The sequence below is a fragment of the Streptomyces sp. NBC_01471 genome, from assembly GCF_041438865.1.
In the GTDB taxonomy this organism is placed as follows: domain Bacteria; phylum Actinomycetota; class Actinomycetes; order Streptomycetales; family Streptomycetaceae; genus Streptomyces.
In genome coordinates this window covers 1,488,355-1,546,025 of the sequence record NZ_CP109450.1, presented here as the reverse complement: position 1 = coordinate 1,546,025, position 57,671 = coordinate 1,488,355, and the positions used below count along the sequence as shown (strand labels likewise).

Sequence of the window (57,671 nt, the reverse complement as noted above, 5' to 3'; positions counted from 1 at the left end):
CCTGACCGAGCGGCCCGTCCGCGTCGAGCATGACGTGCTCGCCCTTGATGTTGCCCTTCATCGCCGCTTCCCAGTGTCGTCGGACAGTCCGGTCGGTGATCCGCGCGTAATGGGCGGTCATCCGGGACGATTCGTCGGCGTTCACCCACCGGTCGTAGTGCTTGCCGCGCAAGCCTCTGCCGAAGTTCCCGTAGCGGCATCCGGCGGCCTTGCGGACCGACAGGTCCTGGCGTCCGCGAACCGGTGGCCCGGGATCGGCGAGGAAGTCCTCCATCGCCGGGCGGCCGCGGTGGCGCCACCGGATCACGTGCCCGTCGCAGAGTCCGCGCATGCTCACGACGCGATCGCAGTCGGCGACGGCGCCGGCCGGGGCGACGAACACCGCGTCGTCCGGGAACGGGCTTGAGGTCGTACCGCGGGAGACGCATGAAATGATCTTCAACTGCTCACCAGCGGCCTGAAAGGCGAGGCTATAGCGCGTCGGCTGGTCCTGTCGTTGCGGACCGTCATGCGTCATATCGCGGACATCATGCAATAGCTGAATGCCCGAAGTCGCTTCCATACCGGTGCCGGCACCGCTGCCGCTGCGAGGGGACTCCTGGACATTGATCTCGAAGCTCTGCGACAGACGCCTGACAAAGCAAAGGATGATGAGGATCCTTGAATTCACCATACCTGTGCTGTGGTTCTCACCCGGAGGACGGCGGTGGTCGGCTCCCGCAAGAAGGCGGCGATCTGCTCGGCATAGGAGGCCAGTTCTTGCCGTTCGTGATCCGGCATGTGTGTGAGCACCATGGATTGCAGCCCGTCGGGGGAGCCCGGCTGAGCGCGCACGGCGGAGAGAAGAGACCGGTACAAGTCGGCCAAGGTCTCATCGATCGCGTTCCGCCGAGCACTGCCGTTGGCGGTTTCGCGTTGAGTGGTCAGCGAGCCGGGGCGCCGCAGTCGGTTGTAGAGCACTTCCGGGACGTACGTGATCTCCCCGAGAGCGTGGGACAGCGCGATGATCAACCCGTCGTAAGAGAACTTGAACCCCCCGTAGTAGCCACCCAGCCGTCGAAGGTAGTCGGTGCGGTAAAGGCCGTGGTGGTTGCAGGGCATGTAGTAGTCCTCGGTGGCCGGCTGTTCGAGTCGGGCCGAGGCATCCTCGACATGGCTGCCACGTGCTGAGCCGTCACTGTAATGCCGACCCTCTGCGTAGTGCACCATCTGTGCGGATACCGCCAGACCCTTCCCGGTTCGTCGTAGCGCAGCCAGCAGACTGCGAACGCGTTCGGGCTCGCTCCAGTCGTCCGCGTCCTGAATAAGCAGGTAGTCGGCGTCGTCGGCGAAGAGAACTGAGGACACCGCGAAGTAGGCGCCGCGGTTGTCGGGATATTCGACGCGCCACAGCCGCGGGTCGTCCAGGTCGGAAAGCAGTGACCAAGGCGCAGGAGAGTCGCAGTCGTTGACGACGACCACCCGGACGTTGGTATGAGTCTGGGCGAGCACACTGTCAACTGCCCTGCGGAGATAGTCAAGGCAGCCGAAATAGGGTATGGGTACAAGTACCCGCGGTTCGGGCTCATTTCGCATTGCTGCGCCCTCGCTCCTAGTTCCCAATGTCGTCTCCTTTAGTGCACGTTCTCACCGGCTCGTGAACCGGGATCTGATCTCGTTGATTTGGGGTTTGCCGCTCGTGGTGATCGGTAACTCGCCGTGAGAGATCAGCTCGACGTCGTGTACGAAGAGTTCGAGCTCGTCGGCCAGCCGCCTTCGGACCTCCTTGGCCAGCGCTGTCCGGGACGAGGAAAGTGAGCTGTAGACCTCGGCCACCATGCATATCCGTGCCGTATCCGGTGTCTGTAGCATGTGGTCGTCGGCCGTGAGGACGACGCAGCGGCCCGGCCGTATCCCCTCGATGCTGTCGCAGATCGCGCGAATGTCGACGGCGTAGAAGTTGCGGCCGTTCTGGATGATGGTGTCGTCATCGCGACCCACAACGAACAGATGCCTGCGGTACATGAAACCGATGTCGCCCGTGTCGTGCCACGTACCCGAGTCGGACCCCTCCACGGAGGCCGACCAGTAGCCGGAGAACATCTGCGGTCCGCGAATACTGATGCGGCCGACTGTCCTCCCCGGAGGCGTTGTTCGGTCGTCGTGCGGCCCTCCTACGGTCACCTCGGTGCCGGGAAGAGGCCGACCGGACGACAAGAGTACCGACGGCGTCTCGACCGCCTGTGCGGGGGAAGGCACGACCCGTCCCTTCCGCAGAGCGGCGCGGTCGACCTCCAGCCTCAGTGATGGTTCGTCGGGGGTGCCGGTGGCGACGGTGAGGGTGGCTTCGGCCATCCCGTAGGACGGGCAGAAGGCTTCCGGGCGAAAGCCGGCAGGTGAGAAGTGCGCGGTGAACCGGTCTGCCGTGTTGGCCCGGACCGTCTCACCGGCATTGCGGGCCACCCGCCAGGATCCGAGGTCGAGACGTCGCACGTCTTCGACAGGAACCCTGCGAACGCAGAGTCCGTAGCCGAAGTCGGGTGCGCTGGACAACGTTCCGCGCACGGTCGTCAATGCCTGCAGCCAGGATAGCGGCGCCCGGACGAAGTCGCGCGGTCGCAGCAGCACCGATGTGTAGCCGCTGAACAGTGGGCGCAGCACCCCGGTGACCAGGCCCATGTCGTGATGGAGCGGCACCCAGGTGACCGCCGTGTCATGAGGCCCCTCCTGGTACACCTGCGCGACCTGGCGGCAATTGGCGCGCACTGCCTGGTGGCTGAGGATTGCCCCTTTCGGCTTGCCGGTCGAGCCGGACGTGTACTGAAGCAGGGCAACGGCGCAGCGCCCGGCAGCCTCCTGGCGGCTCTCGCGCGGGCCGCCGGACTGTATCAGATCGTCCCAGGCGACGAACCTGCCGTCATAGTCGGAGAGGAGAGTCCGGCATCCGTCCGTCCGGGCGCGGACGATCACCAGCGTCGGTCGGCAGTCCTCGACGATGCCGCGCAGGCGGGCGAGCACTGCCGGCTTCGGTTCGGCCGTGACTTCCGGCGCCGGTACCGCGATCAGGCCAGAGGCCATACAGGCCAGCAGGGCCGCTGTGAAGGTGATGTCGTTGGGCAGGGCCAACACCACTCGGTCGCCGGGCCGTCTGCAGTGGCGGGCCACGGCGGCCGCGGCACGCTCCACGAGAGCGGACAGAGCGGTGAAGTCGAGCGACTCGCGCACTGCTCCGGCCCGCCAGGTGGCCACCGCGATCGCCGACGGCTGCGACCGCGCTCCCCGCGTCAACCAGTCGTAGGCCGTGTCATCTGGCGTAGATGGGCTGGTGGTCACTGCGGTTGCCCTTGCCGGTCTTCCATGACGCCTGAGGTCAGCGCCGTACGACGGATCTTTCCGCTGGGAGTTCGCGGCAGTGTGCCACGGGGGTGCGCGACGATCTGCGGGACTGGAAGGCCCTGAGCGGTGGCCGCGACGCCGATCGCCTGGACGAGTTCGGTGGCGCCTTCAGGTGTACGGGTCTCGACGTGACAGATGAGTTCGGGGTCCCCCGTCCCGGATGCGTCGATCACCACGACATCGGTGACCCCGGGTAGTTGCCGTACCAGGTGTTCGAGCAGTGCTTCGAGCCATCCGTCCTGCTCGTCGGCGCGACCCAGGATGTACAGGTAGGCGTCGTCGTCCAGATAGCCAAGATCGCCGGTTCGCAGCACGCGGTCGTCGACAGACGTGCTGTCGGCACGTCGCAGGCGGGCGCATATCTCGCCCGGTACACCAGGGGGCACGGGTGTTCCGTCCCTCTCAACGGTCAGTGTGATGCCGGGGAGGGCCCGCCCGACCGAGCCCGGGTGGTCCAGCCACTGGATCGTGTCGATCTCCGTGAGGATGCTTCGCGACGTTCCGTAGTACTCGTGCAGAACCGGGCCCAGAAGGTCGACAGCCGCGCGTTTGATCGCCGGGGGACACGCGGCTCCGCCGTGGAAGACCGCCTTCAGCGACCGGGCAGGAGCACTGCCTGCCGCCACGATGTCGACCAGCAGGTCGGGACTCAGCATGGTACTGGCCACATTGTGACAGTCGGCCAGCAGCACGAACTCCTGCGGTGACCAGTGCCGTTGTACGACCACGGCACTTCCCGCCTGTAGCGCGTACAGAGCTGGACCGAGTGTCCCGAGGTGGTACGTGGGGTTGGCCATGAGGTGCGGGCCCACGGACGGTCCCGCGGCGTACCGGCTTTCGACGGCGACCCCGAGGTAAGGGTGTCCGGGACGTACTCGCGGTACTCCCCGCGGTACGCCGGTGGTACCGGACGTCGCGAAGGCCAGGTAGCCGGCCGGGACTCTGGGCGCGGACGCTGAGCCCCGGCTCCCCGCGTCGGCAAGCGACTCGTCGCTGACCGTACGAACGGGGAGCGAGCCCGCTCTCGCGGGCCCAGCAGTCACATGTAGGGCGACGCCCATCTCGGAGAGCAGCCGAGGGCCTGCGGCCGACCTGAGCAGACCGTCCTCGACCGGGAACAGCCCGTATCCGTAGGCCAGCGCTGTCAGCGCGAGAGCGAAGAATCCCGGACCGGTGCGGATATCGGTGGACAGAATGCAGCCGTCCGGAAGTCCCTGTTCACGCAGGCCGCGGCCCAGGGCATCGGCTCGTTCGGTCAGTTCGCCGAAAGTGCACGATTCGGGTCCCGCTATGACGGCCACACGCGAGGCATCTGCCGCGGCGGTCCTCCAAGGGCTCCAGAGGTAGGAACGCACCGGGTCAGCCTTCCCTGCCAATGGCGCGGACAGCCGCCGCCGGCATGCCCGTCAACCGGTCGGCCAGTACGGCGAAGCTCTCCGACTCGGTAACCACTCGGACGTCGACATCGATGCCGAGCCGCTCTTCCAGCCGGTCGGCGAACCACACCGCCGTGACGGAGTCTCCGCCCAGGCCGAAGAAATCCTGGTTCGGTTCCACCTGATCGCCGAATATTTCACCGGCGGTCGCGATCACGAGGGGCAGGAGGGGTTCAGCGCGGTCATGGTTCATGGCAGAAACCTTTCCGACGACAAGCGGCGACTGGTGACGGCGGTGGTGTCCGAAACGATCTGATCGACGATGGACTGGGCAAGGGGCCTGCCAGCACGTTGTCCGTCGAACAGCAAGTCGATCAGAACTCCGTCGCGGTATTCGTTGCACCGCAGATGCAGAGCGGACGAGTCTTTGAGAGTGATACGGCGGAGGGGGTACGCGTCGGCTGTGATCCGCAGGCTCGAACTGTTCCTGGCCGAGCGCAACGGACCGGGAAAGCTACGCAGATTCACGTATATGTCGCCGACCAGGGGCAGCGGACCACCGGACGTGCCGGCAGCTGGTGGAGCGGTCAGCAGAGCCGTCAGGTCGCAGGCGGGAAGCTGTTGGTGCCGCAGTGCATCGACCATCGCGCCCGCGACCTCGGCAACCACTTCGTGCAGTGGCGCTCCGGGCGCGTTGATGGCCAGCGGGGCCGATCCCGCGAACATCCCGACTGTGTCCCGCTCGGTGGGGCCTCGAGAGTCGAGCGAGGTCCACAGGCTCACCCGGCGCTGTTCGGTATGGGTTGCGACGGCCCGCACGAACGAGCCGACGAGCCAGTGCATGACGGTACAGCGCGCACTCTTGCAGTGCTCACGCAGTTCCTCGACCGCGGAAGCGGAGAGCCGTACATGGACACTTCCGCTCGGAGTCGGAGAAGCGGCCGGTTCCTGCCAGCGATTGCGGGCGGCGAACTCGATCCGTTCGTGCCAGGAGGTGCGAGCCCGTTCCAACCGGCGCACGCTACGGCTCTCGTGTCGCGCGAGCGCTGCCCGCGCGAACGAGGGGGCGGCCGTCGGCGGTACACCGCCGGGATCCCGCAGGGTGGTGTAGTCCCGCCATATCTCACGGCTGAAAAGGTCGTGGGCGCGACCGTCGAAGAAGACGTTGTTGAAGGTTGCCAGGAAGGCATGGTGTTCGGTGTCGTGGCGAAGCAGACGGAGCGTGAAAGGACGCTTCTCACCGCCCAGCGGAGTGAGGACGTCCCGGGAGAAGACGGCTGCGGCGTAGCGGGAGAACTGATCCGCGGATCCAGCGGTGACAGATTGTGTGGTGATCGACCGGTCGTGCGGCCGAACCGGGGAAACCTGCTGCGCATCGGGCGTTTCCACGGAGTCGTTGAGCACCAGGGCCATGCGCAGGGCATCGTGGCGGGCGATGAAGAGGCGCACAGCCTCCTCGAAGCGGTCCGTGTCGAGGGGGCCGAGTATGCGGAAGGACAGCCGGACGTTGCGCCGGGTGCGGATCCCTCGTCCTCTGGCGAGGTACCACTCCTGCTCATAGGTCAGGGGGACGGGCGCCGCAGGACCGGGCGAGAAACTCGTCATATCAGGCACATGAACTCGCCCCCCTCCGTCTTGAGTGCGTCGGGCGTGCCTGCCTGGGTGATCCGGCCGTCCTGGACCACCAGTACTTGGTCGGCGGTCTGCAGCACGGTGAGCCGGTGCCCCACGGAGACGACAGTCTTCCCGGCGGCGAGCAGCCCCTGAAAGACGCGCTTTTCGAGCTCGGGGTCAAGGGCACTGGTCGCCTCGTCCAGAATGAGCAGCCGAGGTCGGCGGACCAACGCGCGGGCAAGGACGATACGTTGGCGCTGCCCGCCGGACAGTCCGTGACCTCCGGGGCCAACTAGCGTTTCGTAGCCCATCGGCAGGGCGGTGATCTCCTCGTGGATGTGAGCGAGCTTCACTGCCTCGAAGACGTCAGAGTCTGCGACCTCGTCAGCGCCGAAGCGGATGTTTTCTCGGATCGTGCCACTGAACAGGTGGGCGTCCTGGTTGATGTAGGCGATCTGGCGCCGGTAGGACGGACCGTGCAGTTCGGCCAGGTCGTGACCGCCGACCTCGATGGTGCCGGAGGTCGGTGTGTGCAGACCCGCCAGCAGCAGTCCGAGCGTCGATTTGCCCGAACCGGAGCGGCCCACCACTACCACGAACTGACCTGGCGTGATTCGCAGATCGATATCGGTCAGGGTCGGCTGTACCGCGCCCTTGTGCCGAAAGGACAGGCCGCGGACCGTCACGTTCAGCGGCTCGGCCTTGCCGTCGTCGGGAAGAGGTGACCCGGCGGGTTCAGGGTCGGTGGAGAAAAGGTCGTCGAGACGCGCCAGTGCGGGTCGCACGGTGGCCAGTTGGGAGGCCGTGTTGAAGACGTTTCCGAGCGGTGCGAACAACGAGATGGTCAGGGCCATGAACGCGAGCGTCCCGCCTGCCGAACTGTGTCCGGCGAGCACCTGCCAGATTCCGATGACGAGGACCACCATCGGCGCGAGAAACTGGATGGAGCGGCTGAGCGATGTGGTGGCCGCGAGGCTCCGCCGCGCATGGAGGCGCTTGTTGACCTCGGCGACCAACGAGTGCGACCAGCGTTCGGCGGCCACACTCTCTGTACCGGCCGACTTCAGGCTGGTGATGCTCTCCAGCAGATCGACAAGTTCGGCCTGCGCCTGGGTCTGTCGTTCCAGCACCTCGTGGCTCAGACGGCTCTGCTGTCGCCAGGTGATGGCCATGACCGCTGTCTGCAGCACGATGAGGGAGAGGACCACGGTGGCCAGCAGCGGGTTGACGACGAAGACGGCTGTCAGATAGATGACGATCAACAGGCTGTCGAAGAATGTCGACACCGCGCTCATGCTCAGGATCTGGTTCAGCGTGCTGCTGGTTCTGACGCGTAGGGCAAGGTCCCCAGGGTTGTGGACGGTGAAGAAGTCGTAGGGCAGGGACACCAGATGTTCCATCACGCCCCACGTCAGTTCGCGCTCGACCGTCGCCTGTCGTTTTGCCAGCAGCACGGCCCGCAGTGTCTGCAGGCCGAGGAAGAGCGCGGCCAGCGCGGCGAGTCCCACCGTCATCAGCCACAGGGTCCCGGTCAGGTGGTCGGGAACCACTTGTCCCAGAATTACGCTGACCGCGGCCGGCAGGACGAACTCCAGCGCCGTGAGAGCTCCCGAGGCACCGAGGATTTTGCTCAGTTCACGGCCACGCGGTACGACGTGCCGCAGCAGTCGCCAGGGCCCCGGCGCGGTCGCCGCACCGGACGTACGGACATTGACGGGCTCCAAGGGGGGCGCGAACTCCAGAGCCACGCCGGTGAACGACTCCGTGACCGTCTGCGCGCTCAGTCGACGGCGACCCGAAGCGGGGTCGACGATGTCGATGTAGTTCTCCGTCGCCTGCTCAAGCACCACAAAGTGGTTGAAGTTCCAGAAAAGGATGCTGCCAACGGGCAGATGCCGCAGACCTGCCAGATCCGTGCGAACTCCGCGTGCCCGCAGCCCGCTCCGGCGGGCGACATCCAAAAGGGTCCGGGCCGAAGCGCCATTGCGGCCCGAATCGATGGCAGCCCGCATCCTGGCGAGATCGGCGTCGATCCCGTGATGGCGCAGCGTCATGACGAGGGCCGCGGGACCACAGTCGCTGAGCTGGGTCTGCAGGCAGACCGGCACCCGGCGCCGGCCACGAAGAGCGCCGAATGCGCGAGCGATGTTTCCGCGAAAGCTCTCTGACGGACGGCTCTCGCTCGTCCGGCCGAACACCGGCCCCAACCCGTCCCTTGAATAGCGGTGTGCCAGGGCTTCGGCCCGAAAGCGTGGTCTGCTCGTCATCCTCTGCGTCCTCCTCGGCGAACCGGGCGGGCCGGAAGACTTTCCGGCCCGCCCGGCGTTAAAGACCTCACGGCCAACTGTCAGCGCCTTGGGTCGACAGCTGATGCCGTTCCCCTAGTCCGGCCTGACAGGCGTCAGGCCGCGCTGCAGTTCGGGGTGATGACGGTGAAGCCGCCGACGATGTCGTCCAGCTCCTCGTCGGTCAGGTTGGTGATGTCGATCGCGTTGTTCTCCATGATTTTCTCCTTTGAATTGATATGCATTTCCTGCTGGAACGCTGAAGTTCGCATTTCTCCCCCAGCGTCCGTTGAATGCATCTCCGCAGTGTGCGGTTGATTGCGTGAATGACAATAACCATGCGTCCGAGGAGAAGCAAGTATTCAATAATTCGAATTGCGCCGATCGATCTCACGCTTCTCGCCTGAGGGATATCGGGACATGCGAATTCGGCGAATCGCGCGGTGATTCCGCTCAGGTCCGGCTCTTCGCCTGCGACGTCTGCAGCAGAACCGAGGACGTCGCCCACGTCGCACGCCGCACAGGCCAGCCGGCGGTCAGCAGTGCGGCCGCCACCGCTTCGTTGTCGTCCACCACGAGCGCGACCCGGCGCTCCCGCGCCAGCTGCGTGAGCCAAGCCGCTTTGAGGACGCTCACCGGCCGATCGTCCTCGTCGGGGCGCATGTACAGATGTCCGACGGGCATCCCCTGGGCGGTGAGCCAGTCGATGGTGATTCCGCGGATGTGCTCAGGTCGGCCCGTGAACCAGACCACCTCGTGCGTCCCGCCCACATCGGCGGCGAGCATCAGCCCTTCTGGCAGCGGTACGTCGCCACTCGCGTGCTGAAAGAACGCGTTCCAGTCCTGCGGAGAACCGGCCAGGTGGGGCAGCCGGTGCGTGACATCCGCCACGACTCCGTCGATGTCGAAGACGGCCCAAGGCAGTTGGGTCCGGGGCACGCTGCGCCTCCTGTAGATCATGAATGAAGGTAGGGGGCGTCCGGCTGTGCCCATGTTGCGGCAGGCCGGTGAACGGGCAACACCTTCGCACGCGACGTCCGGTGCGACCACTCACGGAAAGCAGGTACCCGAAAGCCGTGACTGGAGAGACGGCATCCGTTGGCCGATCATGAGATGCGACAGCGCGACGCGGCAGTGACTTCCGGCGCGGATCGCATCTCGCCACGAGCCCGGCCCGACACAGGGCGGTTCGGGTTCCTGGATGAGTGGCCGGCACTCGTCGCAGTCGCAGTCGCTTTTCATCTGGAGGCAGTTATGGAAGGTCCCCGGGCAATTGGTGCACAGGGACCGGCAGCGGGGACGCCCGTACTCACGGAGGACACCTTGCTGTTCGCACCCCCGCGTCTGCGTAAGGGTGACGTGGTGGCCGTGGCCACCCCATCCGCACCGGTGATGACACCGAGGAGGCTGGCTCGCGGAGCCGAGGCGCTGCGCGAGCTGGGCTATGAAGTCCGTATGGGACCCCTTGCTGCCGGCGGAGTCCAGAACGCGACACCGGATCAACGGGTCGACGAGCTCAACAGATTCTTCGCGGACCCCGAAGTGCGCTGTGTCGTCGCCTCTTTGGGAGGCTTGAACAGCAACGCTGTGCTTGAGGCACTCGATTACGACGCCCTTCGGGCCGACCCCAAAATCATTCTCGGCTACAGCGACATCACCACCATTTTGTTGGCGGTACATCGCCGAGCGGGCCTGGTGACCTTTCACGGGCCCACGCTCCTGCCGGAGTTGGCAGAGTATCCACAGATTCTTCCTTACACCCGCGACAAGCTTCTGCGGGCCGTTGCCCGTCCGCAGCCGCTGGGGCGTCTCACGCCGGCCGAGGAGCACACCGATGAAATGCTCTTGTGGGACGAGAGTGACGATCGCGCGCGCAGGCTGCGCCCGGGGGACGGCTGGCAGTGGCTACACGCCGGGACAGGTACCGGGCCCCTGCTGGGTGGCAACCTGGAAACCATCGGTCTCCTCGCTGGGACGGACTACCTTCCCGACCTCACTGGGGCCGTCGTCTTCCTGGAGACCTGTGCCACCGACATCCGCGTCGTCGAACAGTCACTGACTCAGCTCCGCATGCTGAGGGTTTTCGACAAGATGGCGGCGCTGCTGCTCGGCCGGTCGTTCCGTGCCCCCGATGGTTTCGAGACCGCTCTTCGGCAGCTGGTCCGGTCGACTACGGCGAGATATCGCGTCCCCGTGGTCGCCGGTCTCGACATCGGACACAGCGACCCGATGCTGACTCTTCCGCTCGGAGTACGTGCCCGAGTCGACGCGCGGACCCGGTCCGTGGAGGTGCTCGATGCGGCGGTCCGCTGAGCTCGGCCTGCGCCATGTCGCAGGTGTGATGCGGCAGCACCGCATCGAGGAGGTCCTCGATGTGCCGGCAGCACCGCTCGGCAGCGGACTGCGCTATCCACGCGTGGTCCGGCTCGATCCCGGTGACCAGGCCTGGTATCTGCGTAGTTTCGGTACTGACTTCGAGATCGTGCCCTCTGACTGGCTTCGTCGCGGACTCGATCGTTGCTATTCCGTCGGTGCCGACCTGGAAGAGGCGGGGGAACGCGACGGTCTGCTGCTCGTGCAGGCGTTCACTGCTGACCTGCCCGGTGCGGAGAGCCTGGCAGGAACGCTGGTGGAGGAGCTTTCCCCCATCGCCGAGCGAGTGGCCGCCAAGTGGGACACGGCCTGGAACCGTCCATGCTGCTGGGTGGCCGCCGTCCTGCCCGCCGAGCCGGAAAGGGCGGACCATGCCTGACACCCTTTACCACCGCGCTCTGGTGAACGCGGGCATCGTGGCAAATGGTGGCTGGGGAAGCGGCATCACACCGTGGCGTGCCCTCGGTCTGGACGTGGTCCGCAGAATGGTGGACATCTTCGTGGAGAAGGCCGGCGCCGTGGCTCCGGTCGCCCGCGTCGAGCATCCCTTCCTGCACCGGCGTGATGACTACGAGCGGGTCTTCCCGGACTACAGGAACACCTACCGGCTGCCCGGTACCGAAGAGTCCCGCGCGGGCTGGGTGCTGCGCGCGGACAACCTTCATCTCAACGTCGCGTGGCTGCAACGGCACCGGCACCCAGGATCGGTGGTCTCGACCGGGGGCCTGCTGCGGCACCTGCGAGGCTCCGGTGCGCCGTTGTTCCGTGAGCGCTACATCTGGCCGGGCATACAGCTGAACCAACTGCTGCCTGCTGGCGAGGGGCCTGGGGCCCTGGCGTCCTACCAGCGTGTCGTCCGTCGCACCTTCGAAGCCTTCGGACTGCCGGTGCTGACCGTGGCGACCGATGCCCTCTCTTCCTATGGAGAGACGTGCCACCTCACCGTTTCGTGTCTTCGCGACGGACGGCCGACCGTGCTGGCGACGACCTACCTGATGGCTTCCCCGTATCGGAAAGCCCTGGGCGTCACCGGCGACCTGCTTGACATCGGCTTCACCGGCAAGGTGCTCGCCCTGGTGAGCATGCACCATCTCGACCGCGGCGGCCTCGGACTTCCCTCCGTACTGACTCCGGTCCAGGCAGGGGTGGTGGCACCGTCGGGCATCAGCGACATAAAACCGTGGTTGAGCAGCCTGGACGGCATCCGCGTGCAGACGGTCACGCTCGCCGCTGATGAGGACGTTCCCTTCCGTCGCAACCGGGTCGAACGTCGTCTGCTCCGCAGCGGTGCGCCGCTCGCCTACGGAGTCCGGCGTGACGGCACATGGCGTGTGGCCCGTCGCGGACCGATCGGCCACGCGTCGACCACGCCGTACCCCGACGCCACCGCGGTGCGGGCCGAACTCGCCGGCTACGACAGACGTCAACTGGAGCTCACCCGGGCGCGGTTGCAGCACGGCATCGAACGCTTCGGGCTGGTTTCGGGAGTGTGCGACGGATGTGCCGCGAGCCGTCGGGTTCCGGTGTTCGGCCGGATCGTGCCGCACCGTGCGTCCCGTTGTGTCCATTGCGCCGCTCCCGGCAGTGATCACCTGATCAGCGAAAGCGGACGTTTCTACTAAACGCGTTGCCCCGCCTCAACCGTAGGAGGTCGGTATGTTCACGAGGAGCGAATCCCACGTGCCAATGGTGATCGACATCACGACCACATCAGTGGGACGCGACACCGCATTGCATACTTTCACCAGCTTTTTCAAGTACGTCACCTTCAGCGGATACTTCCGTGTCGTCGTCACGGTCGACCCGGCCTACTCGGTCCCGTCCGAGGAGCGGTCCCGAACGCTCTCCTTCCTGCGTGACTTGAGGGAAGTGGACCCGAGGGTGACGGAGGTGGTGCTCGAAGAGTTCCCCCGTCAGGTCGGGCTGCCGGCCGCACTCGGAGTGCTGCTGTCCCACACGGTGTCGCCCGTCGGTGTCCACCTGGAGGACGACTGGGAGTTCAGCGGCGCTGTCGACCTCGATGGCCTGATCGACGACCTGTACGGCTGCGAGGCGACCCAGATCGTTTTCGGGAACTCGCACATGGCACGTGGCGGTACCTTCGAAAGGCCCGGCGAGGCCACCTTCGTCACAGACACCAAAGTCCCGCTTGTCAGGCTGGAGAGACCGAGCTGGGCCGCGCACTACATGCCTCTGGGCCCACACGTGCACCGAACTGCCTTGTGGGCCCCGGTTGTCGCCCGCGCCCTGGCGGTGAACGACCCATCACTCTGCGTCGACGAGCGTATCCGCGAACAAGTACTCGCGGAGGACGGATATGACCGGCACCGGGTCCATTTCACCCGTGACGTGGTGGTTCACGACATCGGACGAGCCTGGGTCGCTCGGCATCGGAAGTACCGGTCACTCACCCCTGAGCATCTCGATCGAATACCGGAGAACGGTCCGTTGCCCCGCGCCCGCACGGGGACTCTGGATCTGCGTCGGTCGGCCGAACTGCGCCGCCGGGCCGAGCGGGTCACGCCGGGATTGACACACACGTACCAAAAACGACCGGAGAATTTCGCCGACGGTCACTATCCCGTATATCTGGAACGCGGTGACGGTGCCCAGGTCCGGGACGTGGACGGACAGACCTACGTCGACTTCGTGGCGGGGCTGGGAGCGGCGACCCTTGGCCACAACCATCCGGTCGTCACGAACACCCTCAAGGAGAAGTCTCCCCGGGGACTGCTGCTTTCGCTGCCGACACCGTCCGAGGTCACGGCCGCCGAACTCCTCGCCGAGACGGTGCCGGGCGTGGAGATGGTCCGTTTTCTGAAGACGGGCGCCGAGGCGTGCGCTGCCGCGATACGGCTCGCCCGTTTGCTGACCGGACGGGACGAGGTGCTGCTGGCTGGATACCACGGCTGGCACGACCAGTTGATCGGTTCCAGCCCGGGCGTTCCCGCGTCTCTGCTCGCGCTCACGACCAGGATCGAACTGTCCTCCGCGCAGGACGACGAGCGGCTGCTGGAAGACCTTCGGGTACGCGACGACCGGATCGCATGCGTGATGGTGTCCACGCCGTACCACCGCGAGTTGACTACGGGGTTCCTGACGGCACTGCGTGACGCCTGCCGCCAGGCCGGCGCGCTGCTCGTCCTCGACGAGGTAGTCACCGGCTTCCGGCTCGCTGCCGGCGGACTCGGAGAGCACCTCGGAGTCGAAGCCGACCTGATCTGCTTCTCCAAAGGTCTGGCGGCGGGGGCGCCCCTGGCCGCGGTCGCGGGCCCCCGGCGGACGATGACCGCCTTCGAACAGCTGCGTGTGTCCAGCACCTTCGCCGGCGAGACCGTCTCCCTGGAAGTGATGAAAGCCGCCCTGCGGCACTACGCGCAGAGCGACTACTACACGCACATCGCCACCCTCGGCCGACGCCTGCGTGAGGGCCTCAACCGCGTCGCGGCCGAGGCCGCGCACGCCCCGGTGGCGGTCGGCTACGACCCCATGCCCTGCCTGCGCTTCGCCGAGGACCGCGCGCGCAACGCGTGTATCGCCGAGGCGTTCCTGGCCGGAATGGCGCAGCGTGGTGTGCTGCTTCGCAGAGACGTCAACTTCGTGACCGCCGCGCACCGCATGGAGCAGGTGGATTTCGCGCTCGCCGCGGCGGAAGAGGTCTTCGCCGAAAGACGATTCCGCGAAGCTGTCGCAGGCGGGCAGAGGGTCCCGACATGACCGGCCGGACCACCCCCCAGGTACCCAGGATCACGCGCGACGAATGGAACGAGCAGTTCGGATCGGGCCGCTGGGACTACCTCGCCGAAGGCCCGGAACAGGCACGCTACGCCGCGATCTGCGCGCGCATCCGGACCGCCCGAGCGGCAAGCGTGCTGGACGTGGGCTGCGGTGCGGGTGTGCTGCGCGACCATCTCGGCGACGACTTCAGCGGCCGGTACCTGGGAATCGACTGGTCGCACACCGTCCTGGCGAAGAGGATCCGTCGACGTGACGAGTGGCTGTTGTGTGCGGACGCCTCCCGTCTTCCCTTGCGTGGAAGCTTCGACACCGTGGTCCTCAGCGAGGTCCTGTACTACCTCGACGAACCGCTTTCGGCCATTGCCCGGATGCTCGACCTGGTGGCGCCCGGTGGGCAACTGCTCATCTCGCTCTACCAGCCGTCGGCCGACAGGCACCCTGACTGGCACTCCCTCATCGCGGATCTGGACCGGGATGTTCGCGCAATGGGCGACACGGCCCACCAACTCGTGACAGGGCACAGCCGGCGCAACTGGTTGCTGCACGTGATCACGCGAGAGGAGCAGAGGTGAGTCAGGTCGCAGAGCGTGTCCTGGTCGTCCAGGCGGACGACTTCGGTATGTGCCCCGCAGTGACGGACGGCATTCTGGAGGCCCACCGCGCCGGGGTGGTGACGCAGGCTTCGGTCATGGTCCCGGCGCCGGACGCGAACCGGGCGATGTGGCTGGCCCGCAAGCATGGCCTCCCCCTGGGCGCGCATCTTGTCCTGGCCTGCGAGTGGGAGGGGCTGCGCTACTACCCCCTCACCCGGGCGGACACCTTGCGGTCGCCCGACGGCGCTTACCTGCCGGGTCCTCCTGAGCTGCGTGCCGCGGACGCCGATCCGGAGGAGGTACATGCGGAACTCTGCGAGCAGCTACGGGTGATGGTGGCCGCGGGTCTCGTTCCCCGCCACTGTGAATCGCACGTGGGCGTCTTCGACCCGCACATCCTGGCCGACGTCAGTGCTCAGTGGGGGATCCCGTGCCGGGATGAAGTGCCCGCACCCGGCATTCCGATGGCAGTGGATTCCGTGTGGCACCTTTCCACTCGCCCGGAGGGTTCCAAGATGGACGACCTGCTCGGCCATCTTTCGACCCTGCCGCCGGGGACCCACATGGTGGTCGCCCACCCGGCGGCAGACCGGCCAGAGCTCGACATGCTCACCGACTCCGGCTCACGCCGCTGGAAATGGGCGCGGCCCATTCGGACAAGCGACCTTGCCACTCTCCTCGACCCACGCTTTCTGAGGGCTTGTGCGAGCTGGGGCATCACCCTCGCGCCCTTGCCCACGGCCCGGTCTGAGCAGTCCGGCTTCAGCACGGAGCAAACCGAGAACCGAGAAAGGAAGTCACCGATATGTTCGTGAAAACGACACCCTCTGCGACGGCACCGGAGTCCGGTCCGACAGCGACTCCCGCCACCCTGACCCCGCCCGGCTCCTGGCGGATACCCGACACCCACTATCTGACGGTGATGGGAAGTCCGTGGTACGCGGCGCTGGTCACACTCCAGGACGCTTTCACCTCGGCGACTGTGCAGTTCTGGACCGAACGTGGAATTCGATTCGGTCATCTGCCGGTGACCACCGGATCGGTGTCCTCGCCGATGGGCCTCGGCAGTGACTCGCTGCCGGTCGAGGTAGACCTCTTCGGGGCGCCGACATACCTCGCCGACTCCATGCAGTTCAGCCTTGAGTACCTTTGTCGGCTGGCCGACCGCGGAGCCTATTACCTGATGCCGTCATTTCGCGGCGAGGCACCCGACGCGACGCATCTGTGCCAGTTCTTTCACAGCGAGGCCGAGATTCCCGGCGGCCTGCACGACGTCATGACCGTCGTAGAGGCGTACCTGCGCCATGTTGTCGGGGAATTGGCGGGCCGGCACGAGGGCCTCATCCGCGCGGCCGCGGGATCGATGGACCACATCACGGCGCTACTCGACGGCCCGCGTGCCTTCCGGCGCCTGACCTTCGATGAAGCGAGTGCCGCGCTGGACCACGATCCGCGTTACATCGACCGCGAGGACGGCTGGCGCAACCTCACGCGAGCCGGCGAGCGCCAACTCATGAAAATATACGGCGACTTCTTGTGGGTGACCCACTGGGACACGTTGGCCGTGCCGTTCTACCAGAGGCAGGACGCACAAGGACGGGCACTCAACGGAGACCTGCTTTTCGGCCCCGGCGAGGTTGTCGGAGCCGGCGAAAGGCATGTCAACGGCAACGAAGTCCTTGGTGCCTTGCGGCAACACGCAGTGCCGACCGAGGGATACGAGTGGTACGTGCAGATGAAGACCGAGAATCCCCTGCGCACCGCCGGCTTCGGCATGGGCGTCGAGCGTTTCCTGATGTGGTTGCTCGGTCAGCGAGACATCCGCGATCTGGAGCTGCTGCCGCGCGTGAACGGTCGCACCATCCTTCCTTAGGAGCCTTCGTGCACCACCTTCGTGATTCGTCCGACATACTCAAGGACGCCGAAAAGCTGCGTGACCGACTGGCCGAAGACGGATATCTCTATCTACCGGGATTTCTCGATGCCTCCGAGGTCGTCGCCGTACAGTCTGAGCTGCGCGCCGTGCTGCACTCCGTCGGATGGCTCGCCGATCCGGACAGACTTGCTGCCGCCGGGCGGGGACTCGGTTTCCGTCCCCATTCCTTCCGCACTTTGTACCCAGCGGTGCTGCGGCTGGAGAGCGTCCACCGGATCGCGTTCGACGCCGTCCTCTGGGCATTCATGGAACGGCTGTTCGGCGGCGAGATCTTCTGCCACCCCGCGCGGGTCGTGCGCATCGCGCCCCAGTCCGCCGGCGAGTACGCGACCCGGGCCCATCAGGACTACGTGGTACAGCACGTCACCACCGATGTGGTGACGTGCTGGATTCCCTTCACCCGCTGTGACGAGGACAAGCAGGGCCTACGGCTGATCCCGGGCTCCCAGCTGCGTGGGTTCCTGCCCCCCGATGCATCGCTCGGCGGACGCCGCCCCCTATATCTTTCTGTGCCGTCGGACGATCCGGCCTGGGCCACGGCCGACTACGCGCCTGGTGACCTGGTGCTGTTCCACAGCTTGACCGTGCATGGCGGCGGTCCCAACGCGAGCGACGAACTGCGACTCTCCACCGACCTCCGATACCAACTCGTCGACGATCCGATGCGGGCGGAGTTCACACACCCGCACGGCTGGCCCATGACCCCTGACTGGGACGAGATCGCGGCCGGCTGGTCCACCGATGAGTGGTACCGACTGCCCGACCGAGTGCGTCTCGTTCCGATGCCCGACGGCGTCGACTACGGCGAGTACCTGGCTGGCCTTGTCCCGCAGCCTTCCAGACTGCTGGCCGACCGTCGGCAGATCGCCTGACGGGCACGAGACCGACCGCCCGACTCATCGAGCGCAACACCCCAACACCCCGCAAGGAGAAGTCCCATGTCGCTGATGACTGATGCTCAGTTCGAGAAATTCTTCGAGCCGTATGCTGGCAACGTCGAAGGTTTTTATGAGGCCACCTACTGGCGGCTGGCCGACGAGTTGATCAAGGAGCTGATCCGACGCCACCTCGACCTCAAGAGCGGTCAGCGCGTCCTGGACGTGGGTGGTGGTACGGGCCGATGGGGCATCTGGCTGGCCACCGAGTTCGGTGTCGACGTCACCGTTGCGGACAAATCTGCCGACATGCTCCGGCAGGCGGAGACCAATCGCCGGGCATCGTCCGTGGCCGACCGCGTCGAGCTCGTCCACTGCGATGTGGAGGACGCCCCCGAACTGGTCGACGCGTCCTACGACGCGGTGATCAGCACCTACGGCGTACTCTCCTTCCTCGACAACCCGGCCGCGGCCTTCGAGACCATCCACCGGGCCATGCGTCCCGGCGCGACGGGCTTCCTCATGAGCCACTCCCTGTCGAACGCCCTCTCCTCGAAGATCCTCCGGGACGGCGCCGGTCCCGAGGAGCTGGCTGCCCTGATGGCCACTCGTATCGTGCGGTGGTCCGAGCACGTGCCGCCGTTGCGGGTCTTCTCGGCCGATGAGCTGAAGTCTCTTGCCACCGGTGCCGGCCTGGTCGGCGAGCGGGTCTTCGGCGTCACGGCACTCGCTCTGCCGGGACCGGAGGACTTCGGTTACCCGTACGACAAGATCAGCGACATCTCACGTGCCCTGAAGGATGAGGAGTACTTCCGTACGGTCCTGGCTCTGGAGCTGGAGGCCAGCCGGCACGACGCGTGGGCCGAACGCGGCACCAATCTGGCGATCAAGGTGCGCAGGCCGTGAGCGCCACGGCGTCGACTGTTCCCTACGACGCGCTGTCGGCGGTCTACGACCGGTGGACTGCCCAGAACGACTACTCCCGGTGGGCGGCTTACCTGGCCGACCGCTTCAGCGCCCACGGCGACGTCCGACGAGTCCTCGATGTGTGCTGCGGCACGGGCAGTCTCATCGCGCTGCTGCAGATGCAGGGGCTTGAGGTCAGCGGTGCCGACGGGTCCGAGGGCATGCTGATGCGGGCCCGCACCCGCACAGCGCCGGGCACCGAACTGTTCCACGTCCGGCTGCCCGCACCCCTGCCCGTAGCCGACGCGTCCTACGACGCGGCTGTGTGCAGCTTCGACAGTGTCAACTACTTCCGGCCCGACCAACTGCCGGAGCTGTTCACCTGCGTCGCCAAGGCACTGCGCCCTGGCGGGCTGTTCGTGTTCGACGTCAACACCCGGTACAAGCTGGAGAACCTGCACGGCAACAGTCACTACGGCGACGACCTGGACAGTTTCGCCTATGTGTGGCGTAACCGATACCACCCCGAAGAGCACCGCTGCGACTTCACCATCAGCCTGTTCACGCGGGGCACCGAAGGCTTCGCCAAGCAGGTCGAGCAGCACAGCCAGTGGTGGTTCGATCCGGAGGAGATCCGTTCCGCCGGTCGGATGGCAGGCTTCGAGGCGGCCACCGTGACGGAGGACTACGAGGACCACCACCCGGGCCCGAAGACCATGCGCGAGACATGGACCTTCGTACGCGGACCGGCCCCGGCCGCCTGACCGCACATGCCTGCGTCGACGCCACCCCGTCCACACCGAGGAAGGGAATTCCTTCATGCATCACCCCGAGGGCGCGGTGGCGTCGGCGCGGGACGCGACACCACCCCGTGCCACTGCCGAAGTCGCTGTGGACGCTGCCCGCCCCTTCCAACTCGACGACCCTCTCGGCTGGTTCGACGACGCTCGCGAGCACTCCCCAGTTCTCTGGCATCCCCAGACCGCCTCCTGGTATGTCACGAGGTTCGACGATGTCTGGCGCCTCTTGCTCGACGCCCGACTCGGTGCGCGCAGCCCGGAACCTTTCCTCCGTAAGCTCCCCGGGCCGCAGCAGGACGCTGTCCGTCCACTGGTGGATTTCCTCTCCCGCTGGCCGATGTTCCTCGACGCGCCTCGGCATGACGTCGTGCGCAGGGTCCTCCGGCCGGCGTTCACACCCGACGAGGTGACCCGGGTGGCCGAGGTCGTACGAAAACGTGGGGTGTTCCGTGCCGGTTCAGGCGCGGACTTGCTGGAAGCGGCTTTGCGACCAGCCTGCCAGGACGCGCTCAGTGCGCTGCTCGGCGTGGCTCCGGAGGACTTTCCTCGGCTGGTGACCTGGTCCGAGAAACTGATGGGCTTCGTGGGACGCTCCCGGATCGACGCCACCCTGATCCACCACACACACAGTGCGCTCGCGCAGTTCACCGAATTCACCGGACATGCCCTGGCAAGTGGGGCCAGTCCGCTTGCGCGGTCCGTCGGTGCGGCCGTCCGTGACCGGGTGCTCCAGACCGCGGACGCGGTGGCGATCTACGCCCAACTGGTCACCGGGGCACTGGAACCCACGGTCAGTGCCCTGGCCACGGCTCTGCAGGCGCTCTGCCTCGGACCGGCCCGCCGGGACCATTACGCCGCCGAACCTGCGGGTTTCGTCCATGAGGCAATCCGAATGGCGACCCCGTTCCACTTCGCGGCCCGGCGTGCACAGAGGGACATGGAAATTCACGGCCAGCGCATTCCCGCCGGGGACCGAGTGGTACTGGTGCTGGCCGCGGCCAATCGTGACCCTCGCCGGTTCGCAGCACCACTGGAGTTCCGCCGGGGCCGCACCGGCGCCCACGTTGCCTTCGGCCGGGGGCGACACGCTTGCATGGGCGCCCTCGTCACCAAGCACATCATGCGCACGGTCCTCGACGCCTACTTGGCCGAGACGATCGAGATTCGTCCGGTCGTCATCGATTGGCACATCACCATGGGCATGAAATGGCCGCTTTCCGTAACAGGGGGAACCACAAAGTGACCCGATCGCACACATTTGAAAGAGGTTCCTTGCGCGCAGATGCACACGAAGCAACGGCGCCCCGCCCCCATGTGCCTCTCGCCCGTACCGTCCGCCGCCGCTGGACAGAGCTGCCACAGGAGGTACGGGAGGCCGTGGCGGATCACCTCGGCTCCCCCGTGGACATGGCCTTCGACCAGTCAGGAGGGTTCTCTCGCGGCACCGCGGCCCGTTTGCGGTGCGCCGATGGAACTCGCGCTTTTGCCAAGGCGGTAACTCGGGGCGGCGACCCGTACACGGTCGCACTGGCCGAGCGGGAAGCCGCCGTAGCCGGCGCGCTCACTCCCGGACTCGGTCTTCCGGCGCCCGCCTTCCGTGGATCGGTCGAGTCGGCCGGATGGTTCGTCCTGCTCTTCGAGGATGTCGAAGGAGACATGGCCAAGGTGCCCTGGCTTCCAGCCGAGTTGGCGCTGGTACAGAGGAGCCTCGTGACACTTGCTGAGCGGGCCACACCGTCTCCCTTGCCCGGCCTGCCCGTATGGGGCGGTGAGCTGGAGGAGTGGCACGGCTGGAACCGACTGCTCGCGGATGCCGACCCGCTGCGGGACGTCGATTCATGGACGTCCCGCAATGCCGTCAGGCTGGCTGAAGCGGAAGCAGGCTTTCCGGCCGCTACGGCCGGCGACACCTTGCTCCACTCGGACTTGAGGTCGGACAACATCCTGCTCAACGGCGGTCAGGTCACTTTCGTCGACTGGGCCTGGGCGGCTCGGGGTCAGGCATGGCTCGATCCCATGATCTTCGCGCTGTGTGCGGCCGTACAGGGGCATCCCGACCCCGAGGCGGTGTTCGCGGCGCATCCGTCGGCTCGGGCCGCGGAACCCGCCGAGGTCGACAGCGCCCTGGCGGCTCTGGCTGGCAGGTTCGTGGTGGCCGCACGGCAGCCGGTGGAGTGGGAGACCGCGCCGGTGCGCGCTTTCCAAAAGGCCGAAGCGGCAACCGCGATCGCCTGGTTGCGCGTGCGCACCGGATGGCGGTGAGCAGAACGCCGACGGCACTGACCTGCCGTCGGAGACCGCCGCTGGGACAGGACACCAGGGCTTCTGACTGCGACTATTGAACGCATTTGCGGACCGTGGAGACCCGCTAGGATGATAGAAGCGCGTGGAGTGACGTGCTTCGCGAAGTTCCCGCTGGACCGCTTCGCGGGTCAGTGCTCAGCTGTATTCCCGATAGAGGAGATCATGTCCGCTGCGGCGTTCATCTCGACGACCATTCCCTACGTAAATGCCCGTCCGCACCTCGGACATGCGTTGGAGTACGTACAAGCGGACGCTTTCGCAAGGCATATGGCGAGCCAGAAGGATGTCTTCTTCCTCAGCGGCACGGACGAAAACAGCCTCAAAAACGTACTGGCCGCCGAGCGCGAGGGTATTTCCACGAGGGAACTCGTTGACCGCAACGTGCATTTTTTCGAGACTTTGCTCGAATCTTTGAACATCAAGGTCAGTGATTTTATTCGGACGAGCGTCAGCACAAACCACATTGCCGGTGCCACTCAAATCTGGCGCCGGATGGAGGAACGTGATGACATCTACACCAAGGACTACGAGGGCCTGTATTGTGTGGGCTGCGAGCAGTTCTATACTCCCGACGAGCTGAAAGACGGAAAGTGCCCTGAGCACCTCGTCGAGCCGGAACTGGTGACGGAACGCAACTACTTCTTCCGACTCTCGCGCTACGGAAACCAGTTGCTGGAGGAGCTTTCCTCAGGGCGGCTGAAGATCTACCCGGAGTCACGGCTGAATGAGGTCACATCCTTCATTCGCGCCGGACTGGAAGACATCAGCATCTCGCGGTCCGTCGAACGGGCGCGTGGTTGGGGCATCCCGGTGCCTGATGACGAGAGTCAGGTGATGTACGTCTGGATCGACGCGTTGACGAACTACATCAACGCCCTCGGCTGGACGGAAGAGAAGGACGCTTACAAGTGCTTCTGGGCGAACGCCGACCGGCGGACCCACGTGGTCGGTAAAGGTGTTCTGCGCTTCCACGCCATCTACTGGCCGGCCATGCTGCTTTCGGCCGGACTGCCTTTGCCCACCGAGGTGATGGTGCACGGATACATCACCGCTGGCGGTCAGAAGCTCAGCAAGAGCCTGGGCAACGCGATCGACCCCATGGATCTCCTGCGGGACTACGGCCAGGACGCACTGCGTTATCTTCTGCTCGCCGATTTCTCACCCTTTGGCGACGGAGACTTCAGCCAGGAGCGCCTGGTCACTAGGTACAACACGGACCTCGCCAATGCGCTCGGCAACCTGCTCAGCAGGATTACTGCGATGACCGTCCGATATCGAGAGGGTGTGCTTCCAGCGAGCGGTCCACTGGGTGCTCCGGAAGAGGCCCTGCTGGAGCAGGCATCGGTCAGTACGCGTGAGGCCGATGCCGCGATGGAGCGATACGACCACCGTGAAGCACTGGCCAGGATCTGGGACCTGGTGCGGCGCACCAATGCTTATGTCGACGAGCGTGCACCCTGGCATCTAGCCAAGGCTGCCGCACAGGGTGACGCCCGCGCCGCTCAGGAACTCGACAGCGTTCTGCATCACGCCTATCGGGTTCTTCAACGGCTCGGAGTGCTGCTGCGCCCGTTCATTCCGCAGGCCTCTGCTAACATGTTGTCCGCTCTCAATGAAAGCCCCGAGTGCCGTATCGCTGACCTGGTCGTGAACCCGGCTGGACGGCGTATCGAAAAGGCAGCACCTCTTTTCCCGAAGCTTGAACTGGCCTGAATCCGGCTGGTCGTGGGTGTGGCGGCGCCATTGCAGGCACGAGGCTGGCCCGCCACCATCACCAGCGGTTCAGGTGCTGCGGACCCCGGCGGCACGAACCCACAGAACGGACATGTGAAGTGGTACCACCTAAAGGCGAGATGCTTTCGCGTCTGAGTTTTTCATTGGTCACGCTGGCACTGGCGGTCATCTTGAGCGGCACCATCGGAAGTGCCTTCCCGGCCGGACTGCCGGGTCTCCCGTCTTCCGACTCGGTGAAGCACCACGAGTGGGCCGAGGGCCCCGGAATAGGCTGGAACAGCACGGCTTCGGGTAGTGCTCAGCAAAGCAGCGACGCGTAGCCGAGTATCAGCCAGGTATTCGGTCGAGCACTACCCGATTGTCCGTCACGGCCTGGGGGGTACGGAATGGCCCGTCAGGCCGCTCAGCATCTTGCTGACATCGTCGGCATCGGGGAGTTCCAGACAGGCGAAGAGCATCTGTGCCCTGTTCAGTTGGATACGGGCGGTATCGGTCAAGCCCAGATCAGCCTGGGCCTGACCCAGCACCACCAAAGCGTACGCTTGGTCCCGTACGGCTCCGATCTCCTCGCATCGTGCGACGGCGTCGGTGGCGTACTGCACCGCCTCGTGGTAGCGCTCCATCTTGCGGAGCGTTTCGGCGAGCTTGTACAAGGCATGTGCCTCGCGTCCCCGAATACCGGCCGAGCGGCACACGTCGAGACATTCGGTGTAGCGGGCGGCTGCACCCTCGTACTGCTCCCGTTCGTGCAGTGCCTGAGCCAGCACGTACAACGCGTACGCGACACCCGGAAGATCGCCTATGGCGCGAAGCTGCACAAGTACAGCTTCGCAGGCCGGTATCGCCTCGGTGGCCCTGCCACTGCGCACACGAGCGAGCGCCGCGTTGGTCGTGCTCGCCGCCTGGCCCGACGTGTGACCCAAAGCGTGGGCGAGCGCGATCGCCTCGTCGAAGCAGACCACCGCCTCGTCGAATTGGCGCAGGAACATGAGGGCCACTCCGAGGTCGTTCAGCGCCTGCCGGAGAATGACCTTGTCGTCTGCGTTCCGCGACGCCTCGATGGCAAGGCGCGCATGCCTCTCGGTGTCGGCTGCCCGTGCAGCCTGCAGCGCAATGGTGCTGGACAGCAACTGCGCCCGACCGTATACGCGCTGGTCTCCCAGCAGTTCGGCCTTCCGGGCCAGCTCCAACGTGACGGGCGCCAGTCCCTCGGACCGGGCGTCAGCGCAAAAGGGGCTGACCGCGATGAGAAGATTCACGGCGGTCCACAGCCGTCCGTTGTCCGGTTCCGCCGGCCAGTCGACGGCGTCCAGTGCGGCCGCCGTTATCAGCCTGATCTCACCGAGGATCCACGAACGCGCCGTATGGACGTCGCGGAACCACACACCCGCCGACCTCACCGGGCCGAGCGAGTCGGCCACTGGGTCGCCCGGCACGGCGTGCGAGAAGGCATTGCACGCGGTGGCCAGCAGAAAGTCGAGCAGTCTCCCGAACGCTCGCTCCGTGTCGACCGAGTGCCTGCTCTCCGCCCGCTGGGCGAAAGCGCGGAGCAGATCGTGGTATCGGTAACGGCCCGGCTCCGGGGACTCGAGCATGGCAGCGTCCACAAGGGATTCCAGCAGTTGCTCCGTCACCTCCTCGTCCTCCGCGAGTACGGCCGAGGCAACGGGGAGCCCGATATCCAGCGGAACCACGGCGGCGATCAGTCGGAAGGCGCGGGCTTGCTGAGGCGTCAGCTGCCGGTATCCGAGCTCGAAGGCGGCGTGGATCGACACGTCACCCACGCGCAGTTCCTTGATACGGCGCTGCTCATTGGTGAGCCGGGCGGTCAGCGTTGCGATGGTCCACCCCTGCCGGGAGGCAAGCTTGGTGGCCACGATCCGGATGGCCAGCGGCAGGAACCCGCAGAGCCGGGCCAGTTCGAGCCCTTCCGCTCTCTCCGCGTCGAGCCGCTCGTGCCCGATGACCGTGCCCAGCAGGGAGAGGGCCTCATCGGGCCGGAACGTGTCAAGGCTGAGCTGATCCGTGAGGGGCAGGCCGAACAGACGCGACCTGCTGGTGACGATGACCCCGCAGCCCACCGATCCGGGAATCAGGTGCTGGACCTGTGCCGCGTCCCGTGCGTTGTCCAGGACGATCAGTACTCGGCGGCCGTCCAGCGTGGAACGCAACAGCTTGCAGCGGTCGTCTAGTGCGTCGGGCACCGCTTGGGCTGCGATGCCCAGTGACAGGAGGAACCCCGTCAGGACGATGCCCGGCTCGGCCGGGCTGTCGTCGTTGCCCCGCAGATCGGCATAGAGCTGCCCGTCCGGATAGGCGTGGCGTACACCATGGGCGATGTGCAGGGCCAGGGAGGTCTTCCCGATTCCTCCCATCCCGGCCACCGCCACGGCGGTCAGGGTACGGCGCCCAGGTGTCGTCAGCAGGGTACGTATTTCGCTGATGGCGGCAGCGCGCCCGGTGAAGTCGGGTATGTCGGGGGGGAGTTGAGCCGGGGCCGGCAGCACCGGCACCGGCTCGCAGTCCCGGGTGATGGTCGGCCCGCCCTCCGCTGCCCGCTTCGGCTCGTCGGGTGCCGCGAACTCCTCGGAGACCGCGACGGACAGGGCCGGGTCGCTCTCCAGTACCTGCCGGTAAACAGTACTCAGCTCGGGCCCCGGATCGATGCCCTGCTCCTCCAGCAGCAGTCTTCTGACACCGTTGAACACCGCGAGCGCGTCGGCCTGCCTCCCCGCCCCGTACAACGCGCGCATCAACAGGCCGTAAGGACGCTCACGCAAGGGATACATGGCCGTGAGTTCCACCAGGTCGGCTATGGTCAGACGATGGCGGCCCAGGGCCAAGTCGAGGTCGAGACGTTCCTCCAGCAGGGCGATCCGTAACTCCTCCAATCGGTCGCGCTGCCGCATGGCGAAGGGGCCGGGCACACTCGCCAGCGGCTCCCCCTGCCACAGGTCGAGTGCCTGGGCCAGCAGATCGCTCGCCTCCTCGATCCGCCCTGAGGTACGTGCCCGTGCCGCGTCATGGGCGAGGGCCTCGACCCGCCCCACATCCAGTGCGGACGGCGGGACGACCAGCCGGTAGCCGTCCCCGACCGACACCACCACGCTCGGTGTCGAGCGGTCCGGTTCCAGAATCTTTCTCAACTGCCAGGCATAGGTGCGGATCGTGGTGGTGGCCTTTCTGGGCGGTGTGGCACCCCACAACGCGTCGACCAACTGTGCCCTCGACGCGGCATGTCCCGGCCGCAGCAGAAGTACTGTCAGCGTGGCCCGCAACTGCGGAGGACCGATTCGCAGTTCCGAATCGCCGCGGTGTACACGCACTGCCCCGAGCACGGTGAAGCGAAGCTTCTCAGCCACCTGCTCACGCCCTCTCCGCCGCACCACTGTCAACTGCTGTCGCTACCCTAGACGAGTTATTCCGATGTGATCAGTGGTGGTATGTGATCAGGAATCGGGTGACCGGGGGCTCCGGTCCGACGGTGATGACCCGGGCCATGCACTGCCAGCAGTCCGACTCCGTGGTGCGGTTCGCCTCTCACCCGATGACGCACCATGTGGAGTGCGTGGCGATTCTGGAGCCGGTGAAGAAGGACGACCGACCTACGAGTTCGGGTGATGTGCATGCACCGGTGGTCATGCACAGGTGGCGGAGAGAGACCGCTCGGCACGGTGTTGAGGCTTTGACGGGGCCTGGTGCGCGGGGTGGCGGCCGGGCAGGCTAGTTTGCTCGGATGGGTCTCCTTGATGATGTGGCCGAGCGTGACGGCTGGCGGTGCTGGGTGTGTGACGAAGCGGTCGACCCGGACGAGTCGGTCAACGACCCGCGGGGGCCCAGCGTCGACAGCCGGACTGCCGACCGGAAGGCCAAGGTCGCCGAGCGGCTCGCGCACCGCGGATGCAACACCCGCAAAGGTGCGGTCAAGGTGGTCATCGCCTGGCCGGACCGCCTGTACGTGGTCGAACCCGCGCCGCTGATCACCGTTGCCGGGAGGCTGGAGCGCAAGGGGGGCCGCGAGATGGTGGGCCGCTGTCCGACCAGGCGGGACGCCCAAGAGGCGGCGGATTGGCTGGTGGACCGGTTCTCCCGACTGGTACCGGGGCTGCCGGTTACCGCCGACATCGAGCCGGGCGGCGGCCAGTTCCTCGTCACCCTGGCCACCGGCCGCCGCTGACCAGGGATCACCGGCGCACACTCGCGTCAAGCCGAACCGTCGGACCGCACCGACCTGTCCCGGCACGAGCTGACACATCGGCAGTCGGGCGGACCCGCAGGTCGGTCCGGACACCCGGCATCTGCCGGGCGGGACAGCACAGCCTCGGCCCGGGGCACCGGAAACACTGCCTCCCCCTCGGAGAACTGGCGCTTCCAGCCCTTCTCCGCGACGAGATCAAGAAGGACGACTGACCTGCGCTTCGCGGTCAGGGATCAGGGCATCCCTGCGCACAGCGGAGTGCCGCGGTCTTCGCATGGGCGGGCCGGCTCGTCGTGGGCGGTGCCCGCGGATTGCCATAAAGAGGGCGGAGCCATTCCGCTTCACGGGCCCCCGCCATCGGGTGGGCGGGAGCTGAGCCGGTCCGGGCGGGCGGCGGAGCGGATGGCTGCGCCGGTGGTGCGGTGCCGTCGGCCCAAGTGACCTCGACCGCACCGTGTTTGCTCTCGTCGAGGACAGTGACCTGAGGCTTCTCGATCAGGTGGCGGGGAAGCCGGTCGCGGCCGGCGTCGGGGTGGTCGCCGCCCTCCCGATGGCGGGCCGTGGGCCAGAGTCCGGGTCTGGCTCACGTTCGGCGGCGGTCAGCAGGCGGGGGCGGGACGTCGGGAAAGTTGGCGTATGCGTCGGCGAGTTGCTGCCGCTGGGCCGGTGTCCGGCTCCCACACGCGCTCAAGCACAGTCCGCGTGGTCGTGGCCTGTCCGGCGGCGGCTCCGAAACCGTCCCGGTCGGGACCGGGGCGACCTCCAGACGCCAGGAACAAGCACAGAGCCATCCAGCGAGCACTTGGATCCTCGCATGCAGGTTAATCAACCGGCAAGTCCCCGGGGCAAGTTGAGGCACCGTCAAAATGTGTATCTATGGGGCTTGATGGCGCATCCGGTACCAACTGGTGCTTTGGGTCTCATTACTTGGGAACTCGCCCGCCGATGCTTGACATGGTTCTTCGGCCCAGATCTACTTTCGAGCAGTGAAGCGACGGAGGGGGAGTTGTCATGAGAGGTCTCGCGGCGGAAGCCGAGGCTATTGACGGCGCGCTCGCGGTAAGAACTTTTGGACGTCTTGAGTCAGATGCCGGAGGACGCGGCGCGGTTCTACCGCGGTGTCCAACTGGGTGTTGAATTCTGCAGAACTTCCCGCTGGAATGAACGCTGATCCGCCCCGGGTCGGCTAGCGGAGGTCGCGGTGCAATTCATTCCTGACTCCCCCCGATGGGTTACGCCCTTCGGGATTGTTCGATGTCTCATCCATGGCCGATGCGAGGCCGTCTGAAGCGGATTTCCGCCAAGGTCGGTCCCGCCTGCTTGCAGCGGGGCGCCGCCCTGCCGACACTCGCCTGACCAGCAGTAATGATCTAAACGGCAGGAAGTATGACCCCCCGGCTTCGGAGCCGGTGCGCATCCCGGGCACACCGGGAGCCTTCGTGCGCCCCGATCAGAAGGAGAAGCGGACATGAAGTCGGCAAACAGATTCCGGCGTGATCAGTAACAAAACTGCAAGGCGAATGAATGTTTGAGGGCGACCGGGATCAATCACAGCCCACGTCATCAGTGCCGAAACGGACAGAAGAGTCGCATTCTCGGATTTCCACTCTGGTGCAACCGAGAAAGATCAGATTGAATACCGCACGAGTCGTGAAGCGGATGCACGCCTTCCGCGATCACGATCTGAAAAGTTCGGAGGGGAACGGCCGCATGATGGAGATGACCAATTACCTGCGAGCGGGGTACGCCGTCACATGAACCCGCTGACGTACTCGCCGCGCCTGGTCAAGGCGCTCCCGCCGGTGGATGTGTGCGGCCGGGCTCTGAAGGTTTACGCGATGTTCGCGGAGCCGGAGAGCGCCTCCACCCTCCCGGAGCCGGAGTGGCTGCAGCAGCAGGCCGCCTCGGTGCTGACCGAACCCCTGCAGGAGGGGGATCACCCCGCCGGCTTCCTGATCCTGCACTACGGGACGGAAGGCAATTACCTGCTGGTGAGCCAGTGGTACGACGCCAACATGCTCAAGCACTGGGTGCGCGGCACGGCCGTCGATGCCGCGGGGAACACGACGGTCACGCCCCTGGTCCAGCGTGACCTGATCGCCTGCGTCTGGGAGTTGGAGGTCATCAAGTTCGAGCGCGACGCCTGGGTCAACACCGTGCTGGCGCAGGGCCGGCTCGACCAGGCCTCGATCGACGCATACCTCAACACGACCTTCTCGGGGTGGGTATGAGCCACGACATCAAGGTGCAGCCGATCGAGCCGTCCCACCTGGACGGACTGCTGACGATGTGTCAGGAGCATGCGGCGTACGAGAAGGCGGACTTCCGTGAGAACGGCCAAGTCGAGCGCTGGCGTTCGGCGTTGTTCTCGGAGCGGCCGGCACTGTACGGCTGGGTGGCGACGGACGGCGGAGAGCTCTGCGGCTTCATGACCGTCACGATCGACTTCGCCACCTGGGGCGCCGAACCGTTCGCCTACATGGACTGCCTCTACCTCCGGGAGCCGTATCGGGGGAGGGGGCTCGGCCGCACCTTCCTCGAGCAGCTGGGGGAGTTCGCCGCAGCCCGGGGATGCGGCTGGGCCGAGTGGCAGACCCCTCCGGACAACGAGCTCGGCGCCGGCTTCTACCGGCGCATGGGCGCCGGGGAAAAGACCAAGCTTCGCTTCCATTACAACGTTGAAGGGCAGGGCGTCTCGTGACGGACATCTCCATACCGGTGGCGCCGCTGACATCGTTGCCTCCCTGGTCGCTCGACTCCGCGGACCGGGCCTTACCGCCTCCGGCGCTCGGCGACATCGTCCGGGCAGCGGCGAGCAACTGGCCGGACCGCCCGGCGCTCCACGACGGACGAAGCGGACTCACGTTCGCCGAGCTGGAGCAGCAGGCCCGGGCGCTCGCGGCCTGGCTGAGCGAGCAGGGCGTGGGGAGCGGGGACCGGGTCGCGATCCTGGCTGAGAAGTGCGCCATCATGCCCGTCCTGGCCATCGGGATCTGGAAGTGCGGCGCGGTCTACGTCCCGCTCGACGCTGCGCAGCCGGTTCCCCGTCTGGGCAGCCTGCTCGGCCGCCTGGAGCCGCGTGTCGTGATCGCCCTGGACGACCGGGAGCCGTCGGTCCCGGGCGTCCGCTGGGTCGGCCGGGCACAGCTCGACGCGATCCTGTCGGGGCCGGCCCCGGACCGGCCGGCCGTGGCGAAGGCTCCCGAGGACACGGCGTACATCATCTTCACGTCGGGGTCGACGGGAGCGCCGAAGGGCGTCGAGATCAGCGTCGCCAGCCTGGTCGCGTACTTCGGGAACCACAACGAGGTGCTCCGGTTCACGCCCGACTCACGGGTCTTCAGCCTGTCCCCGTTCCACTTCGACGTGTCGATCGAGGACACGCTGCTGCCCCTGTCGCTGGGGGCGTTCGTCTACCAGTTCCGCAACGTCCACGCCGGCGCCATCATGCGCGCGATCATTAAACGCGAGCGGATCACGCATCTGATCGCCGTGTCCACGCTCCTGACGATGATCACGGAGGGCGGGCGGCACGTCACAAGGGAGAACTTCCCCTCCCTGCAGATGATGATGACGGGCGCGGAGGTCTGCGACCCCGGTGTCATCAACGTCTGGAAGACCAGCTTGCCCGAGGTGCGCGTCATCAACGCCTACGGGCCGACCGAGGCGACGATCGTCTGCGTCACCCATGAGATCGAGCGGGCGGACCCGGAGCGGGTGAGCTCGTACCCGATCGGCCGGCCCCTGCGCGGCGTGGCGGCACGGATCGTGGAGGACGGGGCCGAGGTCCATGAGCGCGGCCGGGCCGGTGAGTTGTGGATCGGCGGCGAGCAGGTGATGAGCGGCTACTTCGGCCAGCCGGAGGAGACCGCCCGCCGCGTGGTCGAGGTGGACGGCGTCCGCTACTACCGCACGGGCGACATGTGCAGCTACGACGAGGACGGCAACTTCGTGTTCCACGGCCGGAACGACGACGAGGTGAAGCTGGCCGGCCGCCGGATCCATCTCGGCGAGATCCGGCAGATCGTGCTGGGCGGCCCGGGCGTCGAGCGGGCAGCCGTCGCGCTGGTCCCGCGCAACGGCCATGACGTGATCGCCCTCGTGGTGATGGCCCCGGAACGGGCCGTGGTGGCGGATGTCGAGAGGCGGCTGAGAGACCTGTTGCCCGAGTACATGCGCCCGGCGCTCGTCGCCTGGTCACCTGTGCTCACCGTGTCCTCGACGGGCAAGACGGACGAGAACCGGCTGATGCGCCAACTCGCCCAGGCGGCCGCGGATTCGAGCGCGACCCACTTCGCGTTCACCGCCGGTGGGGACGTCGAGCCCGTCGACGGGGATGGCGATGCCTGATCCGCAGGGGCCTTCCCTGAACGTCGAGTTCGGCCGTCTGGCCGCCGCCAGGAAGATCATGGCGGTGAAGGCGTCCACCGGCTCGCTCGCGGACGACCGGACCAACGCCGAGCGCTGGATCTCCCGCTTCGGAAGCGTGGCCGAGCCGGACGACGGCGCGTCGATCGACGCGGGTGAGCACTCGGTGGTCATCCGCCCGGCACAGGAGGACGCGGACGCGCCCTACGTGCTGTATATCCATGGCGGCGGGATGGTCTACTACTCGACGGCCGTATTCCAGCCATTTCTGAGGACGTTGGCGGGCGCCCTGCATGCGCCCGTGGAGGCGTTCGACTATCTGAAGGCGCCGGAACACAGCGCTGAGGAGTCGGTGGAGCGGCTGGCGGAGCACATCGCGGCACGGTGCCGCACGCTGGGGGACCGGCAGCTCGTCATCGCCGGTGACAGCGTGGGCGGACTGCTCGCGCTCTACCTCAGCCTGCGGGTCCTGCCCGGGGTCTTCTCGCGCGTCGTACTGATCTATCCGGTCCTCGACCTCCAGACGGAGCGCGAGTCCTACCAGGCCTTCGGTCGGGGCTACTTCCTCGACAGCGGCAGCATGCGGCTCTTCAAGTCGATACTGCACCCCTTCTTCTCGGGGCGGGACTTCGACCCGTTCGCCCTGTCGGAGAGCGATCTGGACCGGCTGCCGGCGGGCTCGATCGTGACCACCGGCTGCGACGTACTCCGTGACGAAGGACTCGACTGGGTGGGGCACCTGGACGACCGGTCGGTCAAGCTGCGACATCTGCACTTTCCGGATCTTCCGCACGACTTCTGCCTGTACGCCGGCAAGCTGGATTCAGCCAAAAGTGCCGTGGCCGAGATCGCCAGGACCGCATTTCATCCCGAGGAGAGACGCGTCTAATCGATCAAAGAATTCGTGGCGAAAACGGAGTTATCGATTGCCTTGACGGCCGATATCACCGGTCATTAAGGTTAGTTCGAGAAATGCGAGCGGAAAGGCAGGATTGAGAGTGGTAGTCAAAGCCGAGGCGGTAGCATTACCGCCGTGGTCGATCGATCCTGCTGACGGGACCAGCCCTCCACCCGCTCTCGGTGATCTGCTCGTCGCTCCGGCCCTCAAGTGGCCGGACCGCACAGCGATCAACGATGGAGACGTCAGCTACACGTTCGCCCAGCTCGAACAGGGCGCCCAGACAGTTGCCGCCTGGCTGACCGGGCAGGGGGTCGGTGCCGGGGACCGCGTGGTGGTCCTGGCCGAGAAGCGCGCAGTCATGCCGATACTCGCCCTGGCCATCTGGAAGTGCGGGGCGGTCTACGTCCCACTTGACGCCGCTGAGCCGGTGGCCCGGCTGGAAGGACTGCTCAAGCGCCTCCAACCGGTGGCCGTGATCGCACTGGACGACCGGGACCCGGTTGTTCCCGCGGACTGCTGGCTGGGCAAAGAACAACTGGCCGTGATCCTGTCCGGGCCGCCGGTGACTCACTCCACCGTGCCCCGTCGTCCGGAGCAGGCCGCGTACATCATCTTCGCCGCCGGTTCGACCGGTGAGCCCCAAGGGGTCGAGAACAGCGCTGCCGGCCTCTTCGCCTATTTCGGCAACCACAATCAGGTGCTCCGCTTCACAGCGGAGTCCCGTGTTCTGAGCCTGTCGCCATTCAATGTCGATGTGTCGCTCGAGGACACGCTGCTCCCCTTGTCGCTGGGAGCCTTTGTCTTTCAATTCCGTAGTCTCCCCGCCGGTGCCGTCATGCGTTCCGTCATCGGCCGCGAACGAATTACGCATCTGATCGCGGTATCGATGCTCCTGGCCATGATTACCGGGGACGGCCGTCAGATCACCCGGGCCAAGCTGGCCGGCCTGGAATTGGTGATGACGGGTGCCCAGGTCTGCGACCCCGCCGTCGTCAACATCTGGCGGCAGCAACTGCCGGAGACCCGTTTCGTCCACGCCTTCGGCCCACCCGAGGCCACTGTCTTCAGCCTGACCCATGAGATCGGGTCCGAGGACGCGGAACGCACGACCGCGTACCCCATCGGCCGGCCTCTGCGGGGCATGAAGGCGAAGATCATGCAGGGTGAGGCCGAAATCCATGAGCCCGGCGTGAACGGGGAGCTCTGGGTCGGCGGCGACCAGGTGATGCGCGGCTACTTCGACCAACCCGACGAGACCGCCCGTCTTGTCGTCGAGCTGGACGGGACGCGCTACTTCAGGACCGGCGACATATGCAGCTACGAAGAAGACGGCAACATCGTGCTGCACAGTCACGGCGACGAGGAAGTCACGTGGCTGGCGGGCCGCCGTACCCATCTGAGTGAGATCCGCCGGGCTGCGCTGGGCTGTTCCGGCGTCGACCGGGCGGTTGTCGCCGTGATCCGGCGCAGCAACCGCGACGTGGTCGCTCTCGTCGTCATGTCGGAGGCGCGGCAGGTGGTGGCGGACGTGGAAGCGCGCCTGCGCGGTCTGCTGCCCGAATACATGCGTCCGACCCTGCTGGCCTGGTCGCCTGGTGGGTCAGCCACATCGACTGCGGAATCCGGTGAACGTGAACTGGTTCAACGGCTCGCGGAAGCAGCTCAGCAGTCGAACTCCAACTATTTCGTACTGTCGGCCGATGGCGCCGTCGAGCCTATTGAGAAGGTGGAGTCATGACTGTAGCGGTGAAGGAAAAGGTCGCCGAATACCTGGAGATGGCGCTGGGCAAGCCGGTGGACCTTTCTCCACTGCCCGACGACACGGCACTCAGTACCCTTGGCCTGGATTCACTCCTGACCATCAGTGTCCTGGTCACGCTTCTGGAAGACTGCGGCGTCGACCTGGGAGAGCACGCGGACTCGCTGGTCACTCCGAGCACCCTCGGTGATCTGTATGCCGTCGCCGACCGGTTCATGGAAGACGAAGACTCGACCCCGAGTGGGAGTGACGTGTCCCGAGAACAGCGATCGCAGGTGGACTTCTACCAGGAGAAGCTTGCCTATGAGATCGACTCCGCGGATCTGCAGACGGCACTCGATGACGGGCAGGACCTGGTCGTTGTCGACGGCCGCAGCAGCGAGTCCTACGACAGGGAACATATTCCTGGCGCGATCAGCATTCCTCACCGCTCGATCTCTCAGGATTCACTGGCCAGCCTCTCCAAAACACCGCTGTACGTCGCCTACTGCGATGGCATCGGCTGCAACGCCTCCACGAAGACGGCACTCAAGCTGGCGACCTCGGGCTTTCGGGTCAAGGAGTTGATCGGCGGTCTGGACTGGTGGAAGCGGGACGGCCACGCCACCGAAGGAACGGCAGCCCAGTCCGAGGCCCATGACCACGTCGACTGCGGGTGTGCCGGCTAGGCAGCAGGCAGAGAATCAGCCGAGCAGAGAGATGGTAGTCGACCTGTGAGTACTCCGAAGTTCGACGAGTCGCAGTTGGATGTCGCGGTGGTGGGCGGGAGCATCGCCGGCTGTGCCACCGCAATCCGCTTCAGTCAGATGGGTTATCGGGTCGCGATCTTCGACAAGAAGGCGATGAACGACCAGTCCCACAAGCGGCTCTGTACCCATTTCATTCAGCCGCACGCGTGGCCGCAACTGGCGGAGCTCGGAGTGAGCCACCTCCATGAGCCCGCCTGGTCCGTGGCCACCAAGGCCATCTTCGTGACGCCCGGGGGCGTGGTCGAGACGCCCGGGGCCTATGTTCCCGAGCAGCCGGATTCATGGGCGCTCAATCTGGAACGGAGCGTCCTCGACCCCGCACTGCGAACAGCCGCGCGGGAGCAGGGCGTCCAGTACATCGACTCCACCGCCGTGGAGAAAATCGAAGAGGACGAATCCGGCTGGACCCTCGACACGAGCGGTGAGTCCGGGGCCCACCGCTACCGGGCCCGCCTGGTGGTGGCCGCGGACGGCCGCCGTTCGCGGCTGGCCAATGAGCTGGGAAACCCGACCGATTCCCATCCGAATGAGCGCGCGGCTCTCTTCGGTTATTTCACGGGGATCAAGACCCGGCCGGACAACAGCTCGGTCTTCATCATGAACGAGCGGGACCTGGCCTGCGTCTATCCGCTCATCGACGGCAGGACTCAGCTGGTCCTCTTCGCGGAGAAGTCGCGGGTCGAGGACTGGCACGGCTCGGACGGCCGGCTCCAGCAGTTCCTGAAGTACTTCGATGACCTGCCGGAAGCGCCATCGATGTCCGACGCGGTCCCGGAGGGCGGGCTGCTGGTCTCCAACGACTACCCGAGCCTGATCCGCCAGCCGGTACTGGGCTCGATCCCCTTCGTCGGAGATGCGGCCCTGTCACTGGACCCCATGAGTGGCGTCGGCTGTGGATTCGCGTTGCTGTCGGCCGATCTGCTGGCTCGCGCGTTCGCCGACCGATCCCTGGCGAAGGCTGATCTCGCAGACGGACTGGCCGAATACCGGAAGCAGTTCGAAGACGTCATTCTCCCGCATGCCGAAGGTATATGCGGTGACTCTCTCGTCGACAAGGACGAGGCGTCCCGCCGGAGGATGTTCCAGACCATCAGCGGCAATCAGGAACTGAGCCAGAAGTATCTGGCCCTCACCGGCCGCATGCTGCTCCCGGGCGAATTCCAACGAGCCCTCATGCGCGGGATGATGACCCGGGGTGTCGCTCGTCTCAAACGCTAGCCCAACCCATATGGCGTCTAGAACCAAGAAGCTGTGATATGCGTATTCAAACTCCGTCACCTCTCGTCGGGGTGCTGTGCGGCATCAGTGCCAACCTGTTCTGGGGCCTGGCATTTCTGTTGCCGGTGCTGCTCCCCAACTCGGACGCCGTCGCTCTCGCGCTGGGACGGTACCTCGTCTTCGGAGTGCTGTCGCTCGGCATCATGATCCTCAGACGCGGCGCCGGAATGCGCGGCCTGGGCCGGCGAGTATGGTTCACGGCCGTGGCGTTCGCCTTCGCGGGCCACCTGGGCTACTACTTCTTCCTGGTGGAGGGGATCACCCACACGGGGGCGCCCATCACGACAGTGATCATCGGGACGCTGCCCGTGACCGTCGCGCTGACGGGTAACTGGGTCCGCAGGGAGTTTCCGTTCTCGCGGCTGCTGCTTCCTCTCGGCGTCATCGTGGTCGGTCTGGTCCTGGTCAACTACATGGAGGTCGACTGGAAAACCGCCTTCAACGGCCACTCCGGAATGACGTGGGTGATCGGTCTCGCGTCGGCGCTGACAGCGCTCGTCCTGTGGACGGGTTACGCGGTGGCCAATGCCAACTTCCTCAAGAAGCATCCGGAGATCTCGTCGACCAACTGGTCCACGCTCATGGGCGTGTGCACGCTGGCCCTGTCGTTGGTGGCCCTGCCGATCGCCGCTGTCTCCGGCGGGGTGCACATCGAAGGAACGGACCAGTTCCGTCCTCTGCTGATCGGCAGTCTGGTTCTCGGTGTGCTTGTCTCATGGGTCGGAACGGTGCTCTGGAACCGTTCCTCGGGGCTGGTGCCGATTTCCATCGCGGGGCAACTCGTCGTCGTCCAGGTCATTGCCGGACTGATCTATGTCTTCACCTGGTCCGGCCACATGCCGCCGCTGCTGGAGATCCTTGGAATCGCACTGCTCATCGGCGGCGTGCTGCTGGCCATCCAGCGCACCCGCAACAAGCCGCCGGCGCCTGAAGCTCAGCTCACAGAGAAAGCTGAGATGACTTCATGAACCGCCGGGGGGACTGCGACGATCATGAATGACCCTTGGGGCCGAAATCTCGCAGGGTACAGAAAAGGGGAGGACAGAGACTGATGTCGCGCGTTGCATTCACGACTTTCGCGATCCTGAAGAAACCGTACGGGGATCCTGAAGTCCAGGAGTTCGACGACCTGACGCCGCCCACGTTCGAAGAAGCGGAAGGCAGCCCGGGATTCATAGCCAGGGCGAAAGAGGATCCCGGCCAGAGCCACCTCACCAACTTCGAGCGGGACTGGGGAGACTGGGGCAAGTTCGAGGTCCCGCGTTTCTACACGGGCGGCCGGACCAACGAGACCGACAGCCGTGCTTCCACTCTGTCCCTGTGGAGCGATCTGGAGTCCGTCTTCTCCTTCGTCTACTCAGGTCTGCACCGCGGCGCTCTGCGCAAGCGGCACGAGTGGTTCCTCAAGCCCGAGTGGCCCAGCTACGCGGTGTGGTGGGTCTCCGACGACACCACCCCCACTTGGGCGGACGCCTGTCACCGGCTGGAGCACCTGCACGACAACGGTCCGTCTCCCGTTGCCTTCACCCTGCGTCAACCCTTCACCGCCGACGGCACGTCGACCCGGGTGCGCGGCCTGGCCGAGGGACGAGAGGCCGGTGCCGATGAGTGAGTGCCGTCCCGTGCTGCCGGTCACCCGGACCGGCAGCCGGCCGGACCGGGACAGCTGTCCCGGCCGGGAGCGCCTGCCACCCGAGCCGGCCTGCCACACCCCGACGAGAACGCGACGCTGACCGAAGCGGCCGCCTCGGCACCGGGGGCGCCGAACCGCGCTGCCCACCCGCCGGGTACGTGCCCCGCTTCACCTGCCTCATCGCCGCAGTAACCGGCCTCGATGACCGCACGGCCCATCTCGGCCGTCCGGAACAGGCCATGCGCTCGCACAACGGTCCTGCAGTCTGCACGGCCGGCGCGCTGAGCTACCTCATCTCTTCCACACCACCCAGGGAATCTCTGTGATCACGCGTGCCTTCGACAGGTCGGCGATGAGCTGGTCCTATGAAATGCACCTTCAACCCATGCTGTCCGCCGCCGACATCGAGGGGCTGCCGTTCGGGTCGGTCTTCGGCAGCGTCCCCGCGCACACCGTCTCGAAACGACACGCCCACCAGGACGGCGAGATGTTCGTCGTCCTGGCCGGCAAGGCCTCGGTAGTTCTCGGGGACGAGTCGCGCGAGCTGGGACCCGGTTCGGTCGTCTACCTGTCGCCCTTCGGCTTCCACGAGATCCGCAACGACCACGACGAGGCGTTCGACATCGTCTCGGTCTACTGGGAGCACATACCGAGCGCCGTCAAGGCCCTCGAACAACTCCCTCCGCGCGACGCGCTTCCCGAGCGCGCGCTGGTCTTCTGCCCCCCGCCCACGCCCAACGGCGGCTTGCACCTGGGCCACCTCGCGGGCCCGTACGTCCGGGCCGACATGCTGGTGCGCGCACTGCGCAGCATGGGCCGCGACGCCCGGTACATCACCGGCACCGACGACCACCAGTCGTATGTGGCCGCCGCCGCGCGACTGCGCGGTACGGACCCGGCGGACGTCGCCGCGTCCGAAGGTGACGCCATCATGGCGACCCTGCGCGCGGCCGGAGTCGGCGGGGACCGGCTCACCCGTCCCGCCACGGACCCGGAGCACGCCGACCGGATCCGGGAGCTGCTCGCCCGGGTCACCTCGTCGTCCGCCGTGACGGAGGAGGAGCGGGAGACGGCCTACTGCCCGAAGTGCGACCTGTCACTGCACCAGGCCTTCGCGCGCGGGTGCTGCGGACACTGCGGCGCGGCCAGTGACGGAGAGATCTGCGAGGCCTGCGGCCGGCCCAACGAGGCCCGGGAGCTCACCGGCCTGGAGTGCCGGATCTGCGGCACCCCGGCCGTCACCCGCCCGGAGCGGGCGCTGTGGCTGGACCTCAACGCCTACGCCGGCCAGCTGCGGGACTACCTGCGGCTCACCTACACCTCGCCCGACCTGCAGGCTCTGGTGGAGAGGCTGCTGGACGAGGGGCTGCCCGCGTACCGGCTCGGCCGGAGCAGCGACTGGGGCGTCGCCCTGAAGGACGGCCAGTCCCTCGACGCCTGGGCGGACCTCGCGCTGACCTTCCTGGACGCCGCCCGCGCCGAGTCGGAGCAGGGAGGGCCGGCGAAGATCACGCTCTTCCTCGGCTACGACAACAGCTTCTACTACGCGGTCCTCCTGCCGATCCTGGCCTTCGCGGCCGACCTTGCGGACCACCTGCCCGCCGCGTTCGTCACCAACCAGTTCCTGCACCTGGAGGACGCGAAGTTCTCCACCAGCCGGGGCCACGCGGTCTGGGCCGACGACGCTCTCGCCGCGGCGGGACCGGACGCCGTACGCCTGGCCCTGCTGCGGAACGCCCCGGAAGGACGCGTGACGCGGATCAGCCAGGAGCGCGCCGGCGAGCTCGCGCAGGACCCGCTGTACCGCAATGCGCACGAGTGGCTGGGCGGCTTCGCGGCTCTGAGCGAGCAGTGCGACGGTCAGGTACCGGGTACCGGTGCCTGGACCGACGCGCACCGGGAGTTCTACCGGTACCTCAACCTGACTACCCGTCAACTCGACGGTCTGCTGCTCCCGGAGTCGTTCAGCGCGCGTGGATACGTCCAGCTGCTGGAGTCCTTCGTGACGCGCGCCGCCGAATTCCGGGCGACGGAGGAAGGGGTGCGCCAGGTCCCGTCACTGGCGGAGGAGGCGCGCACGAGCCTGGCCCTGGAGTATCTGGCGGCCAAGGTGTTCGCCGCGCTGGCCTGGCCGGTCACGCCTGAGCTGTCCCAGCAGGTCTGGGACTGGCTGGGCCTGCCCGCACAGCCGGTCCGCGAGGCCGACTGGTCCTTCCTGCCCTCCGGTACCCGGTGCGTGTCCAACGCGCCCGGTCTCGTAGCGGCAGCCGTCCCTTCTGCGGGCGAACGGTCGTGAGCCAGGCCGGCACGGCAGCGTCCCGTCGCGGTGGGGACTTACCCTCCGGTGCGGACGTCGTGGTGGTGGGCGCCGGGATCACCGGCGCCTCCATCGCGCACCACCTGGCCCGCCGGGGTGTGTCTGTCGTCGTGATCGAGCAGTCACCGCGGTCGGGTGCCGGGGCCACCGGCAGCTCCGGCGGCATGGTGCGTGCCTACGATCCCGACACGGCGAGCGGGGAACTGGCGCTGCCGAGTCTGGCCGCCTACCGGGACCCCGCGCGCTGGGCGTCGGGGCAAGCTCCGCTGCACGCCGTCGGCGCCGTGACCGCGGCCCACCCCGACCAGGCGGCCTCCTTCCGGGAGGCCGCCGGGCAGATCAACGCCGCGCTGCACACCTCGGCGCACGTGGTCGCGGAGCGGGACGAAGTGGCGGGGATACGCCTGGCCGGCGGCGTCGCCCTCGTCGAGCCGGAGGCAGGCTGGGTGGCACCGGCCGAGGTCACCGAAGACTGGCTGGTGCAGGCACGCGCCGACGGTGCCGTGGTGTGCCACGGAGTGCGCGTGCACGGAGTGGAGGCACGGGGCGGGCGCCCGGCGGTGCTCACGGACGCGGGCGTGATCAGCGCCGGGTCCGTCATCGCGGCAGTCGGGCCCTGGGCGGCCGACCCGGTGCCCGGGTTGCGGCCTGCTTCACCGGTACGCTCACGATCGATCCAGGTGAGCGTCGTCGAGCGCCGCCCTCCCGCAGCGTCCCACGCGACCTTCGTCGACCTGCGCACCGGGGTGTACGCCAAGCCGGTCGGCTCGGACCGGACCCTGATCGGCATGCCGCACCTCGTGTGGGACTCGCCCTTCGACTCACAGCCGGACCCCGCGCACGAGCGGGCCACCGTTTCCGCGCTCACCACCCATTTCCCCTGGCTCACCACAGCGGTGCAGCTCAGCACCGTCCGCGCCGCGGACGCATACGGCTCGCCCGGTGGCGAGCAGGCGTCCGGGCTGCTGGAGGGCACTGGCGTGCCGCACGTGTGGTCAGTGCGGGGCTGGAACGGCGGCGGTGTCAAGACGGCACCGGAGGCCGGCCGCCGCATCGCGGAGGCGTGCGTGGCCGACGCCTTCTCCGACGTCGCCTGACAGCCGCCCGCCCGGCGGACCCGACACCCCCCCCATCGAACCCCCTCAGCACAGCATCGAGGTGTTCCATGCCGGACGTAGCCGCTCCACGCTTCCTCATCGAGCGCGTGGACGCGTCCAACTTCGAAGCGGTTCTGCCGCTCATCGCCGAATACCAGAGGTTCTACGGCCGAGACCCCGACGACTCAAGAAACCGGCGGTTCTTCGGTGAGCTGGTGGGGGACAACCCCCACGGACTTCAGCTGACGGCCCGTCAGGGGCCGCACACGATCGGCTTCGCCACCCTCTACTGGGTGCGCGTCTCCACCGGAGCGACCACCGCGGCTCTCCTCAACGACCTGTACGTCCACCCCGACCACCGGGGCGGCCGGGAAGCGGGCGTCGGAACGGCGCTCCTGCACGCGGCCGCACGTGAGGCCGGTGAGCGCGGCTTCTCCAGCCTCAACTGGGAGACCGCGCCCGACAACCGCTCGGCGCAGGCACTGTACGACCGGTTCCTGCGCGGGGCCGGGGACCTCGGGGGGTCCTCGACCTGGCTCCACTACTCATATCCGCTTTCCGTCAAGGGGGAACAGTGACCCGCTGCCACGATGTACTGGGCATAGGCTTCGGTCCGGCCAACCTGTCTCTGGCCATCGCCCTGGAGGAAGAGGGCAACGACCTCGACGTGCACTTCCTGGAAGCCCGGCCGAGCCCGTCCTGGCAGAGCGCCATGATGCTCGACGGTTCGGACATCCAGAACCACCCCGTGCGCGACCTCGTGTCGCTGCGCAATCCGCGCAGCCGCTATAGCTTCATCAACTACCTCTTCGAGAACGGGCGGCTGCTCGAACACCTCAACGTGCCGGGGGAGTTCCCGCTGCGCAAGGAGTACGCGCAGTACGTCACCTGGGCCGCGAGCCACTTCAGCCGACTGGTCGACTACGGCGTGCACGTCACCGGCGTCACCGTCGACCGAGATGCCGAGGGCAGTCCGGTCTACACCGTCACCACCTCCACCGGGGACACCCACCGGTCGCGCTCGCTCGTGATGGGCACCGGGCGTACCCCCTTCATCCCGAAGCCGTTCGACACGGTGGACTCCCCGCGGGTCTTCCACCTGACGCGCTACCTGCCGTCCCTGCAGGAGCTGGGCATGGCCGGACACGGCGACGGGTCGCCGCGCGCCGTGACGGTCATCGGGGGCAGTCAGAGCGCGGTCGAACTCACGCTTGACCTCACGCGGCGCTTCCCCCGCGCCCGGGTGACCACCCTCGTACGCTCGCTGACGCTCCGCCAGAAGGACACCAGTCCGTTCAGCGAGGAGGGGTACTTCCCCGACTTCACCGACTACTACTACCGGGCACCCCGCGAGCGCAAGCACGCACTCGACGCGTACATGCGTCTCACGAACTACTCGTCGGCCGACAGCGATGTGCTTCACGAGCTGTACCGGCTCATCTACGAGCAGCGCCTGGACGACGACCAGCGGGTGTTCGTCAGTGGCAGCCGCCAGGTGCGTGACATCGAGGTCCGGGAGGACGGCGTCCACCTCAGTGTCGAGGAGCTGAACACCGGGGAGGCCGAGGAGCACCGGTCCGACTTCGTCGTCCTGGCCACCGGATTCCGCGATCTCGGCCCGGCCGCCCACCAGGAGCGCGTGCCCGCTCTCATGCGCGACATCGCCGACGACTTCGCCTTCGACAGCCACGGCTACCTGTCCGTCGGCCCGGACTACGAAGTCCAGCCGCTGGGCGACGGCACGCCCGCGCTCTTCCTCAACGGCTTGAGCGAATCCAGCCATGGCATCGGTGACGCCGGTTCGTTCAGCCTTCTGTCGCTCCGCTCCAAGGTCATCGCAGAGGGCCTCCAGAAGCGTCTTCCGTAATGGAGCCGGCAGGCACCTCTCTGCCCGGCGAGGCGGTCGCGCCGGGCAGACCGGAAACGGATGCGGGCGACCGTACGGAGCGCAGACCGGAGCTGGAGATCGGCGCACACGTCTCCAGCAGTGTCCTCGGAGCCGGGATGGTGGTCATGCCTCCCGTCGTCGCGGCGCTGGCGGGCGGGCACAGCCTCCTCGTCTGGTCGGCCCACATCCTGCTGGGCGGATCGATCAGCCTCATGCTGGCCCTGCTGGTCCGCGCGAGGCTGCGGCCGGCCTCGTTGGCGGGTGCCGTCGGGGCCCTGCTCGGCTCGTGGGCGGAACGGGCGGTGAACGGCGTCTTCGCCGTCGCCTTCACCGCCGGGCAGGCGGCGATCGCGTGGTTCGCCTCGACCTGCCTGTTGACAGCCGCCAACGGTTCTCTGCCACGCCCGGGGGCGGACGGTCTCCTGCTGGCCCTCGGGATCCTCGTGGTGGCTGTGCTCGCGGCGCTCACTCCGCTCTCGCTTCCGGCCGCTGTGCTCCGGCTGCGTTCCTGGGTGGCCGGGGCCGTGGCGCTGGCCTGCGCCGCATGGGGCTGGCCCGCCGCATCCGCGGTGGGTTCGCACACGCCGCTGGCGCCGTCGGGACTCTCGCCCGGCGGTGCCCAGTGGCTGGCCCTCGCGGCGCTGTTCTTCGCCGGTGTGGGATGGGAATCAGTCACCTCCGTCGTCCCGGCCGTCGCCGCCGGGCCGCGACGAACTGCCGCGGGCGTGGCCCTGGGGGTGGCCTCAGTGGCCATCGTCTACCTGGGGCTGGCCGCGGTCCACCGTCTGGCCGCCGGGGAACCGGCAGCCCCGGGACCGGTTTCCGCCCCGCTGCGCTGGGTGCTGGCCGGTGCGACGGCCGCTGTGCTGATCTCGTACGTCTTCACGAACGTGCGCACCGCCGCCCGGATCGCCGCGCGGCTGCGCCCCGGGGAGCCGGCTCCCTCCGAACGGGGCCCCGGCAGGGCCCTCATCGCGGCTGTCGGCGTCGCGTGTTGCGCCTTCGCCTGTACGGGGGTCCGGGACGGCGCCGTCCCCCTCCTGCTGCTGGGGCCGGCCGTGGCCGCCATGACCGGCTTCGACCTGGCAGCCGTCGCTGCCGTGCGCTGCGGCGGGCCGCTGATGCGGAGCGCCGGGGCCCTGGTACTGCTCGTGCTCGCGGGCATGGCGGTCCTCGCCGTGCCCTTCCTGCTCGGTGGATGAGTGATGGCCAAGCTCCTACGCCGTTGTCCGGATGGTCTCGCCCGCCCCATCGGGACCTCGGCCACGCCGCTTCCGCCGGTCCTTCCGGCTTCCGTGGCCGGGACGCGGATCGGGACCGTGCTCGGTGAGCCGGGCGGATCGCGCGAGAAGCGGCAGGGCGGATCGCGCGGCAGGCAGGGGCAGCAGCCGCGCTCGCCCGTCGCCCGTCGCCGGCAGCTGTGCACCGCCGTGCCGACAACGCCCATGACGGCGACGAACACCCCTGCGCACCTTGTCCGTTCACTTCGTCCGGCATCCTTTTCCGGCTCCATCTCCGAGGAGACACCATGACCGCCCCCACAACAGCTCCCACCATCGAATCCGAAGTCCGCAGTTACTGCAGGAACTGGCCAGTGAGGTTCGACCAGGCGCGCGGCAGCCGCATGTTCGATCGCGACGGCCGCGCCTATCTCGACTTCTTCGCCGGCGCCAGCGCCCTGAACTACGGCCACAACCACCCGGTACTCAAGCGGGCGCTGCTCGACTACCTCGGGCAGGACGGGGTCACCCACAGCCTGGACATGCTGACCGCCGCCAAGGAGGAATTCCTCGCCGAGTTCGCGGCGCGGGTTCTCGGCCCCCGCCAACTGGACTACCGGGTACAGTTCCCCGGCCCCACCGGGACCAACAGCGTGGAGGCCGCGCTCAAGCTGGCCCGCAAGGTGACGGGGCGTCAGACGATCGTCGCCTTCACCGGCGCCTTCCACGGGATGTCGCTCGGTTCACTGGCCGTCACGGGAAACGCAGCCAAGCGTGCGGGTGCCGGCATTCCGCTCGGACACACCTTGCGCCTCCCCTACGACGGGTTCTCCGGAGGCGAGGTGTCCGGCCTCAAGCTGCTGGACAGCATGCTTGCCGACAGCAGCAGCGGCCTGGATCTCCCCGCGGCGGTCATCGTGGAGACCGTGCAGGGTGAGGGCGGCGTCAACCCGGCCAGGGCGGCCTGGCTCGCCGACCTCGCGGAGCTGTGCAGCCGCCGGGGCATCCTCCTGATCATCGACGACATCCAGATGGGCTGCGGCCGCACGGGGCCCTTCTTCAGCTTCGAGATCGCCGGGATCACCCCGGACATCGTCTGCCTGTCCAAGTCCATCAGCGGATACGGCCTGCCCATGTCCCTCACGCTCTTCCGTACCGAGCTGGACGTATGGCAGCCGGGCGAGCACAACGGCACGTTCCGCGGTAACAACCCGGCATTCGTGACGGCGGCCGCTGCCCTGCGGGAGTTCTGGGCGGACAGCACCCTGGAGAAGCAGACCGAACAACGGGGCGCCCTGTTCGAGGAGAAGCTGGGCGAGCTCGCCGGCCGGCACACCGCGCACATAGCGGAGTTGCGCGGTCGTGGCCTGGTGTGGGGTCTCGACTTCCGGGAGCCGAGCATGGCCAGGAGGGTCGCTGACGCGGCGTTCACCCGCGGGCTCCTGGTGGAGACGTCGGGCTCCTCCGACGAGGTGGTGAAGCTCATGCCGGCCCTGACCTCCACGGACGAAGAACTGGCCGAGGGGCTCGGCATCCTGCGGGACTCGGTGGCGTCAGCCGTGGTCGGCTGAGCGCGTCGCCTCGCGGCGGTCATTTGCATGGCCACGACGGGCTGTACCTGGCAGCAGGCACAGCCCGTCGTGGCCGGCCGGCGTCGCCGTGACCGGCCGTCCGGCAGGCCGCGCCGCCCTGCGGGCCGGGCCCCGGTGCGCTCCTTCTCCTGCCACCGGGCTCCGATCCCGGCGACCACTGTGTACTCCAGCTGACAGGGCCGAGTTGACGTGGCCTCATATGTTTCCCGGAGCGCCGGACGCGGCGTAAAGTCCGGCAAGGTCGGATCGGTGACAGGGGGAGGGGCCGACGTGCTGGAGGTCGTGGCGCTGAGTGCGCTGACCGCATTTTTCACGGCAGCAGGCAACGGTGCCGCAGGGGAGATGGGCAAGCAGCTTCTCCTGACGACCGGCGCGCTGGCGAGAAGGACCATGGGCAGGGAAGCGCCACTGCCGACCGGGCCGGAAGGGTGGCAGTCACTTGCGGGCCAGGTGCACGCGCGTCTGGGCCGTGACCCCGAGCGGGCGGATGAGTGGGCGCTGCTCGTCCGCAGTTTCCCTGAGCAGGCCAGGCCATTGGTGCCGACAGGTGGACTGCCGCCCGCGACAAGGGACTTCACCAATCGTCAGCGGGTGCTCAAGCAGCTGAAGCGGGAGGCGACCCGCCCCGCTGCCGGGCGGCCGCGTGTCGCACTGCTCCACGGGCCGCCCGGAATCGGTACCACCGCGGTGGCCCTGCGCCTGGGCGCCGAGCTCTACACCCGTTTCCCCGACGGGCAGTTCTACGTCGACCTGCGTGACGCCTCGGGTGGACACGGTCCGGAGCCCGCCACTGTTCTGCTGCGGCTGCTGCGGCAGATGGATGTCGCGCCGGAGCGGTTGCCACCCACTGCCGCGGGCCGCGAGCAGCTCTACCGGCAGCTCACCGCGGGCCGCAGGGCCCTGGTGGTGGTGGACCACGCGTCGTCCGTCGCCCAGGTCCGCAGCCTGGTCCCGGCCACGCCCGACGTCTTCCTGCTGGTGGTCGTGTCCGGCCGGCCCTTCGCGCTGGAGGCCGAACGCGTCACCGTCCCGGCCCTGACCGACCGGTACGCCGTGCGGATGATGCGGAAGGTGGCCGGGCGGCAGGAGGTCGCGCGGGCGAAGGCCCGGATGCCGCGGCTGCTGGAACACTGTGCGGGCAACGCGTTCGCGCTGAAGACCGAGGCGATGGGCCTGCTGGCTGAGGCGGCCGAAGCGGAGCAGCGGGCCGGGGGGCCGGGGCACCATCCGGTGCGCGCCGCTGCCCGGCACGCCTGCGATCGTCTCGGGGCGGAGACGGCGCGGCTCGTCCGGCTGACGGCACTGGGCGGGTGGCCCTCCGTGGACGCGCACCTCGCTGCCGCGGCCGCCGGCGTGACGCCCCAGGAGGCGGCTCGGATGCTCGACGAGGCGGCGGACGTCCAGCTGCTGGACCTCGTGGCTGACGACCGGTACCGCTTCCGCCCCGAGGTACGGCAGTACCTTGCCGACACCGCGGGCCCGGAGCACGGTGTCCCCGAATGTTCCGCTGCCGTGGAGCGCGTACTCGACGCCTTGCTGAACCGTGCCCTGCATGCGGCCCATGCCGCCCTGCCCCAGAGCTGGCGCACCGAGCCCGCGCCATCGGACGGGGACGCGTACCGCGACGAGGCCCGGGGCGTGGCAGCGCTGGCCGCAGAGGTGGGCAATCTGGTCCGAGCGGTGTCCGTGGCGGAGGAGTACCAGCACGTCACGACGGCGCTGCGTCTGGCCCGGGCCCTGTGGCCACTTCAACTGAAGGCGGGTTATTGGGACGAGGTGCTCCCCGCGCTGCGTGTGGCCGCCCGGTGTGCCGACGAGCATCAGCCGCGTTCGCGTACAGCGGCGGGAATCCACTTTCAACTCGGCCACTGCCTGGGCGAGCTCGGGCGCTGGGAGGAAGCAGGGCATGCGGCGCATGCCGCCGTCGGGAGTGAGCGCGCGGCGGGGCATGTACGGGGCGAGGCATCGTCCGTCGAGCTGCTGGGTCTCTTGAACCTCTACCAGTGGCGGTATGAGGCAGCCTACGAGCGGTTCGTCGAGGCCGAGCGCGTCTACGGGCGGATCGCTGCCGGTCAAGAGGGCGCGCAGGACGTGGCACGCGCTCTCGCGCTGGCCGAGCGCCACCAGGGGCGTGCGCTGCGGGGTATGGGGCGGCTGGCGGATTCACAGCGCCTGCTGGAGTCCGCGACGGACTTCTTCAAGGAGCGGGGCGAGAACTACAACCGGGCGCGTGCTCTCACGGACCTGGCCGAGACCCTCCACGACGCGGGCGAGCGTGCCGAGGCGCTCACGAAGATCGCCGAGGCGGAGGAACTGCTCACCCCGGCGGCCGCTCCGCACCTGCGGTATCTCGCCGGGCTGCGGCTGCGCTGCGAGGGCGGCCGCTGACGGATGGGCGCGTCCGGGGCGGACTTGGCCTTCGGCCCACAGGCCCTGTCCTGCCAACGACGAGAGCCGGGCCATTAACAGGGTTCCACGACCACGGGGTGGACGCTCCCGGCAGCGTGCACCCGGAGCGTGATGGCTCCGGACGGCAGGCTGCCGCCGCCGGCCAGCCACGCGTACAGCGAAGAGGCGTACGCCGCCGGATCGGCGTCCGCACCCGGGCCCGCGGACAAGTGGAACAGGCCGTGTTCCCGGACGCGCACGGTGCAGTGGCCCGGGCCGCTGACGTACGCGGCGACGGCGCAGTGTGCATGACGGCCGATGATCTCGGCCGTCCACGCCGCCGGACCGCCCAGGCGCGGGTCGTCCGCGGACCCGTCACGCACGATCACGTCGGCCGTCTCCAGGTCGCCCGGATTCCGGGTGTCCTCGTGCACCGCGAGGTGCACGTCACCGTCCGCGTCGTAGGGATGCGCCGTGGATCGCTCGACCACGATGTCCGTGCCACTGACACGGGTGAGCACACGCAGTGGAGCCGTCCGCCGCGGTGGATCGTAGGGCGGCAGGGGCAGCGGTTCGAGAAGAGCGGGGGCCGCGGGCTCGGGAAGGTCCATCAACGCGTAGAAATGGCGCCGCAGGAGCGCTGCCGATGCTCCCGGAGCCGAAGTGACGAACTCGGCGGGGTCGGCGGCCGGGCGGTGACGGGACAGCAGGCGCTCCACCTGGGCGCGCAACGGGCCGTGCGGGTCGAGCCGTGGTGCGTCCCGGACGAACGCGGCGAGTGGCGTATCGGGGTCCAGTCTGTCCTGCCCAGTGGCCCCCAACAGCACCGGGACACCCAGAGCGGACGCGTAGTAGGAGACGGCGCCGAAGTCGCCGACTACGGCATCGGCCGCCAGGAGAGCCTGTCGCCAGGCGCGAGCGGGGTCGATCAGGGTCATTCCGCTGTGCCGGGCCCGGTCCAGCCAGGCACGGACCTGACCGGGGCCGTGTCCGTACCAGATGTTCGGGTGCAGTACGACGGCCAGCCGATAGTCGTCGGCCGGCAACTCGGCGGTGAGCCGCGGGAGGAGACTCGGCAGGACATCGTGGCCGCCGCCGTTGCCGAAGAAGCCCTCAGGGTTCCAGGTGGAGTTCAGTACGACGAGCCGTTGGCCTCGCCGTACTCCCAGGGCCCGACGGAAGCGGTCGCGGTACGGGCGGGCGGCGAGCATGCGGTCGAAGCACGGATCGCCTGCGAGCACGGAGACATCCACGGCCGCTGGGCACACCCGGCACAATCGCTCCAGCTGTTCCGGATGGGACAACACCAGGCCATTCATGTATGGCTCGCCGTCCGCCAGGAGCCACTCCGGCGACAGACCGAACGTCGGCTCCCGGCTCCCGGCTCCCGGCTCCCGGCTCCCGGCTCCCGGCTCCCGGCTCCCGGCTCCCGGCTCCCGGCTCCCGGCTCCCGGCTCCCGGCTCCCGGCTCCCGGCTCCCGGCTCCCGGCTCCGCCAATTTCTTAGTGTATCCCACCCCATGGGAAATAATTGACAATTTGCCCTGAATCAAAGGGAGTTGACCGCCGAAGCTGGCTGATATCGCGAGGTCCACAGGCGTGGAGAGTGCTTGATGCCAAGGCAGTACCGGGAGGCCCAGGTCGGTGAAGAGCTCGTCCACTCCGTCCTGAAAGGCGGAGGAACCCGTCGAGGTGACGAGCAGTTGAACGCGGAAGTCGTCGTGGAACAGCGACAGCACGTCCAGCAGGCGGCCGGCGGAGGTGGCGTTGTGGACCACGATCAGAACCCGGCGCCGGGTCGTGCGGCTGGTCCAGCGTCCGGACTCGTGCCCGACCGGCACCCGTATCGGCAGGGGTTCAGCCCGCACTTGTGCCCCTCCTGAGCCGGTGTGGTGCCATCGCGCGCCCACCTTAACCGGTTCCCGGCTACCCGCGCCCGCGCTCCCGCACCCCGTCCAGCAGCCTGGTCCGCCGGGTCGGCGACGCTCCCAGGGCGGCGCCCGTCAGGGCCAGTGCCGTGGCCCCGTCCAGAACCGCCAGGTCGGCCCCCGGGCTCTTGCCGTACGCGGTGAACTCGGGCGTGTGCTGCCTGGCGCCGCCCGTCTCGTAGCCGATCGTGGGGTGGATGGTGGGGATGCGCTGCGAGACGTTGCCCATGTCGGTCGACGCCATGGACTCGCCGTGCAGGGATGTCGCCGTGCGGCCCAGCTCGCCGAGGGCTTCCACGTACGCGTCCGTCATGTCGGGGTCCTGGCGCAGATCCGCGAACTCCCGTCCGTGCGCGGTCAATTCCAGCTCGGCGCCGGTGGCGAGCGCCCCGGCCTCGAAGCAGGCGCGTACACGCTGGTACGCCTCGCCCAGCTGCTCCACGGTCCGTGCCCTGACCTCGCAGCGGGCGCTCGTGCGGGCGGGGATGATGTTCACGGCCTGGCCGCCGTCCGTGACGATGCCGTGCACGACCACACCCGGCGGCAGCTGCTGGCGGAGCAGCCCCACGGCGGTGTGGGCGATGGTCATCGCGTCCAGGGCGTTGATGCCTTCCCACGGGGCCAGCGCGGCGTGCGAGGGCTTGCCGCGGTAGGTGATGTCCCAGGCTCCGACCGCCAGGGACGAGGCGCCGACGGTGTCGTCCGGGGCGGCGTGCACCATCATGGCCGCGGCCACGTCGTCGAAGACCCCGGCATCGAGGAGGAGGACCTTCCCCCCGATGTCCTCCTCGGCCGGGGTGCCGATCAGTTTGACCGTCAGGCCGAGTTCGTCCGCCACCGCGGCGAGGCCGAGGGCGGCGCCGACGGCGGCCGCTCCGTTGACGTTGTGCCCGCAGGCGTGGCCGATGCCGGGCAGGGCGTCGTACTCGGCGCAGAACCCGATGACGAGGTCCCCGGTCCCGTACGTGGCGACGAGGGCCGTGGGGAGGTCCGCGACACCGCGGGTGACCGTGAAGTCCGCCGTCTCCAGCAGGTCTCCGATCCTGGCCGCCGCGCGGTGTTCCTGGAGAGCGGTCTCGGGTTCGTCGTGCAGTCCGTGGCTGAGCCCTACGAGCTGCTCGCTCCAGGAGCCGACCGCCTTGGCCACGGTCCTGCGTACGTCCGCGATGTCCGTCATGCGAGCTCTCCGCTCTGTGTCAGGTGCTGTTCGTGCGCCGGGGCCGTCCGGCGCGGGCTGCGGTAGCGCAGCGCCAGGGCCGTGCCGACGAGGGCCGTGACGGCGCACGCGCCCCAGCCCCACAGGTAGCCGGACTCGGCGATGTGCGTGGTGCCGGGCGTGACATGGGCCGCGAAGAACGCGCCGATCACGGCGGCCCCGATGGCAGCGCCGAGGGACAGGGCCAGTTCGTTGAGCCCGACGGCCAGGGCCGTCTCCTGTTCCGCGACGGCCTCCGCGGACAGGGTCCGCGTGATCGACTCGAAGAGTCCGGTGGCGAGCCCCACCACCAGGGCGCAGACCACGTACTGGGTGAGGGTGCGGTGGAAGAGGACCATCCCCAGGAAGCCCAGGGCGACGAGGCCGCCGCCCGCGGCGAGCACGGCGCGGTCGCCGAGCCGGCGGGTGAGGCGCGGGGTCAGTGTGGATCCGGCGAACCCGGCGGTCACCATCGCGAGCGAGATCGTGGCGATGGCCTGCGGTCCCAGGTCCATGCCGTAACCGGTCGCGGACCTGGAGGCGCCCAGGAAGAGGGCGTTGGCGCCGAGGAAGCCGATCGTGCCGAAGGACGCGCAGAAGGTGAAGCCGCTGACCACCGCGAGCCGCGGATTGCTCAGCATCCGCACACTGACCAGCGGGTGCGCCGAGCGTCGTTCGACCGCCACCCAGACCGCGAGGAGGACGACCGCCCCGACGGCGAGGGCGAGCGTACGCGACGCTCCCCAGCCCCACGTACTGCCCTGCGCGAGCACCAGGACGAGCGCCACCAGACCGGCGGTGAGCAGCACCGCCGCCCCGTAGTGGAAGCGGCCGCCGCGCGGTGCGTCGCTGGCGGGCAGCACGATGCCCGCGACCACGGCGAGGGCGGCGACCGGGACGGCCGTCCACAGCCCGGCCTCCGCGTGCCGCTCGCTGAGCGCGCCCGCCACCAGGCCGCCCACACCGATCGACAGGAGCAGGACACCTACGAGGAGGGAGATCCCGGAGCGGTTCCGCTCGGGTGCGCGGGAGCGCAGGATGCCCACGAGCAGCGGGAAGAAGCCGACGAGAGCGCCCTGGAGCACGACCCCGACGGACAGTGTCACGGCGGACGGCCGCACGGCGATCAGCAGGGAGCCGCCCGCCACCATCGCGATGGCCACCCGCAGGAGCCTGCGGTGTCCGTACAGGTCCCCCAGCCGGGAGAGCAGCGGCGTCATCACCGCGAAAGCAACCTGGGACAGCAGATAGATGTTGTTCTGCCCCACGGTGCTGATGTGCAGACTGAGGCCGACCTCGGGCAGCAGCGGTGTCAGATAGCCCTGGACGATGCCGCCCAGCAGAATCACGACCGCCATCGTCCCGAGCATGCCGGGCCCGGAGCTCAGCGCTCCGGGTCCGCGTTCCGTTCCCGTTATGCGTGGGGGCACAGCTTCACCTCTGGGTCACTGGTGGCCGGGAGTCTCTGGTGGCCGGAACCGAATGTGGTGGCTACTGTGCGGGCGGAGGCACGAACGTCCTCGAATATTCATGGATTCGTCCGTACGGAGGGCTTGTGATGCGAGAAACGGTCACGGTCAGCGAACTCGACCTCGCCCTCGTGAACGCCCTCCAGCTGCGGCCCAGAGCCTCGTGGTCGGAGCTCGCGCCGCTGCTCGGCGTGACCGCGGGCACGCTGGCACGGCGCTGGGACCGGCTGACGGGGGAGGGGCTCGCCTGGGTGTACGCGGCCCCCGGGCGCGAGTTCTCCCGTAACCGCTGCGCGGCCTTCGTGCTGCTGCGCTGCCTTCCACGGGACCGGTCCCGGCTGATGGCGGAGCTGAGCGAGCTCCCGGAAGCCGTGACGATCGAGCTGACCGGTCCCGGTACCGCCGACCTGCTCCTCGACGTGCTCGCCCCGGATCTGACGGCGCTCAGCCGGTTCCTCAGCGAGAAGCTGGACCGGATCCCGGGCATCACATCGGTGACCTGTCTGTTCACCACGTCGCTGTACGTCGAGGGCAGCCGCTGGCGGCTGCGGTCCCTGGCCCCCGCCCAGCTGACGGCGCTCGGCAGCCCGGCGGCGGTGGGGGAGCCCGCCGGTACGCTCGCGCTCGACTCCGTCGACCGGGCCCTGCTCGACGAGCTGGTCCGTGACGGCCGGCTCGGCCTGGCCGAACTCGCCGAGCGCACGGCCAGCAGCCCGGCCACCGTCCGCCGCCGTCTGCGCCGCCTCACGGACTCGTCCGTCCTGACCTTCCGTTGCGACATCGCCTCCGCGCTGGCGGGGCACCCGGTCCCGGTCTCCCTGCTGGGGCAGGTGCCCGCTCGTGACATCGGCACCATCCACCGCACCCTGGCCGCCCTGCCCGAATGCCGACTGGTCGCGGCCGTGACCGGTCCTGCCAACATCTTCGTCACGCTCTGGGTGCACGACCTCGGTGACATCCAGCGGCGCGAGACCGCCCTGTGCGCCCGGCTGCCCACCCTCACGGTGACCGACCGCATCGTCGGCCTGCACACGGTCAAACGCATGGGCCATCTGCTCGACGAGGAGGGGCGCAGGGTGGGGGTGCGGCCGATCTCGCCCTGGTAACCGAAGCCATCGGCGGTTCCCGGCGTACCGGGCGGACGGCTGCGTCGTCCTCGCCGCAGCCCCGGCACGGAGCCGGCTGCGTCCATCCGTCGGCCGAGCCCCCGCCGGTCCAGCGCTCCGCCGTGCACCATGTCCAGCGCTCCGCCGTGCACGATGTCCTGCGTTCCGGCGGGCAGCCCCTCGGTGACGGGGTCCGCGCCGACATGGAGGCCCGCCTCCGCGCCGACTTCTCCGATGTCCGTCTCCACACCGACCACGCCGCCCGCTCCTCCGCCGCCGAGGTCGGTGCCCGCGCCTACACGTCCGGCAACCATGTCGCAGCGTGCGATGCCTTCGATTCAGCGGATGCGGGTGGCGAGCGGGACCATCGCGTTCACCAACGTGGCCGGCACGTACCCGGAGTACTACGAAAAGGCGACCCGGATCGTTCAGCTCCTCACGGCGCACACCGCCGTCACGCGCTATCTCAACGGCCGCGCCTGCACCATCACCCTGGAGAAGCGCGTCAAGGAGACCCCCGCCGATGTGACCGACAAGGGCAAGGAGGGAGCCCACGTCTCCCTCGCCTCCTCCTACTTCGAGAACGACGGCATCGGTCACATCGCCGGGATGCTCTCCCACGAGTTCGCTATCCACTCGCTCGCGGAGAGCAAGCCGGGCCTGCGGCAGGAGGAGGGCTTCCGGGGCATGCCCATGCCCATGCCGGTGCCCGGTCTCGAAGGTGAGGAGAGGGGAGGGCCGCTCGGGGGCGCCTCGATGACCTCGGACGGGGCCAAGCAGCCCGACCACGTGCTCGGCGTGATCCGGGCAGTCCGCGCTTCACGGTCTACCGCGACGTCACTCTGGAGATGGCGGACCTGTTGCTGAAGGACGTGCACAACAAGGTGCCCGGTGCCAGGGAACAGGACGTCACGGCACTCATCGACTGCTTCCTGATGGATGTCGCCTCCATCGCCGCGACCAGTGACGACCGACGCGTGGTGCCGCGCCCACCGCCGAGGGCGGCGCGGTGCGTGCCGACATCGCCAAGGTCTACAACAGGTACAAGCAGATACTGCTGCGCTCTGGGCCTGGAGCATCGGCAATCAGGGACCTGTTCCTCACGGGCCGCGGCGTGCGCACGCCGCGGCCCGGAGCGCGGCGGACATCCTCCGGACACCGCCGCAATCCAGGCGTGGTGCTCTGTTAACGAGGGATTCGTACCTATGAGCGGGCGACACGCCATACTCTGGACCTCTCGGCGGTCCCGGTTGCTCAGCAGCTGTCGCACCTGCCGGTGATGGCCGGCCCTTCGCACGGGGGAGGACGTGCAGGTCGGTGGTTCCGCTCGTCCGCGCGGGCGTCGCCGCGGGGGCCGGCGGAGTCATGGTGGACGTCCGTCCGATGCCGGAGGCCGCGCTGCGCGACGGCCGCAGGCGCTCGGCGACAACGATCCGAAGGAGCTCGGCGAGACCGTACACGATGGGCACCGCCGGCCGGCACTCACCCTGTGCGCGGGCCGGGGCCCGTCGCTCCCCCTGATGTCCTGACCGGCCGCCGATCGTCGGCCGCCGTACACAAGGAGGAACGTTGCTTTCCAGAAGTGCTGAACTGTGCGTGATCGGCGCGGGGCCGAGAGGGATCTCGGTCGTGGAGCGGATGTGTGCGAACGCCCCCGTGCTCGGTGCGCCGGGCGACCGGGTCACCATCCACCTCGTCGACGCCCGGCACAGTGGCGGCGGCCAGGTGTGGCGTACCGACCAGCCGACGGAACTGCTCATGAACACGGTCGCCTCCCAGGTCTCCATGTTCATGGACGACAGCGTGGAGGGCGAGGGCCCGGTGGTGAACGGGCCGAGCCTGCACGAGTGGGCGCGCGGCCTGGACGGTGCGGGAAAGCCCGGCCGGTACCCGGAGCAGGTCCTGGCCGAGGCGCGGACGCTGGGCCCGGACTCCTACGCTTCCCGGTCCCTGTACGGCCATTACGTGGACTGGGCGCTGGCCCGGGTGTCCGCCGGGCTCCCGGAGACCATCGAACTCCTGCTGCACCGCGCGGTCGCCGTCACCCTGGACGACGCCGACGACGGTACGCAGACAGTGCGGCTGGACGACGGCACCACCCTGACCGGCCTGACCGCGGTGGTGCTCGCCCAGGGGCACGTGGGGATGGAACTCACGTCCGACGAGAAGGAGCTGTCCGTCTTCGCGCGGGAGCACGGCCTCGGCTACTTTCCCCCGGGCAACCCCGCCGACTCCCCGGAGGACTCCATCAGGCCCGGCGAAGCGGTGGCGCTGCGCGGACTCGGCCTCAACTTCTTCGACCACATGGCCATGCTCACGGCCGGCCGCGGCGGCCGGTTCGAACGGGTCGGCGGACGCCTGGTCTACCGGCCGTCGGGAGCCGAACCGGTGCTCTACGCGGGATCCCGGCGGGGCGTCCCCTACCACGCCCGGGGCGAGAACCAGAAGGGTCCGACGGTGCGTCACCAGCCTGTCTTCCTGACCCCGGAGGCCGTACGCGCGCTGCAGGGCGAGAGCGCGGCGGGGCGGCGGCTCCGGTTCCGCCGGGACATCTGGCCGATCGTCTCGCGGGAGGTGCGCCTGGTCTACTACCGGACCCTGCTGACCGCGCGGGACGGCGCCGCGGCCGCCGAGGCCTTCGCCCAGGTCTTCACGGTGCTCGCCGCCGCCGACGGCG

Annotated in this window: 47 protein-coding genes and 1 pseudogene (1 of these 48 running past the window's edge); 37 read left to right on the top strand and 11 right to left on the bottom strand. The window is 67.9% G+C overall.

The window, feature by feature from the left end; all coding sequences use genetic code 11:
- Positions 1–329 precede the first annotated feature (329 nt).
- Entirely contained in the window at positions 330–461 is a 132-nt protein-coding gene (locus OG285_RS06825) for a hypothetical protein (protein ID WP_371790509.1), read from the top strand.
- Entirely contained in the window at positions 443–538 is a 96-nt protein-coding gene (locus OG285_RS06820; protein ID WP_371793473.1) for a LuxR C-terminal-related transcriptional regulator, read from the top strand. The genes OG285_RS06825 and OG285_RS06820 overlap by 19 nt, the downstream gene beginning before the upstream one ends.
- Positions 539–666: 128 nt before the next feature.
- Here OG285_RS06820 and OG285_RS06815 read toward each other — a convergent pair whose 3' ends face one another.
- From OG285_RS06815 to OG285_RS06785, 7 genes are all read right to left on the bottom strand, one after another.
- On the bottom strand, positions 667–1,575 hold the full coding sequence (locus OG285_RS06815; RefSeq protein WP_371790508.1) for a glycosyltransferase family 2 protein: 909 nt from the start codon (positions 1,573–1,575) through the stop codon (positions 667–669).
- 51 nt (positions 1,576–1,626) lie between these two features.
- Positions 1,627–3,204: an AMP-binding protein gene (locus OG285_RS06810; RefSeq protein WP_371793472.1), complete on the bottom strand. Its 1,578-nt coding sequence runs from the start codon at positions 3,202–3,204 to the stop codon at positions 1,627–1,629.
- Between the two features lie 104 nt (positions 3,205–3,308).
- Complete coding sequence (locus tag OG285_RS06805) at positions 3,309–4,730, bottom strand: class I adenylate-forming enzyme family protein (protein ID WP_371790507.1); 1,422 nt, start codon at positions 4,728–4,730, stop codon at positions 3,309–3,311.
- Positions 4,731–4,734: 4 nt separating this feature from the next.
- Positions 4,735–5,004: an acyl carrier protein gene (locus OG285_RS06800; protein WP_356830123.1), complete on the bottom strand. Its 270-nt coding sequence runs from the start codon at positions 5,002–5,004 to the stop codon at positions 4,735–4,737.
- Positions 5,001–6,356 (bottom strand): condensation domain-containing protein, encoded by a 1,356-nt coding sequence (locus OG285_RS06795; RefSeq protein WP_371790506.1) that lies wholly within the window; start codon positions 6,354–6,356, stop codon positions 5,001–5,003. The genes OG285_RS06800 and OG285_RS06795 overlap by 4 nt, the downstream gene beginning before the upstream one ends.
- Complete coding sequence (locus OG285_RS06790; protein ID WP_371790505.1) at positions 6,353–8,632, bottom strand: peptidase domain-containing ABC transporter; 2,280 nt, start codon at positions 8,630–8,632, stop codon at positions 6,353–6,355. Before OG285_RS06790 ends, OG285_RS06795 begins: the two co-directional genes overlap by 4 nt.
- Before the next feature lie 471 nt (positions 8,633–9,103).
- Positions 9,104–9,589, bottom strand: coding sequence for a hypothetical protein (locus OG285_RS06785; RefSeq protein WP_371790504.1), 486 nt, complete (start codon positions 9,587–9,589; stop codon positions 9,104–9,106).
- A 384-nt stretch (positions 9,590–9,973) separates the two neighbouring features.
- On the opposite strand from OG285_RS06785, the gene OG285_RS06780 reads away from it, so the two are divergent.
- The 13 genes from OG285_RS06780 (at position 9,974) to metG (ending at position 23,888) form a co-directional block, all read left to right on the top strand.
- Positions 9,974–10,963: a S66 peptidase family protein gene (locus OG285_RS06780; RefSeq protein ID WP_356830131.1), complete on the top strand. Its 990-nt coding sequence runs from the start codon at positions 9,974–9,976 to the stop codon at positions 10,961–10,963.
- The gene (locus OG285_RS06775; protein ID WP_356830133.1) at positions 10,947–11,402 is read left to right on the top strand and encodes a hypothetical protein; all 456 of its coding nucleotides are present in this window, start codon (positions 10,947–10,949) and stop codon (positions 11,400–11,402) included. Before OG285_RS06780 ends, OG285_RS06775 begins: the two co-directional genes overlap by 17 nt.
- A gap of 22 nt (positions 11,403–11,424) precedes the next feature.
- Entirely contained in the window at positions 11,425–12,645 is a 1,221-nt protein-coding gene (locus OG285_RS06770; RefSeq protein ID WP_371790503.1) for a hypothetical protein, read from the top strand.
- A gap of 64 nt (positions 12,646–12,709) precedes the next feature.
- A complete protein-coding gene (locus OG285_RS06765; RefSeq protein ID WP_371793471.1) occupies positions 12,710–14,740 on the top strand; it encodes an aminotransferase class III-fold pyridoxal phosphate-dependent enzyme in 2,031 nt (676 codons plus the stop codon).
- Positions 14,737–15,333, top strand: a complete 597-nt coding sequence (locus OG285_RS06760) for a class I SAM-dependent methyltransferase (RefSeq protein WP_356830137.1) — start codon at positions 14,737–14,739, stop codon at positions 15,331–15,333. The genes OG285_RS06765 and OG285_RS06760 overlap by 4 nt, the downstream gene beginning before the upstream one ends.
- Positions 15,330–16,169, top strand: coding sequence for a ChbG/HpnK family deacetylase (locus OG285_RS06755; RefSeq protein ID WP_356830139.1), 840 nt, complete (start codon positions 15,330–15,332; stop codon positions 16,167–16,169). The genes OG285_RS06760 and OG285_RS06755 overlap by 4 nt, the downstream gene beginning before the upstream one ends.
- Positions 16,160–17,227 (top strand): asparagine synthetase A, encoded by a 1,068-nt coding sequence (locus OG285_RS06750; protein WP_371790502.1) that lies wholly within the window; start codon positions 16,160–16,162, stop codon positions 17,225–17,227. The genes OG285_RS06755 and OG285_RS06750 overlap by 10 nt, the downstream gene beginning before the upstream one ends.
- 8 nt (positions 17,228–17,235) lie before the next feature.
- A complete protein-coding gene (locus tag OG285_RS06745) occupies positions 17,236–18,162 on the top strand; it encodes a phytanoyl-CoA dioxygenase family protein (protein ID WP_371790501.1) in 927 nt (308 codons plus the stop codon).
- Between the two features lie 66 nt (positions 18,163–18,228).
- Entirely contained in the window at positions 18,229–19,071 is an 843-nt protein-coding gene (locus OG285_RS06740) for a methyltransferase domain-containing protein (RefSeq protein ID WP_356830145.1), read from the top strand.
- Positions 19,068–19,835 (top strand): class I SAM-dependent methyltransferase, encoded by a 768-nt coding sequence (locus OG285_RS06735; RefSeq protein WP_356830147.1) that lies wholly within the window; start codon positions 19,068–19,070, stop codon positions 19,833–19,835. Before OG285_RS06740 ends, OG285_RS06735 begins: the two co-directional genes overlap by 4 nt.
- A 55-nt stretch (positions 19,836–19,890) precedes the next feature.
- A complete protein-coding gene (locus OG285_RS06730) occupies positions 19,891–21,114 on the top strand; it encodes a cytochrome P450 (RefSeq protein ID WP_371790500.1) in 1,224 nt (407 codons plus the stop codon).
- A 413-nt stretch (positions 21,115–21,527) separates the two neighbouring features.
- Entirely contained in the window at positions 21,528–22,133 is a 606-nt protein-coding gene (locus OG285_RS06725) for a hypothetical protein (RefSeq protein ID WP_371790499.1), read from the top strand.
- A gap of 111 nt (positions 22,134–22,244) precedes the next feature.
- Entirely contained in the window at positions 22,245–23,888 is a 1,644-nt protein-coding gene (metG, locus tag OG285_RS06720; RefSeq protein WP_371790498.1) for a methionine--tRNA ligase, read from the top strand.
- Positions 23,889–24,274: 386 nt separating this feature from the next.
- Here metG and OG285_RS06715 read toward each other — a convergent pair whose 3' ends face one another.
- Positions 24,275–27,271, bottom strand: coding sequence for a BTAD domain-containing putative transcriptional regulator (locus OG285_RS06715; RefSeq protein ID WP_371790497.1), 2,997 nt, complete (start codon positions 27,269–27,271; stop codon positions 24,275–24,277).
- Positions 27,272–27,645: 374 nt separating this feature from the next.
- Here OG285_RS06715 and OG285_RS06710 point away from each other — a divergent pair, with 374 nt between their 5' ends.
- From OG285_RS06710 to OG285_RS06630, 17 genes are all read left to right on the top strand, one after another.
- Complete coding sequence (locus OG285_RS06710) at positions 27,646–28,086, top strand: hypothetical protein (protein WP_371790496.1); 441 nt, start codon at positions 27,646–27,648, stop codon at positions 28,084–28,086.
- A gap of 1,775 nt (positions 28,087–29,861) precedes the next feature.
- Positions 29,862–30,338, top strand: a complete 477-nt coding sequence (locus OG285_RS06705) for a hypothetical protein (RefSeq protein ID WP_356830159.1) — start codon at positions 29,862–29,864, stop codon at positions 30,336–30,338.
- Positions 30,335–30,808 carry an N-acetyltransferase family protein gene (locus tag OG285_RS06700; RefSeq protein ID WP_371790495.1) on the top strand — a complete coding sequence of 158 codons (474 nt, stop codon included), beginning with the start codon at positions 30,335–30,337 and terminating at the stop codon, positions 30,806–30,808. Before OG285_RS06705 ends, OG285_RS06700 begins: the two co-directional genes overlap by 4 nt.
- A complete protein-coding gene (locus tag OG285_RS06695) occupies positions 30,805–32,457 on the top strand; it encodes an amino acid adenylation domain-containing protein (RefSeq protein WP_371790494.1) in 1,653 nt (550 codons plus the stop codon). Before OG285_RS06700 ends, OG285_RS06695 begins: the two co-directional genes overlap by 4 nt.
- On the top strand, positions 32,450–33,364 hold the full coding sequence (locus OG285_RS06690) for an alpha/beta fold hydrolase (RefSeq protein ID WP_371790493.1): 915 nt from the start codon (positions 32,450–32,452) through the stop codon (positions 33,362–33,364). Before OG285_RS06695 ends, OG285_RS06690 begins: the two co-directional genes overlap by 8 nt.
- Positions 33,365–33,473: 109 nt before the next feature.
- Positions 33,474–35,114 carry an AMP-binding protein gene (locus tag OG285_RS06685; protein ID WP_371790492.1) on the top strand — a complete coding sequence of 547 codons (1,641 nt, stop codon included), beginning with the start codon at positions 33,474–33,476 and terminating at the stop codon, positions 35,112–35,114.
- Positions 35,111–35,803, top strand: a complete 693-nt coding sequence (locus tag OG285_RS06680) for a rhodanese-like domain-containing protein (RefSeq protein WP_371790491.1) — start codon at positions 35,111–35,113, stop codon at positions 35,801–35,803. Before OG285_RS06685 ends, OG285_RS06680 begins: the two co-directional genes overlap by 4 nt.
- Before the next feature lie 45 nt (positions 35,804–35,848).
- Positions 35,849–37,102 carry an NAD(P)/FAD-dependent oxidoreductase gene (locus OG285_RS06675; RefSeq protein WP_371790490.1) on the top strand — a complete coding sequence of 418 codons (1,254 nt, stop codon included), beginning with the start codon at positions 35,849–35,851 and terminating at the stop codon, positions 37,100–37,102.
- 71 nt (positions 37,103–37,173) lie between these two features.
- Positions 37,174–38,130 carry a DMT family transporter gene (locus tag OG285_RS06670; protein WP_356830173.1) on the top strand — a complete coding sequence of 319 codons (957 nt, stop codon included), beginning with the start codon at positions 37,174–37,176 and terminating at the stop codon, positions 38,128–38,130.
- An 83-nt stretch (positions 38,131–38,213) separates the two neighbouring features.
- On the top strand, positions 38,214–38,774 hold the full coding sequence (locus OG285_RS06665) for a DUF3291 domain-containing protein (protein WP_356830175.1): 561 nt from the start codon (positions 38,214–38,216) through the stop codon (positions 38,772–38,774).
- A 406-nt stretch (positions 38,775–39,180) separates the two neighbouring features.
- A complete protein-coding gene (locus tag OG285_RS06660) occupies positions 39,181–41,091 on the top strand; it encodes a class I tRNA ligase family protein (protein WP_356830177.1) in 1,911 nt (636 codons plus the stop codon).
- A gap of 59 nt (positions 41,092–41,150) precedes the next feature.
- Complete coding sequence (locus tag OG285_RS06655) at positions 41,151–42,209, top strand: FAD-dependent oxidoreductase (protein ID WP_356830179.1); 1,059 nt, start codon at positions 41,151–41,153, stop codon at positions 42,207–42,209.
- A 68-nt stretch (positions 42,210–42,277) separates the two neighbouring features.
- Positions 42,278–42,787: an N-acetyltransferase family protein gene (locus tag OG285_RS06650; RefSeq protein WP_371790489.1), complete on the top strand. Its 510-nt coding sequence runs from the start codon at positions 42,278–42,280 to the stop codon at positions 42,785–42,787.
- Entirely contained in the window at positions 42,784–44,076 is a 1,293-nt protein-coding gene (locus tag OG285_RS06645; protein ID WP_356830183.1) for a SidA/IucD/PvdA family monooxygenase, read from the top strand. The genes OG285_RS06650 and OG285_RS06645 overlap by 4 nt, the downstream gene beginning before the upstream one ends.
- The gene (locus OG285_RS06640) at positions 44,076–45,299 is read left to right on the top strand and encodes an amino acid:polyamine antiporter (RefSeq protein ID WP_371790488.1); all 1,224 of its coding nucleotides are present in this window, start codon (positions 44,076–44,078) and stop codon (positions 45,297–45,299) included. The genes OG285_RS06645 and OG285_RS06640 overlap by 1 nt, the downstream gene beginning before the upstream one ends.
- A 326-nt stretch (positions 45,300–45,625) precedes the next feature.
- Positions 45,626–46,888: a diaminobutyrate--2-oxoglutarate transaminase gene (gene ectB, locus OG285_RS06635; protein ID WP_356830187.1), complete on the top strand. Its 1,263-nt coding sequence runs from the start codon at positions 45,626–45,628 to the stop codon at positions 46,886–46,888.
- A gap of 270 nt (positions 46,889–47,158) precedes the next feature.
- Entirely contained in the window at positions 47,159–49,297 is a 2,139-nt protein-coding gene (locus OG285_RS06630; RefSeq protein WP_371790487.1) for an ATP-binding protein, read from the top strand.
- A gap of 74 nt (positions 49,298–49,371) precedes the next feature.
- On the opposite strand, the gene OG285_RS06625 is transcribed toward OG285_RS06630, so the two are convergent.
- The 3 genes from OG285_RS06625 to OG285_RS06615 all read right to left on the bottom strand — a co-directional run bounded on the left by OG285_RS06625 (position 49,372) and on the right by OG285_RS06615 (position 53,777).
- Positions 49,372–50,538 (bottom strand): hypothetical protein, encoded by a 1,167-nt coding sequence (locus OG285_RS06625; protein WP_356830191.1) that lies wholly within the window; start codon positions 50,536–50,538, stop codon positions 49,372–49,374.
- Positions 50,539–51,222: 684 nt separating this feature from the next.
- The gene (locus OG285_RS06620) at positions 51,223–52,401 is read right to left on the bottom strand and encodes an amidohydrolase (protein WP_371790486.1); all 1,179 of its coding nucleotides are present in this window, start codon (positions 52,399–52,401) and stop codon (positions 51,223–51,225) included.
- Positions 52,398–53,777 (bottom strand): MFS transporter, encoded by a 1,380-nt coding sequence (locus OG285_RS06615; protein WP_356830195.1) that lies wholly within the window; start codon positions 53,775–53,777, stop codon positions 52,398–52,400. Before OG285_RS06615 ends, OG285_RS06620 begins: the two co-directional genes overlap by 4 nt.
- Before the next feature lie 200 nt (positions 53,778–53,977).
- Between OG285_RS06615 and OG285_RS06610 the strand changes: the two genes are divergently transcribed.
- The 5 genes and pseudogenes from OG285_RS06610 to OG285_RS06590 all read left to right on the top strand — a co-directional run.
- Positions 53,978–54,994 carry an Lrp/AsnC family transcriptional regulator gene (locus OG285_RS06610; RefSeq protein ID WP_356830197.1) on the top strand — a complete coding sequence of 339 codons (1,017 nt, stop codon included), beginning with the start codon at positions 53,978–53,980 and terminating at the stop codon, positions 54,992–54,994.
- Between the two features lie 203 nt (positions 54,995–55,197).
- Positions 55,198–55,272, top strand: a pseudogene (locus OG285_RS06605) (DUF4157 domain-containing protein); the annotation flags it as partial.
- Positions 55,273–55,321: 49 nt separating this feature from the next.
- On the top strand, positions 55,322–55,861 hold the full coding sequence (locus OG285_RS06600; RefSeq protein WP_371793690.1) for a hypothetical protein: 540 nt from the start codon (positions 55,322–55,324) through the stop codon (positions 55,859–55,861).
- Positions 55,862–56,189: 328 nt separating this feature from the next.
- A complete protein-coding gene (locus tag OG285_RS06595) occupies positions 56,190–56,594 on the top strand; it encodes a hypothetical protein (RefSeq protein WP_371793470.1) in 405 nt (134 codons plus the stop codon).
- Positions 56,564–57,671, top strand: partial view of an FAD/NAD(P)-binding protein gene (locus OG285_RS06590; protein WP_356830199.1) — the 5' portion only. The gene runs 839 nt beyond the window's last position; the window shows 1,108 of its 1,947 coding nt (coding positions 1–1,108); its start codon is at positions 56,564–56,566; its stop codon lies beyond the right edge, outside the window. The genes OG285_RS06595 and OG285_RS06590 overlap by 31 nt, the downstream gene beginning before the upstream one ends.

Coding starts and splice junctions, on each gene's coding strand:
- OG285_RS06825 (WP_371790509.1), top strand. CDS start 330: ATGCTCACGACGCGATCGCAGTCGGCGACGGCGCCGGCCGGGGCGACG.
- OG285_RS06815 (WP_371790508.1), bottom strand. CDS start 1,575: ATGCGAAATGAGCCCGAACCGCGGGTACTTGTACCCATACCCTATTTC.
- OG285_RS06800 (WP_356830123.1), bottom strand. CDS start 5,004: ATGAACCATGACCGCGCTGAACCCCTCCTGCCCCTCGTGATCGCGACC.
- OG285_RS06795 (WP_371790506.1), bottom strand. CDS start 6,356: ATGACGAGTTTCTCGCCCGGTCCTGCGGCGCCCGTCCCCCTGACCTAT.
- OG285_RS06790 (WP_371790505.1), bottom strand. CDS start 8,632: ATGACGAGCAGACCACGCTTTCGGGCCGAAGCCCTGGCACACCGCTAT.
- OG285_RS06775 (WP_356830133.1), top strand. CDS start 10,947: ATGCGGCGGTCCGCTGAGCTCGGCCTGCGCCATGTCGCAGGTGTGATG.
- OG285_RS06765 (WP_371793471.1), top strand. CDS start 12,710: ATGGTGATCGACATCACGACCACATCAGTGGGACGCGACACCGCATTG.
- OG285_RS06760 (WP_356830137.1), top strand. CDS start 14,737: ATGACCGGCCGGACCACCCCCCAGGTACCCAGGATCACGCGCGACGAA.
- OG285_RS06750 (WP_371790502.1), top strand. CDS start 16,160: ATGTTCGTGAAAACGACACCCTCTGCGACGGCACCGGAGTCCGGTCCG.
- OG285_RS06740 (WP_356830145.1), top strand. CDS start 18,229: ATGTCGCTGATGACTGATGCTCAGTTCGAGAAATTCTTCGAGCCGTAT.
- OG285_RS06730 (WP_371790500.1), top strand. CDS start 19,891: ATGCATCACCCCGAGGGCGCGGTGGCGTCGGCGCGGGACGCGACACCA.
- OG285_RS06725 (WP_371790499.1), top strand. CDS start 21,528: ATGGCCAAGGTGCCCTGGCTTCCAGCCGAGTTGGCGCTGGTACAGAGG.
- metG (WP_371790498.1), top strand. CDS start 22,245: ATGATAGAAGCGCGTGGAGTGACGTGCTTCGCGAAGTTCCCGCTGGAC.
- OG285_RS06710 (WP_371790496.1), top strand. CDS start 27,646: ATGGGTCTCCTTGATGATGTGGCCGAGCGTGACGGCTGGCGGTGCTGG.
- OG285_RS06705 (WP_356830159.1), top strand. CDS start 29,862: ATGAACCCGCTGACGTACTCGCCGCGCCTGGTCAAGGCGCTCCCGCCG.
- OG285_RS06700 (WP_371790495.1), top strand. CDS start 30,335: ATGAGCCACGACATCAAGGTGCAGCCGATCGAGCCGTCCCACCTGGAC.
- OG285_RS06690 (WP_371790493.1), top strand. CDS start 32,450: ATGCCTGATCCGCAGGGGCCTTCCCTGAACGTCGAGTTCGGCCGTCTG.
- OG285_RS06680 (WP_371790491.1), top strand. CDS start 35,111: ATGACTGTAGCGGTGAAGGAAAAGGTCGCCGAATACCTGGAGATGGCG.
- OG285_RS06665 (WP_356830175.1), top strand. CDS start 38,214: ATGTCGCGCGTTGCATTCACGACTTTCGCGATCCTGAAGAAACCGTAC.
- OG285_RS06660 (WP_356830177.1), top strand. CDS start 39,181: ATGCTGTCCGCCGCCGACATCGAGGGGCTGCCGTTCGGGTCGGTCTTC.
- OG285_RS06650 (WP_371790489.1), top strand. CDS start 42,278: ATGCCGGACGTAGCCGCTCCACGCTTCCTCATCGAGCGCGTGGACGCG.
- OG285_RS06640 (WP_371790488.1), top strand. CDS start 44,076: ATGGAGCCGGCAGGCACCTCTCTGCCCGGCGAGGCGGTCGCGCCGGGC.
- ectB (WP_356830187.1), top strand. CDS start 45,626: ATGACCGCCCCCACAACAGCTCCCACCATCGAATCCGAAGTCCGCAGT.
- OG285_RS06620 (WP_371790486.1), bottom strand. CDS start 52,401: ATGACGGACATCGCGGACGTACGCAGGACCGTGGCCAAGGCGGTCGGC.
- OG285_RS06615 (WP_356830195.1), bottom strand. CDS start 53,777: ATGGCGGTCGTGATTCTGCTGGGCGGCATCGTCCAGGGCTATCTGACA.
- OG285_RS06610 (WP_356830197.1), top strand. CDS start 53,978: ATGCGAGAAACGGTCACGGTCAGCGAACTCGACCTCGCCCTCGTGAAC.
- OG285_RS06600 (WP_371793690.1), top strand. CDS start 55,322: ATGCCTTCGATTCAGCGGATGCGGGTGGCGAGCGGGACCATCGCGTTC.